This window comes from Micromonospora sp. CPCC 205561, assembly GCF_036906775.1.
Lineage (GTDB): Bacteria > Actinomycetota > Actinomycetes > Mycobacteriales > Micromonosporaceae > Micromonospora.
This window is the reverse complement of sequence record NZ_JBAKHV010000005.1, coordinates 56,749-114,419: the sequence shown is the minus strand read 5'-3', so window position 1 is coordinate 114,419 and position 57,671 is coordinate 56,749. Positions and strand designations below refer to the sequence as shown.

47 protein-coding genes (2 of these 47 only partly in view) are annotated in these 57,671 nt (G+C 74.8%); 25 read left to right on the top strand and 22 right to left on the bottom strand.

What is annotated here, in order from left to right; translation table 11 throughout:
• From V6V16_RS05640 to V6V16_RS05605, 8 genes are all read left to right on the top strand, one after another.
• Positions 1-32, top strand: partial view of a DUF350 domain-containing protein gene (locus V6V16_RS05640; RefSeq protein ID WP_334560059.1) — the end only. It extends 391 nt beyond the left edge of the window; the window shows 32 of its 423 coding nt (coding positions 392-423); its start codon lies off the left edge, out of view; it ends in the stop codon at positions 30-32.
• Positions 32-820, top strand: a complete 789-nt coding sequence (locus tag V6V16_RS05635; RefSeq protein WP_334560056.1) for a hypothetical protein — start codon at positions 32-34, stop codon at positions 818-820. Before V6V16_RS05640 ends, V6V16_RS05635 begins: the two co-directional genes overlap by 1 nt.
• A complete protein-coding gene (locus tag V6V16_RS05630) occupies positions 817-2,385 on the top strand; it encodes a polyamine aminopropyltransferase (protein WP_334560053.1) in 1,569 nt (522 codons plus the stop codon). The genes V6V16_RS05635 and V6V16_RS05630 overlap by 4 nt, the downstream gene beginning before the upstream one ends.
• Positions 2,386-2,496: 111 nt before the next feature.
• Positions 2,497-3,324 carry a hypothetical protein gene (locus tag V6V16_RS05625; RefSeq protein ID WP_334560050.1) on the top strand — a complete coding sequence of 276 codons (828 nt, stop codon included), beginning with the start codon at positions 2,497-2,499 and terminating at the stop codon, positions 3,322-3,324.
• A gap of 73 nt (positions 3,325-3,397) precedes the next feature.
• A complete protein-coding gene (locus V6V16_RS05620) occupies positions 3,398-4,063 on the top strand; it encodes a hypothetical protein (RefSeq protein ID WP_334560048.1) in 666 nt (221 codons plus the stop codon).
• Between the two features lie 8 nt (positions 4,064-4,071).
• Positions 4,072-4,881: an SDR family NAD(P)-dependent oxidoreductase gene (locus V6V16_RS05615; protein WP_334560043.1), complete on the top strand. Its 810-nt coding sequence runs from the start codon at positions 4,072-4,074 to the stop codon at positions 4,879-4,881.
• Positions 4,882-5,048: 167 nt separating this feature from the next.
• Positions 5,049-5,588: an orotate phosphoribosyltransferase gene (locus V6V16_RS05610; protein WP_334560040.1), complete on the top strand. Its 540-nt coding sequence runs from the start codon at positions 5,049-5,051 to the stop codon at positions 5,586-5,588.
• A gap of 57 nt (positions 5,589-5,645) precedes the next feature.
• Complete coding sequence (locus tag V6V16_RS05605) at positions 5,646-6,023, top strand: ArsR/SmtB family transcription factor (RefSeq protein WP_089002658.1); 378 nt, start codon at positions 5,646-5,648, stop codon at positions 6,021-6,023.
• A 58-nt stretch (positions 6,024-6,081) separates the two neighbouring features.
• On the opposite strand, the gene V6V16_RS05600 is transcribed toward V6V16_RS05605, so the two are convergent.
• The 5 genes from V6V16_RS05600 to V6V16_RS05580 form a co-directional block, all read right to left on the bottom strand.
• Positions 6,082-6,795 carry a DedA family protein gene (locus V6V16_RS05600; protein WP_334560036.1) on the bottom strand — a complete coding sequence of 238 codons (714 nt, stop codon included), beginning with the start codon at positions 6,793-6,795 and terminating at the stop codon, positions 6,082-6,084.
• Between the two features lie 294 nt (positions 6,796-7,089).
• Positions 7,090-9,615, bottom strand: coding sequence for a polynucleotide kinase-phosphatase (locus V6V16_RS05595; protein ID WP_334560033.1), 2,526 nt, complete (start codon positions 9,613-9,615; stop codon positions 7,090-7,092).
• Positions 9,612-11,084, bottom strand: coding sequence for a 3' terminal RNA ribose 2'-O-methyltransferase Hen1 (locus tag V6V16_RS05590; protein WP_334560030.1), 1,473 nt, complete (start codon positions 11,082-11,084; stop codon positions 9,612-9,614). Before V6V16_RS05590 ends, V6V16_RS05595 begins: the two co-directional genes overlap by 4 nt.
• A gap of 220 nt (positions 11,085-11,304) precedes the next feature.
• Positions 11,305-12,819: an LPXTG cell wall anchor domain-containing protein gene (locus V6V16_RS05585; protein ID WP_334560027.1), complete on the bottom strand. Its 1,515-nt coding sequence runs from the start codon at positions 12,817-12,819 to the stop codon at positions 11,305-11,307.
• A gap of 275 nt (positions 12,820-13,094) precedes the next feature.
• Complete coding sequence (locus V6V16_RS05580) at positions 13,095-13,307, bottom strand: hypothetical protein (RefSeq protein ID WP_334560025.1); 213 nt, start codon at positions 13,305-13,307, stop codon at positions 13,095-13,097.
• Between the two features lie 421 nt (positions 13,308-13,728).
• Here V6V16_RS05580 and fbaA point away from each other — a divergent pair, with 421 nt between their 5' ends.
• Complete coding sequence (gene fbaA / locus V6V16_RS05575; protein WP_334560023.1) at positions 13,729-14,754, top strand: class II fructose-bisphosphate aldolase; 1,026 nt, start codon at positions 13,729-13,731, stop codon at positions 14,752-14,754.
• Between the two features lie 69 nt (positions 14,755-14,823).
• Here fbaA and V6V16_RS05570 read toward each other — a convergent pair whose 3' ends face one another.
• On the bottom strand, positions 14,824-16,080 hold the full coding sequence (locus V6V16_RS05570; protein ID WP_442934036.1) for an LOG family protein: 1,257 nt from the start codon (positions 16,078-16,080) through the stop codon (positions 14,824-14,826).
• A gap of 148 nt (positions 16,081-16,228) precedes the next feature.
• On the opposite strand from V6V16_RS05570, the gene V6V16_RS05565 reads away from it, so the two are divergent.
• A complete protein-coding gene (locus V6V16_RS05565) occupies positions 16,229-16,657 on the top strand; it encodes a DUF3151 domain-containing protein (protein WP_334560018.1) in 429 nt (142 codons plus the stop codon).
• Between the two features lie 54 nt (positions 16,658-16,711).
• On the opposite strand, the gene V6V16_RS05560 is transcribed toward V6V16_RS05565, so the two are convergent.
• The gene (locus V6V16_RS05560) at positions 16,712-18,523 is read right to left on the bottom strand and encodes a chromosome partitioning protein (protein ID WP_334560016.1); all 1,812 of its coding nucleotides are present in this window, start codon (positions 18,521-18,523) and stop codon (positions 16,712-16,714) included.
• 525 nt (positions 18,524-19,048) lie between these two features.
• Complete coding sequence (locus tag V6V16_RS05555) at positions 19,049-20,065, bottom strand: hypothetical protein (RefSeq protein ID WP_334560013.1); 1,017 nt, start codon at positions 20,063-20,065, stop codon at positions 19,049-19,051.
• 123 nt (positions 20,066-20,188) lie between these two features.
• Between V6V16_RS05555 and V6V16_RS05550 the strand changes: the two genes are divergently transcribed.
• The 8 genes from V6V16_RS05550 to purD all read left to right on the top strand — a co-directional run bounded on the left by V6V16_RS05550 (position 20,189) and on the right by purD (position 34,609).
• Positions 20,189-21,475, top strand: coding sequence for an adenylosuccinate synthase (locus tag V6V16_RS05550; protein ID WP_334560011.1), 1,287 nt, complete (start codon positions 20,189-20,191; stop codon positions 21,473-21,475).
• Positions 21,476-21,759: 284 nt separating this feature from the next.
• Entirely contained in the window at positions 21,760-22,422 is a 663-nt protein-coding gene (locus V6V16_RS05545) for a vWA domain-containing protein (protein ID WP_334560009.1), read from the top strand.
• Positions 22,423-22,488: 66 nt separating this feature from the next.
• Positions 22,489-23,916 (top strand): protein kinase domain-containing protein, encoded by a 1,428-nt coding sequence (locus V6V16_RS05540; protein ID WP_334560006.1) that lies wholly within the window; start codon positions 22,489-22,491, stop codon positions 23,914-23,916.
• Positions 23,916-27,248 carry a DEAD/DEAH box helicase gene (locus tag V6V16_RS05535; RefSeq protein WP_334560004.1) on the top strand — a complete coding sequence of 1,111 codons (3,333 nt, stop codon included), beginning with the start codon at positions 23,916-23,918 and terminating at the stop codon, positions 27,246-27,248. Before V6V16_RS05540 ends, V6V16_RS05535 begins: the two co-directional genes overlap by 1 nt.
• Positions 27,217-28,716, top strand: coding sequence for a hypothetical protein (locus V6V16_RS05530; protein WP_334560003.1), 1,500 nt, complete (start codon positions 27,217-27,219; stop codon positions 28,714-28,716). Before V6V16_RS05535 ends, V6V16_RS05530 begins: the two co-directional genes overlap by 32 nt.
• On the top strand, positions 28,716-31,121 hold the full coding sequence (locus tag V6V16_RS05525; protein ID WP_334560002.1) for a hypothetical protein: 2,406 nt from the start codon (positions 28,716-28,718) through the stop codon (positions 31,119-31,121). Before V6V16_RS05530 ends, V6V16_RS05525 begins: the two co-directional genes overlap by 1 nt.
• Positions 31,122-33,350, top strand: coding sequence for a DUF2357 domain-containing protein (locus V6V16_RS05520; protein ID WP_334560000.1), 2,229 nt, complete (start codon positions 31,122-31,124; stop codon positions 33,348-33,350).
• An 11-nt stretch (positions 33,351-33,361) separates the two neighbouring features.
• Positions 33,362-34,609 (top strand): phosphoribosylamine--glycine ligase, encoded by a 1,248-nt coding sequence (gene purD, locus V6V16_RS05515; RefSeq protein ID WP_334559997.1) that lies wholly within the window; start codon positions 33,362-33,364, stop codon positions 34,607-34,609.
• A gap of 123 nt (positions 34,610-34,732) precedes the next feature.
• On the opposite strand, the gene V6V16_RS05510 is transcribed toward purD, so the two are convergent.
• From V6V16_RS05510 to V6V16_RS05495, 4 genes are all read right to left on the bottom strand, one after another.
• The gene (locus V6V16_RS05510; RefSeq protein WP_334559994.1) at positions 34,733-36,070 is read right to left on the bottom strand and encodes an MFS transporter; all 1,338 of its coding nucleotides are present in this window, start codon (positions 36,068-36,070) and stop codon (positions 34,733-34,735) included.
• Between the two features lie 127 nt (positions 36,071-36,197).
• A complete protein-coding gene (locus V6V16_RS05505) occupies positions 36,198-37,760 on the bottom strand; it encodes an AMP-binding protein (protein WP_334559991.1) in 1,563 nt (520 codons plus the stop codon).
• A gap of 67 nt (positions 37,761-37,827) precedes the next feature.
• A complete protein-coding gene (locus tag V6V16_RS05500; RefSeq protein WP_334559989.1) occupies positions 37,828-39,042 on the bottom strand; it encodes an acyl-CoA dehydrogenase family protein in 1,215 nt (404 codons plus the stop codon).
• A 1-nt stretch (position 39,043) separates the two neighbouring features.
• The gene (locus V6V16_RS05495; RefSeq protein ID WP_334559987.1) at positions 39,044-39,496 is read right to left on the bottom strand and encodes an SCP2 sterol-binding domain-containing protein; all 453 of its coding nucleotides are present in this window, start codon (positions 39,494-39,496) and stop codon (positions 39,044-39,046) included.
• A gap of 121 nt (positions 39,497-39,617) precedes the next feature.
• Between V6V16_RS05495 and V6V16_RS05490 the strand changes: the two genes are divergently transcribed.
• Positions 39,618-40,208: a TetR/AcrR family transcriptional regulator gene (locus V6V16_RS05490; RefSeq protein ID WP_442934041.1), complete on the top strand. Its 591-nt coding sequence runs from the start codon at positions 39,618-39,620 to the stop codon at positions 40,206-40,208.
• A 173-nt stretch (positions 40,209-40,381) separates the two neighbouring features.
• On the opposite strand, the gene V6V16_RS05485 is transcribed toward V6V16_RS05490, so the two are convergent.
• From V6V16_RS05485 to V6V16_RS05455, 7 genes are all read right to left on the bottom strand, one after another.
• A complete protein-coding gene (locus V6V16_RS05485) occupies positions 40,382-40,996 on the bottom strand; it encodes a DedA family protein (RefSeq protein WP_334559983.1) in 615 nt (204 codons plus the stop codon).
• Between the two features lie 83 nt (positions 40,997-41,079).
• Positions 41,080-42,357, bottom strand: coding sequence for an adenylosuccinate synthetase (locus tag V6V16_RS05480; protein ID WP_334559980.1), 1,278 nt, complete (start codon positions 42,355-42,357; stop codon positions 41,080-41,082).
• A complete protein-coding gene (locus V6V16_RS05475; RefSeq protein WP_334559978.1) occupies positions 42,354-43,313 on the bottom strand; it encodes a hypothetical protein in 960 nt (319 codons plus the stop codon). The genes V6V16_RS05480 and V6V16_RS05475 overlap by 4 nt, the downstream gene beginning before the upstream one ends.
• Before the next feature lie 9 nt (positions 43,314-43,322).
• Positions 43,323-44,297, bottom strand: a complete 975-nt coding sequence (locus V6V16_RS05470) for a serine/threonine protein kinase (RefSeq protein ID WP_334559975.1) — start codon at positions 44,295-44,297, stop codon at positions 43,323-43,325.
• The gene (locus V6V16_RS05465; protein ID WP_334559972.1) at positions 44,294-45,046 is read right to left on the bottom strand and encodes an NUDIX hydrolase; all 753 of its coding nucleotides are present in this window, start codon (positions 45,044-45,046) and stop codon (positions 44,294-44,296) included. Before V6V16_RS05465 ends, V6V16_RS05470 begins: the two co-directional genes overlap by 4 nt.
• Positions 45,047-45,142: 96 nt before the next feature.
• Positions 45,143-46,252 carry a MaoC/PaaZ C-terminal domain-containing protein gene (locus V6V16_RS05460; protein WP_334559970.1) on the bottom strand — a complete coding sequence of 370 codons (1,110 nt, stop codon included), beginning with the start codon at positions 46,250-46,252 and terminating at the stop codon, positions 45,143-45,145.
• Entirely contained in the window at positions 46,252-47,616 is a 1,365-nt protein-coding gene (locus V6V16_RS05455; protein ID WP_334559968.1) for a 3-oxoacyl-ACP reductase, read from the bottom strand. The genes V6V16_RS05460 and V6V16_RS05455 overlap by 1 nt, the downstream gene beginning before the upstream one ends.
• Before the next feature lie 55 nt (positions 47,617-47,671).
• Here V6V16_RS05455 and V6V16_RS05450 point away from each other — a divergent pair, with 55 nt between their 5' ends.
• A complete protein-coding gene (locus V6V16_RS05450) occupies positions 47,672-48,964 on the top strand; it encodes an acetyl-CoA C-acetyltransferase (protein ID WP_334559965.1) in 1,293 nt (430 codons plus the stop codon).
• A 115-nt stretch (positions 48,965-49,079) separates the two neighbouring features.
• Positions 49,080-50,501 (top strand): adenylosuccinate lyase, encoded by a 1,422-nt coding sequence (gene purB, locus V6V16_RS05445; RefSeq protein ID WP_334559962.1) that lies wholly within the window; start codon positions 49,080-49,082, stop codon positions 50,499-50,501.
• 37 nt (positions 50,502-50,538) lie between these two features.
• Here purB and V6V16_RS05440 read toward each other — a convergent pair whose 3' ends face one another.
• Positions 50,539-51,060, bottom strand: a complete 522-nt coding sequence (locus V6V16_RS05440; RefSeq protein WP_442934040.1) for a YbjQ family protein — start codon at positions 51,058-51,060, stop codon at positions 50,539-50,541.
• A gap of 69 nt (positions 51,061-51,129) precedes the next feature.
• A complete protein-coding gene (locus tag V6V16_RS05435; RefSeq protein WP_334559958.1) occupies positions 51,130-51,813 on the bottom strand; it encodes a S1 family peptidase in 684 nt (227 codons plus the stop codon).
• 413 nt (positions 51,814-52,226) lie between these two features.
• Between V6V16_RS05435 and purS the strand changes: the two genes are divergently transcribed.
• The 4 genes from purS to V6V16_RS05415 all read left to right on the top strand — a co-directional run bounded on the left by purS (position 52,227) and on the right by V6V16_RS05415 (position 56,673).
• Entirely contained in the window at positions 52,227-52,490 is a 264-nt protein-coding gene (purS, locus tag V6V16_RS05430; protein WP_089002625.1) for a phosphoribosylformylglycinamidine synthase subunit PurS, read from the top strand.
• A complete protein-coding gene (purQ, locus tag V6V16_RS05425) occupies positions 52,487-53,170 on the top strand; it encodes a phosphoribosylformylglycinamidine synthase subunit PurQ (protein ID WP_334559953.1) in 684 nt (227 codons plus the stop codon). The genes purS and purQ overlap by 4 nt, the downstream gene beginning before the upstream one ends.
• A gap of 67 nt (positions 53,171-53,237) precedes the next feature.
• Complete coding sequence (purL, locus tag V6V16_RS05420) at positions 53,238-55,913, top strand: phosphoribosylformylglycinamidine synthase subunit PurL (RefSeq protein WP_334559951.1); 2,676 nt, start codon at positions 53,238-53,240, stop codon at positions 55,911-55,913.
• Positions 55,914-55,917: 4 nt separating this feature from the next.
• Positions 55,918-56,673, top strand: a complete 756-nt coding sequence (locus tag V6V16_RS05415) for a 2-phosphosulfolactate phosphatase (protein ID WP_334559949.1) — start codon at positions 55,918-55,920, stop codon at positions 56,671-56,673.
• 144 nt (positions 56,674-56,817) lie between these two features.
• Here V6V16_RS05415 and V6V16_RS05410 read toward each other — a convergent pair whose 3' ends face one another.
• A protein-coding gene (locus tag V6V16_RS05410) for a hypothetical protein (protein WP_334559947.1) crosses the window boundary here: on the bottom strand, positions 56,818-57,671 show its 3' portion. It continues 1,081 nt past the right edge of the window; only the last 854 of its 1,935 coding nucleotides appear in the window; its start codon lies off the right edge, out of view; its stop codon occupies positions 56,818-56,820.

The following is a 57,671-nucleotide window of genomic DNA, read 5'->3' as shown; positions in this document are numbered from 1 at the left end:
CCGGCGCGATCATCGCCGCCGCGATCAGCTGATGGCGACGGCGAAGAAGCCCGGCGGGCAGCCCGCCAGCCCGTGGTTGGGCGTGGCGGTCCTCGGCGCCCTCGTGGTGACCTGCGGGATCTGCGCCGTGGGCTCGAACCTCGGCGACGACGACGGCGGCACCGCAGTCCCCCCGCCCACCACCACCCAGCGGGCCGACACCGTGCCGCTGCTCGCCCGGGCCGCGGAGAGCCAGGGAATCTGCTACGGCTGGCAGCTGGAGGGCCGCTACTCCAAGGTCGTCAACGTCGGCTCCAACCTCGGCGACGGCATCTCCGTCGAGGACAACCCGGCGTGCCCCCGCTGGATACGCATCACCGGGGAGGTCATCTACACCTCGCAGAGCAGCGAGTCCGACGACTACGCCTACGTCACCGTCGACGGCTCGGACGACTTCCGGCGCACGGACCTGCGCGGCGTCGAGCAGAACCTGGAACGGTTCGGCCTGACCGACAAGGTGTTCATCGACGACCCGGGCTGGGCGGTCACCCGCGCCGCCGTCAGCCTGCCGCTGCTCGTCGCCGAGCGGGGCCTCGCCGATCCCGCGCCGGTGTCGACCGCCGACCCGGCGACCCCGCCGGCCGCGCTGCCCGAGGCCGGCAGCGACTTCTGGCGGGACCGCTGGGGCTACGTCCTCGCCGTGGCCGGCCTGCTCCTGGTCACCGCGCTGCTCTTCGCCGCCGGCTTCTGGCAGCGCGGCCGCCAGCGCCGCAAGGAGGCCGAGGGGCAGGGGCGGACGGGGCAGGTCCGGGCCGCCGGGCGTACGCCGGAGGGCCGGTGACCGTCGACGCGCCGGCAACCGCGCGGTGGCGGCTGTCCCGCGCGGCGGTGCTCGTCGCGGTCTTCGTCTGCGCCGCCTGCGGCCTGGTCTACGAGCTCGCCCTGGTCGCCCTGGGCAGCTACCTGATCGGGGACACGGTCGGGCAGGCGTCGATCGTGCTCGGCGTGATGGTGTTCGCGATGGGGGTCGGGGCGCTCGCCGCCAAGCCGTTGCAGCCTCGCGCCGCCGCCGCGTTCGCCGCGATCGAGCTGGCCCTGGCCCTGCTCGGTGGCCTCTCCGTGCTCGGCCTCTACGCGGCCTTCGCGTGGCTGGACCTCTACGGCCCGGCGCTGATCGGCACCGCCTTCGTGCTCGGGCTGCTGATCGGCGCGGAGATCCCGCTGCTGATGGTGCTGCTGCAACGCATCCGCGAGCAGGCGGCCGGCAGCGCGGTGGCGGACCTGTTCGCCGCCGACTACGTCGGCGCGCTGCTCGGCGGGCTGGCCTTCCCCTTCCTGCTGCTGCCGGTCTTCGGCCAGCTCAAGGGGGCACTGGTGGTCGGCGCGGTGAACGCCGTCGCCGGGCTCGCGCTGGTCTGCACGGTCTTCCGGCGGGAGCTGAGCCGCCGGGCCCGGGTCGCGCTCGGCGCCGGCAGCGTCGTGGTCTTCCTCGGCCTCGGGTACGCGTGGGTGACCGCGCGCGACTTCGAGCTGACCGCCCGCCAGCAGCTCTACCGGGACCCGGTGGTGCACGCCGAGCGCAGCCGCTACCAGGAGATCGTGCTGACCCGCTCGGTCGCCGAGACCGGCCGTGCCGGCACCGACCTGCGGCTCTTCCTCAACGGCGACCTCCAGTTCAGCTCGGTCGACGAGTACCGGTACCACGAGGCGCTGGTGCATCCGGTGCTGAACGGCCCGCGCGGCGAGGTGCTGGTGCTCGGCGCGGGAGACGGCCTCGCCGTACGCGAGCTGCTGCGCTACCCGGACGTCCGGCGGATCACCGTGGTGGACCTGGACCCGGCGGTGGTGGCGCTGGCCCGCAGCGAACCGCAACTGCGCCGGCTCAACGCGGGGGCGCTCGACGACCCCCGGGTCCGGGTGGTGCACGCCGACGCGTTCTCGTGGCTGCGTACGGCCGCCGACCGGTTCGACGCGGTGGTCGCCGACCTGCCCGACCCGGACGAGACGGCCACCGCCAAGCTCTACACGGTCGAGTTCTACGCGCTGGTGCGGGCGGTGCTCGCCGAGGGCGGCCGGCTGGTGGTGCAGTCCGGATCGCCGTACTTCGCGCCCCGGTCCTACTGGTCGATCGACGCGTCGCTGCGCGAGGCGGGCTTCGCCACCACGCCGTACCACGTGGACGTGCCGTCCTTCGGCGACTGGGGCTTCCTGCTGGCCGCCCCCGGCCCGGCCGCGCCCGCCCTGGCACTGCCGCCGGAGGCGCCCGCGCTGCGCTTCCTCGACCCGGCGACGCTCTCCGCGGCCGGGTCCTTCCCCGCCGACCGCCGCCGGGTGGACGTGCCGGCCTCCACCCTGCTCCAGCCCCGGGTGCTCGAGTACGCCCGGGCGGAGTGGCGCGGTTACTGAGCGTCGACCGGGGTGCCGCCCCGCCCGTTCTCCGGCGGGTCGGCGTCCGTCTGACGTGCCCGACTGGCCCGACCTGGATACGGTGTGACCGCGATCTAGGGAAGGAGAATCATGGTCGATTCCCACAACACGCCGGCCCGCACCCGGCCGGGTCTGGTGACCATTTCCACGTATCTGCTGTGGCTGTTCGCGCTCATCCAACTCGTCAGCCTCATCATGACGCTCGCCACCCTCGGCACCGTATCGAGGGTGCTCGACGAGGCGTACCGGGGCACCGACGCGAACGGCACGCAGAACCTGGCCGACATCACCAAGATGATCACCATCGGCGGTGTCATCCTCACGCTCCTCATCGCGGTCGTACTGGCCGTGCTCGGGGTGTTCAACAACCGGGGCAAGAACGGTTCGCGGATCGCCACCTGGGTGGTCGGCGGCATCATGGTCTGCTGCACGGGCGGCGGCCTGGCCGGCAGCCTGGGCAGCGGCCTCGGCACCGGCCAGACCACCGGCGACGGGCCGAGCCCGGAGGAGATCCAGCGCCGCCTCGACGAGGCGCTGCCCGGCTGGTTCGGCCCGGTGAGCACGCTGCTCGGCGTGCTCGGGCTGCTCGCGCTGCTGGCCGCGCTGATCCTGCTGGCGTTGCCGAAGGCGAACGAGTTCTTCCGCAAGCCGAAGCAGGGTTGGGAGCCGCCGGTCCCCGGCGCGTCCTACCCGGGCCACCCGCAGGCGGGCGGTCAGCCCGGCTACCCGGCCACCCCGGGATACCCGGCGACGCCGGACCAGCCGCAGGCGCCCGGCTACCCGCCGGCTCCCGGCGGCCAGTCGCCGTCCGCGCCGTCGGGCGGGGGCCAGGCGCAGCCGGGGCAGCACGGATCCGCCCCGGGAGGTGGGGAGCCCGGGTCGGACCGTCCCGGCCCGACCCCGCCGCCGGTGAGTTGACCGGTCGATAACAGCGACGCCGACGGTCCCTCCGAGTAGGTTGCAACCCGAACGCCTACCGGAGGGACCCGTCGTGTCGTACCCCGAGCGGGCGCCGGCCCGTCGCCCGGCAGTGGTCGCGGCGGCCGTGGCGGTGCTGGCGCTGATGGCGGTCGCCGCCCTCGCGTTCGCCGCGACCGGGGTGGCGACCCGCGGCGCCACCGTGGACCGGTTCCGGGCCGCCGCCGCGGACACCTCGGCGCGCCCGGACCAGGTCGACCGGATGGTCACCCTGCTGGGCGCCTCCACCGCGCTGACGGCGGCGGTGAGCCTGCTGGCGGGGCTGCTCCTCGCCGGTCTCGCCCTCGGCCTGCGGGCCGGCCGGGACGGCGCGCGCACGGCCACCTGGGTGGTCAGCGGGTTGGGGCTGCCCTTCGGCTGCTGTGGGCTGGCACTGCTGGTCGGCCAGCGGGCCGCCCCGCTCACGGCGGGGGAGGACGACCGGGCGACCGACGAACTCTTCGGCCTCCTCGCCGACGCCTACCCCTCCTGGTGGATTCCGCTCGGCGCGGGGCTTTCCGTCGGCCAGGTGCTCGGTTACCTTGTGGTAGCCGTGCTGCTGGCCCTGCCGGCGGCGGGCGCCTGGTTCCGCCGTCGTCCCGCGTCGCCCGCCCCGCACGATCCCCCGCCGACGCCCGCCCCGTCCCCGTCGCACCAGCCGCCCGGGGCGCCGCCCGCGCCCCCGTACCCGCCGAGGTGAGGAACCCCGTGACGCTCGACAGGCCGGACAGCGAGCGGCGGGCCCTGATCACCGGAGCGACCGCCGGCATCGGTGCCGCCTTCGCCCGCCGGCTGGCCGCCGACGGCTGGCATCTCGTGCTGGTGGCCCGGGACGCGGCCCGGCTGGCCGGGACGGCGGCCGAGCTGACCGGGCGGCACGGTGGGCAGGTCGAGACGATCCCGGCCGACCTCTCCACCGACGACGGCTGCGCGGCGGTGGAGCGGCGGCTGGCCGAGGGGCCGGCGATCGACCTGCTCGTCAACAACGCCGGGATCAGCCTGAACACGCCGTTCCTGCGATCCTCCACCGAGGACGAGGCGCGGCTGCTGCGGCTCAACGTGCACGCCGTCATGCGGTTGACCCTCGCGGCCCTGCGTCCGATGACCGAACGGCGCCACGGGGCAGTGATAAATGTCTCTTCGGTGGCGGGGTTCGGGCCGGTCATGCCGGGTTCGACGTACTCCGCCAGCAAGGCGTGGGTGACCAATTTCAGCGAGTCGGTCGGCCTCTCCGCGCGGCCCTTCGGCGTACGCGTGCTGGCCCTCTGCCCCGGCTACACGCGTACGGAGTTCCACGACCGGGCCGGCATCAACATGTCCGGGACCCCGGGGTGGATGTGGCTGCGGGCCGAGGACGTGGTCGACGAGGCCCTGCGTGACCTGCGGAAAGGCAAGCTGGTGAGCGTGCCCGCGTGGAAGTACAAGCTCGCCGTCGCCGGGCTGCGGCACGCGCCCCGCCGGCTGCTGGAGGCGGTGTCCCGCGACAACCGGGGCCGCGCCGGCCGCGCCGACGGCTGATCTCCGGATCAGGGCCGCGTTCTCCGGCGGCTCGCGTCGATCGCCCGCCCGGCCGCCTGAACGGTCGCTCAGCGTAGCCAGCCATCGCCAGCCGTCGGTCGCTCCGAGGGCTGATCGGGGTGGACCCCACACCCGGCTCCCAGACTTGCGCAGTACCCTCTATCGCCATGGGGGACCACGACGACCTGCGTAAATTCATCACTGACCTGGCGGTGGTCCACGGCCGGGTGGTGCTCTCCTCCGGCCGCGAGGCCGACTGGTACGTCGATCTACGTCGCGTCACGCTCCATCACCAGGCTGCTCCATTGGTGGGGCGGGTGATGCGTGACCTGACGGCGGACTGGGAGTACGACGCGGTCGGCGGGTTGACCCTGGGGGCCGACCCGGTGGCGCTGTCGATGTTGCACGCCGCGTCCGGGGCCGGTCGCCCGCTGGACGCGTTCGTGGTTCGCAAGGCGGGTAAGGCACATGGGCTCCAGCGCCGGATCGAAGGGCCGGATGTGGCCGGCCGGCGGGTGTTGGCGGTGGAGGACACTTCCACGACCGGGGGAAGTGTGTTGACGGCGGTCGAGGCCCTTCGCGAGGTCGGGGCCGAGATCGTGGGTGTGGCGGTTATTGTTGATCGAGGCGCCGGCGACGCGGTGCGAGCCGCCGGACTGCCGTATCGGGCGGCCTATACGTTGGCTGACCTCGGCCTTGTGGCGTAAAAGTCTGCCGATTCGGATCCGCCGATATGCAGGCGGATCGATGCTGCTGGTGGAAGGATGGAATTCGTGGGAACTGCGTTGGCTGAAATGACTATGCCTCAGATCTCGCCGCTTGCCGGCGAGCCGATCGAACGTGCCGATGCCGAGCGTCTCGCGGGGGTCCTCAAGGCCCTCGCCGATCCCGCTCGGCTGCGGCTGCTCAGCCTGATCCAGTCGGCACCCGAGGGCGAGGCGTGCGTGTGCGACCTGACCGCGCCCCTCGGCCTCTCGCAGCCGACGGTCAGTCACCACCTGCGTATCCTCACCGAGGCCGGCTTGCTGGAGCGGGAGAAGCGCGGCGTCTGGGCGTACTACCGGCTGGTGCCGACCGCGATCGCCACGATCGCCGATCTGCTGACCCCGCCGCGCAAGCGCGCCACCAAGAAGGCTCGCTGAACCGTACCGATCGTCCGGTGCCATCCCCCACCGGGGACGGCGCCGGACGGCCGGGTGGTCAGTGCTTGCCGTAGTGCTCCCGGGTCTCCCGGATCGCCTCCTCGGCGGCGGCCCGCTCCTGCGCGGTGGTGCCACGCCTGGCGGCCATCCGCGCCCGCAGCAGCTCCACGGCGATCGGGACGACCGAGATCACCACGATCGCGATCAGGATCATCTCGATGTTCGCCTTGACGAACGGGATCTGGCCGAGGAAGTAGCCGAGCACGGTCACGCCCGTGCCCCAGAGCACGCCGCCGATCACGTTGTAGATGACGAACGTGCGGTAGTTCATCCGGCTGACCCCGGCGACGATCGGCGTGAACGTACGCACGATCGGCACGAACCGGGCCAGCACGATGGAGCGCGCCCCGTACTTCTCGAAGAACTCGTGCGCCTTGAGCACGTTCTCCTGCTTGAACAGCTTCGAGTTCGGCCGGCGGAACAGCGCCGGGCCGACCTTGCGGCCGAACGCGTACCCGACCTGGTCGCCGGCGATCGCCGCGATGGTGATGAGCAGGCAGACCAGCCACAGCGGGTAGGTGATGTACTTCCCGTCCGCGGTGAGCAGCCCCGCCGTGAAGAGCAGCGAGTCGCCCGGCAGGAAGAAACCGATCAGCAGGCCGGACTCGGCGAAGACGATGACCAGGATGCCGATCAGCCCGAACGTCGAGATCAACACCTCTGGATCGAGCCAGCTCGGCCCCAGGGCCAGGGTGGTGGTGGGCGTCGGCACGAGGCGACCTCCGAGGTATGCCGGTCGGGGACGGAACGTCCGTAGTCTAGGTGGCCGCCCCGCCGCCCCGGTGCTCGACGTCACACCGCCCGCTCGACGCGCCGGTGCCGACGGCCCCTCCGCGCGGGCGCCGCGCCGCCTCGGCGGAGCGCGACCACGAGTGTCCGGACCGCGCCGCCCACCACGCCGTCGACCGACCGACGGGCTCGCCGCGACGCCGCGACCGCGCGGCCCGGTCGGACGGGCCGGCCGGGCCCGTCCCGTGACACGGGCCCGGGTCGGGGCGTGCCCCGCCTACAGCCGGGGGTCGACCGGCTCGGACTCGCAGGCCAGGATCGCGAAGACCAGCTCGTGCCGGCGCCACAGCGGGGCGCCGGCGACCAGCGCGTCCAGCGCCGCCAGCCCCAGCCCGTGCTCGCGCAGCGCCAGGCCCCGCTTGCGCCCCAGCGACCGGCGGCGCAGCGCGCCGAGCTGCTCCGGCTCGTCGTAGCCCGGACCGTAGATGATCCGCAGGTACTCCCGGCCCCGGCACTTGATGCCCGGCTGGAGCAGCGAACCCCGCTCGGTGCGGGCCGCCGGTCCGGCGTACGGCTTCACCACCATGCCCTCGCCCCCAACGGCCGTCAGCGCCAGCCACCACTCGGTGGCGGCCGCCTCGGCGGCCGGATCGGCCAGGTCGACCACCTCACGCCGGGTCGGCGTGAAGAACTCCGGGTCGGCGGCGCAGAGCCGGTCGGCCAACCCGAGGTGCCAGCCGTGGTCCCGGTCGGCGTAGCTGGCCTTCGCCCCGGCCAGCACCGCGAACGGGGCCAGGGTCACCCCGCGCAACCCGTCGGTCGGCCCCACGTACGCCCGGTAGGCCGCCGAGTAGGCCAGGATCTCGTCGTGTCGGCGGGCCATCCGGTCGCGCAGCCCGTCGACCGGCAGCCCTCGCCCGACCGCCGCCTCCAGCGCGGCCAGTGCCGCCGGCAGTGCGGCCCGGCCGGCGGCGCCCACCCCGGCGTACTGCTCGCGGATCAGGCCGCCCGCCTTCGCCGACCAGGGCAGCAGCTCGCAGTCGAGCAGCAGCCACTCCGTGTCCAGCTCGTCCCAGAGCCCCGCCCCGCTTACCGCCGCGCGCACCCGGTCGAGCAGCTCGGCGTCGAGCGGCGCCCCGAAGAACGGCCGGCCGGTACGCGTGTGCGCCACGCCGCCGCCCGGACCGAACAGGCCGCCGTCCGGGTCCCGGCAGACCAGCACCACCGCCCGCGAGCCCATGTGCTTCTCCTCGCAGACCACCCGGTCCACGCCCGCCGCGCGGTAGTCGGCGAACGCCTGCGCGGGGTGCTCCAGGAAGCCGTCGACGGTGGACGTCGAGCAGGGCGCCATCGTCGGCGGAAGCCAGGCCAGCCAGCGCGGGTCGACCGCGAAGCGGCTCATCACCTCCAGCGCCGCGGCGGCGTTCTCCGCCGGCACGGTGAGCGACCCGTACGGGTGCTCGACGTGCCGCCGCCCCGCCACGTCGGTCAGCTCCAGCACCTCGTCCGGCCGGGCCGGGGCGGCGGCCAGCGGGCGGACCGGGGCGTACCACTCCCGCTCCGCCGGCACCGACACCAGCTCCTTCTCCGGGTAGCGCAGCGCGGTGAGCCGGCCGCCGAAGACGCAGCCGGTGTCGACGCAGATGGTGTTGTTCACCCACTCCGGCACGGCGGCGGGCGTGTGCCCGTACACCACCATCGCCGAGCCCCGGTACTCCCGAGCCCACGGGTGGCGCACCGGCAGCCCGTACTCGTCGGTCTCGCCGGTGGTCTCGCCGTAGAGCGCGAACGAGCGCACCCGGCCCGACGCTCGGCCCTGGTACGCCTCCTTCAGCCCGGCGTGCGCGACCACCAGCCGGCCGCCGTCCAGCACGAAGTGGCTGACCAGGGCGTCGATGAAGCCCGCCACCTCGGCCACGAAGCCGTCCGGCTCCGCCGCCAGCTGCGCCATCGTCTCGGCCAGCCCGTGGGTGAGCCGCACGTCGCGGCCGCGCAGCTTGCGCAGCAGCTTCTGCTCGTGGTTGCCGGGCACGCAGATCGCGTGCCCGGCGGCGACCATGCCCATCACCAGGCGGAGCACGCCGGGGGAGTCCGGGCCGCGGTCCACCAGGTCACCGACGAAGACGGCGGTACGCCCCGACGGGTGTGTCGCGTCGACCGGCCGTCCCCGCTCGTCGCGGCGCAGCTCCCAGCCGAGCCGGACGAGCAGCGCCTCCAGCTCGGCGCGGCAGCCGTGCACGTCCCCGACGATGTCGAACGGCCCGGTCAGCTCCCGCCGGTCGTTGAACAGCTTCTCGTAGCGGATCTCGGCCGCGTCGATCTCCTCGACGCCGCGCAGCACGTGCACCTTGCGGAAGCCCTCCCGGGCCAGCAGCCCGTACGACCGGCGCAGGTCGCGCTGCATCCGGGCGAGCACCTGCCGGCCGAAGGTGCGCTCGGCGCGCCCCTCGGTGCGTTCCCACGCCAGCGCCTCGGGCACGTCCAGCACGACCGCCACCGGCAGCACGTCGTGCTCGCGGGCCACCCGCACCAGGGCCGCCCGGGCGTGCGGCTGGAGATTGGTCGCGTCGACCACGGTGAGCAGTCCCCGACGCAGCCGCGTGGCGGCGACGTGGTGCAGCGCGTCGAACGCGTCGGCGGAGGCGGACTGGTCGTTCTCGTCGTCGGCCACCATCGCCCGGAACGTGTCGGAGGAGAGCACCTGGCTGGGCTGGAAGTGCCGGCGCGCGAAGGTGGACTTGCCGGAGCCGGAGACGCCGACGAGCGCGACCAGGGCCAGCTCGGGGATGTCGAGAGTGGTCACGGGTTCTCCTTCCGGGTCAGCACGACGAGCTGGGTGGGGGCGCCGACCTCGGGATCGTCGTCGCCCACCCCGCCGATCGCGGCGGAGTAGCCGTACGTGGCGGTCACCCGCCCGACCCAGTCGGCGAACTCCGCGCGGCTCCACTCGAAGCGGTGGTCGGCGTGTCGGAACCGCCCGGCGGGCAGCCCCTCGTAGCGGACGTTGTACTCGGCGTTCGGCGTGGTCACCACGACGGTGGCCGGCCGGGCGTGACCGAGCACGGCGTCCTCCAGGGCCGGCAGCCGGGGCGGGTCGACGTGCTCGATCACCTCCATCAGCACCGCCGCGTCGTACCCGCGCAACCGGTCGTCGCGGTAGGTCAGCGCGGACTGCCAGAGCCGGATCCGGTCGCGCTGCCGCTCTGGCAGGCGGTCCAGCCGCAGCCGCCGCGCGGCCATGGCCAGCGCGTGCGCGGAGACGTCGGTGCCGACGATCTCGGTGAACCGCCGGTCGCCGACCAGCGCGGCGAGCAGGGCCCCGCCGCCGCAGCCGAGATCCAGCACCCGGCTGGCACCCGCCTCCACCAGCGCGGCGAGCACCGCCTCCCGCCGGCGCGCGGCCAGTGACGCCCGGCGGGCCGTGGCCGGCCCGCCCTCCCCGGCCGCCCCGCCCGTGGGCGTCCCGTCGGCGGTGGCCTCGTCCGCGGCCGACCCGTCGGCGGCCGGCTCGTCGGTCGGGCGTCGCTCGGCCAGGCGGGCCAGGGCCAGCCCGGCGAGCGCCCGCCGGTGCGCCAGGTAGCGGCGGGTGATCATGTCGCGCTCCGGGTGGCCGGCCAGCCAGCCCTCGCCGGCCCGGAGCAGTTTGTCCACCTCGTCCGGCGCGACCCAGTAGTGCTTGGCGTCGTCCAGCACCGGCAGCAGGACGTAGAGGTGGTTGAGCGCGTCGGAGACCCGCAGCGTGCCGGTCAGCGCCAGGTCGACGTACCGGCTGTCGCCCCACTCCGGGTGCCGCTCGTCGAGGGCGATCGGGGTGGCGGTCACCGCCCAGCCCAGCGGGGCGAACAGCCGGACGGCCACGTCCGCGCCGCCCCGGCAACGCAGCACCGGCACCCGCACCTCCAGCGGGATCGGCGTACGGGCCAGTTCGGGGCGGTCGCGGGACTCGCCGCGCAGGGCGGAGCGGTACACCCTGGACAGCGCGGAGGAGAGCAGGCTGGACGCGGCGTACGGCCGGTCGTTGACGTACCGCCCGAGGGTGAAGCTCTCCGGGGCGGCGGCCTGCTGCCGACCCCGACCCCGCGCGCCGGCCAGCCGCAGCGGGTCGACGTCGAGCAGGAGGGCGGCGGTGCAGCGCTGCTCGCCCGCCTCGGGATAGAAGACGTGCGCGGTGCCGACCGGCACGTCGAAGGAGTGCGCGCGGTCGGGGTGCTTGACCAGCAGGTGACCGAGGTCGGTCGCCGGGCGGTGGGTGGTGGTCAATGTGAGCAGCACACGCTCATGGTGTCAGCCGCTTCGATCTTGCGTCGTCCCGTTTTCGGGGTGCTCGCGGTGGGGCTCCCCCGGAAGCCTCCGGTGGTGCGGGTTCGTCCGGTCGTGTCGGCCAGGGGTGGTGGGGCGCGCGTGCCGCTCGGGGTGGGGTCTTGGCGGCGGGCGCGGACGTGAGGTGCCCCGCCGGCCGGGTGGCCGGCGGGGCACCGGCGGTGCGGGTGGATCAAGCTACGAAGCGGGTCCGGCGGCGCCTGGTCACCACGTAGCCGCCGAGGCCGGCGACGAGCAGGAGCCCGCCGATGCCGGCGATCAGGCCGGTGGACGCACCGGTGATCGGCAGCGTGCCGCCACCGTCGCCGCCACCCTGGCCGCCGGTCGCGTCGACCAGGATCTTCGCGGTGTCGTTGGCCGGGTTCTCGTCTCCCGTGCGCAACTTCACGGCACCGGTGTGACTGCCGGCCCTGTCGATGCGCAGCGTGAATTCGAACCCAGCCCTCTCGCCCTTACCAAGCGGACCAACCAGGAAGCATCGGTAGGCCGGGGCTCCCGGTTCGCCCGGCTCGCCCTCGCCGCTTGCGTTGCTGACGCAGCTCACCGGGGCGCGCACCGCGGTGACACCCTTCGGCAACGTGACGGTGGTCGAGACCTGGATGCCCGGGCGGCCGCCGGTGCCGACCGCCGCCGGGCCGTTGTTGACGTAACCGACCGTGACCGGGACGGTCCTGCCGACCCGGGCGTCCACCGTCGCCCCGAGCGCCGCCACGTCGGCTCGCTGGTTGCCGGTCACCTGGAGCTCGATCCAGGTCTGGTTGTCGTACGGATTGACATCGGTCTGCGCCGAACGGCGGGTGGCGGCCGGCTTGAGTTCGAGGGTGCCCTCGGTGCCCCTCGGTCCGAGCTCGTCCTCCACATTCGTCTGGGACTTGTACTCCTCCCAGTCCGCCGGAGTGAACCAGAACGCGGAGCCGTGGTAGACGGTGGGAGCCCAGCTGTCGGCCGGCACGGTGAAACCGAAGCTGGGGTCGAGGACGGCTGCCCCGTGCGACTCGATGACGGTGTCGAACGTGCAGACGAACGCGTAGTCCTTGAACGCGCCGCTGGCGTACCGGCAGTTCTCGTAGCGCTGCGAGGGCCGGAGCCCGTAGGGGGCGGAGACCAACAGCACCGCACCGCGGGCGGTCGTCTCGCCCCGGTTCTCCAGGGTGAGCGGGGCCTTGAGCGTGCTGCCGGGAGCACCGGTCAACTCCAACGAATCGGCGGCGGCGAGATCCACGCCCTCACCGACGGCGACGGTCGAGCGGTAGCTGCCCGAACCGGAGCCGGGAGAGGTGACGGTGAAGGCCAGCTCACCCTCCTGATCCGGCTTCGCGCCGTCCTTCGCCCGCACGGACAGCTCGACCACGTTCACGGACGAGTCGCCCTCGTCGAAGTCCTGGACCCTGCAGGTCAGGATCGCGCCGGACTCGGTGCAGACATCCCCGGGGGCGGTGCTCCGCACGTCGGCGAAGCCGGCGACCTCGCCCCGGTCCACCTTCACGACGATGTCCTTGGACCACTCGGTGTCGAGGGCGAAGAGGGTGACCCACTTCGTCGTGCCGCCGGGGGCGACGATCACGTTGTTGGCATAGAGCTCGAGGTCCTCGGTCGGAGCGGCCGAGGCGGGAATGGCGGAGGCTGCGACCAGCGCGCCTGCGACGCCCAGCCCGGCCAGCCACGGCCGGGTGGAGTGCTTGAGCATGTGGGGTTCCTCCAGTGGGATGCCCGGAGTGGCCAGCGAATCGTATGAAGGCCTTGTGGGCAGCCGCTGTCCGCTTCGCCGGCGGCGGTCGAACCTCGACCGAACGGCTGACCGGAACCGCCCCAACGTTCCGGGTGCCGGCGTCCCCGATCAGGAGCGGGAGTCCGGGAGGTGCGGAGACGTACGAGGGGCGGGCCGAGCTGGGGCCCGCCGACGCGGTCCCGGCCGACGCCGGGGGCCGCGCGGGCCGGGGCGGCATCCGGCGCGCGTACGGCTCAGCGGTAGTCGTCCTCGTCGGCGGCGACCACCCGGGCCTGCTCCATCGCGTCCCAGTCGTCGACCTCCAGGCCGCGACGCGGCTCGCCGTCGACCCCGTCGGAGCCGACCACGGTGGCCTGCTCGACCGCGTCGGCCGGCTCCGCCTCCATGTCGCGCTCCTCGGGGCTGAGGTGGTCGCCGGGGGCGAAGTCCTCTTCGGGCTGACCCATCGGTCCCTCCGGGTCTCGGCGGACGTTTCCCCACACACCGTACGGGCTGCGTCCCCCCGCCGCTCGGAAGCCGAGTCGACCGAATCGGCCCTCCGGTCGCCGCCCCCGGTGCCAGGATGGGTGCGTGGGCTTCCTGATCCGGTTGGCGATCACCGCCGTCGCCGTTCCAGGTGGACGGTTTCTGGGCCGCGTTCTGGGGCGCGATCGTGATGGCGGTGGCGACGTGGCTGATCAGCGTCGTCGTGCCCGACCGGTGGGAGGGGCGGTGAGGGCGGTTACCGGCCGTCGGACGCGCACCGGGTCGGTTGTGCCGGGCCCGGTCTCCTACGGGATACTGCCGACGGTGGACAGCGCGGTCCGGCGCACCCAGGGACAACAGCGGCCGGCGACGGCCGAGAGCGGTAAGTAAGGAGCGTTCGACATGCCCATCGCTTCCCCCGAGACCTACGCGGAGATGCTGGACCGCGCCAAGGCCGGCCGGTACGCGTACCCCGCGATCAACGTGACGTCCTCGCAGACCCTGAACGCGGCGCTGAAGGGCTTCGCCGACGCGGAGAGCGACGGCATCATCCAGGTCTCGACCGGTGGTGCGGAGTACCTCTCCGGCCCCTCCGTGAAGGACATGGTCACCGGCGCGGTGGCGTTCGCCGCGTACGCGCACGAGGTCGCCAAGAAGTACCCGGTCAACATCGCCCTGCACACCGACCACTGCCCGCAGGAGAAGCTGGACAAGTTCGTCCGGCCGCTCATGCAGATCTCCAAGGAGCGGGTGGCGGCCGGCCAGGAGCCGCTGTTCCAGTCGCACATGTGGGACGGTTCGGCCGTGCCGGTGGCGGAGAACCTCCAGATCGCGGCCGAGCTGCTCGACCGGGCCGCCGAGGCCAAGATCGTCCTCGAGATCGAGGTCGGCGTGGTCGGCGGCGAGGAGGACGGCGTCGAGAACGCCATCAACGACAAGCTCTACACCACCGTCGAGGACGGCCTGGCGATGGTCGAGGCGCTCGGCCTGGGCGAGAAGGGCCGCTACATGGCGGCGCTGACCTTCGGCAACGTGCACGGCGTCTACAAGCCGGGCAACGTCAAGCTCCGCCCCGAGATCCTCAACCAGATCCAGGAGGCGGTGGGCGCCAAGTACGGCAAGGAGAAGCCGCTCAGCCTGGTCTTCCACGGCGGTTCCGGCTCGCTGCTGTCGGAGATCCGCGAGGCGCTCGACTACGGCGTGGTGAAGATGAACATCGACACCGACACCCAGTACACCTTCACCCGGCCGGTCGCGGACCACATGCTCCGCAACTACGACGGCGTGCTCAAGGTCGACGGCGAGGTCGGCAACAAGAAGCAGTACGACCCCCGCGTCTGGGGCAAGGCCGCCGAGGCGGGCATGGCCGCCCGCGTCGCGGAGGCGTGTGAGCACCTGCGCTCGACCGGTACCACGCTGGCGAAGTGACGCGCTGACGCGTGCCGCCGACGGCCGGCTTCCCGCCCGGGGGCCGGCCGTCGGCGTGTCGGCGTACCGTCAGGGTGCCGCGGTGAGCACCCGGACGGCCTCGTGCACGTCGTCGGTGAGGTGCACCGTGGTCGACAGGTCACCGAAGGGCGAGACGCCGAGCAGCGGCCGCAGCAGCGCCTCCACCGGCAGCTCGTCCGTCCAGTAGGCGCGGTCCAGGAAGACGTAGGCGCCGCTGGCCCCGTCGGTGCCGTAGTAGGTCTTGGTGGCCGCCTGGAACACCTCCTGCACCGTGCCGGCCCGGCCGGGGGCGAAGACGATCCCGCCCCGGGCCAGCCGCAGGATGGTGTCCTCCCGGATGGCGTTGGAGAAGTACTTCGCGATCCGGCCCGCGAAGAGGTTCGCCGGCTCGTGCCCGTACAGCCAGGTCGGGATGGCCAGCCCGCCGGCGCGGGCCCAGTCGACGTCGCCTCCGGCCAGCGCGGCCGAGTCGGCGCGGGACAGGCTCGCGGGGTCGGCGCCCCGGGCCCGGGGCGGCGGCACCGGCCGGCCGTAGAGCTCCCGGACCCGCAGCGCCGCCGCCGTGTAGCGGTCGTGGTCGGTGAAGTCGGGCGCGGAGGCGAGCAGGTCGATCGCGGCGTCCAGGTCCTCGGCCGGGCGTCGGGCGAGGTAGGCGCCGAGGTTGGCGGCCTCCATCACCCCGGGACCGCCGCCGGTCACCACCAGCCGGTCGGCCCGGGCCAGCTCCCAGCCGAGCACGGCGGCCATCCGGTACGGCGCGCCGCCGCGCGGCACCGCGTGCCCGCCCATGATGCCGATCACGGACTGCGGCCCGTGGGTGGAGAGCCAGGCGCGGGTGGCGTCGGCCAGCGCGTTGTCCACGCCGTGGTCGTGCAGCCGCTGCCCGAGCGCCTCCCGGACGTCCGGCAGCGCCCCGCCGTGCGCCCGGAAGTGCTCGTAGACCCTGGTGTCGTACATCCCGGCGAAACCGCCCTCGGCGAAGCCGGCGGCCAGCTCCTCCGGCGTGTAGAGGTGGGACGGCTGGGTCGGGTAGGGCAGCCCGGAGAACGGCGGCACCACGTTCGCGCCGCGCCGGACGAGGTCGGCGCCGACCTCCCGGGAGGCGAAGCGGCACCCCACGAAGAGGGTGCCCGTCACCTCGACGGCGGTGAGGTCGGGGACGGGGTCGAGATCGAGCCGCAGCCCCTGCACGGTCAGCCCGACCAGGCTGCCCGTGGCCAGCCGCCGGTCGAACTCGGCGCGCGTCTCGATCTCGTCGGTGCAGGTGTGCGGCTCGATGACGTCCGCGGGAGGTGGGGTCGGCACCCTGGTCATCCTGCCCCGCCGGGGCAACCGGTCAAACGTGGCAGGTCGCCGCGCCGGATCCCGGGCGTGACCAACTCCTCAACCGTTCAGCCGGCCGGCTCGCCCGACCCCCTCGCGCGCCATGGCGCGAAGCGGGTTGAATGGGGCGATGCAGAACCTGTTGCCGGAACCACCGGCCACCCTCCTCCCCGCACACGACGAGGCCGACGCCGCCCTGGCCGCCGCCGAGCAGGCGGGCAGCGACGAGGCGTACGCCGAGGTGGCGGCGCGCCACCCGACCTACAGCGCGGGCTGGGGCGTGCTGGCGGCACGTGCCCTCACCGCCGGCCAGGTCGTCCCGGCGTACGCCTTCGCGCGCACCGGCTACCACCGGGGCCTGGACCAGCTGCGCCGCAGCGGCTGGAAGGGGTTCGGCCCGGTGCCGTGGTCGCACGAGCCGAACCAGGGCTTCCTGCGCTGCCTCTACGTGCTGTCCCGCGCCGCCGACGAGATCGGCGAGGCGGACGAGGCGGCCCGCTGCGCCCAGTTCCTCCGAGACTGCGATCCCGCCGCCGCGGACGCGCTCGCGAGCAACTGACCCGGGAGCCGACGGCCGGCCCGGAGCCTTCCCGGCCGGCCCTCGGCCCCGTCCTTAGAGCCCCTCGGCGACGGAGGCGGCGATCTTCAGCCAGGCGTCCCGGGTCGCCGCGGAGAGCCCCCCGTACCGGATCGGCTCGCCGGTGTCGATGAGGCGCTCGTACGGTGCGAGCAGCACCGCCCGGGTGCGGGCGGCGAAGTGCTCCTGGATCGCCGGCAGGTCGATCTCCTTGCGTGACGGCGGCATGGAGACCACCGTCACCGCCTGCCGGACCAGCCGCTGGCGGCCGCTCTGCTCCAGGTGGTCCAGCATCCGGGCGGCCGTCTCGGCCGAGTCGTTCCGGGCCGACATGGTGACCACCAGCTGGTCGGTGGCGTCCATCGCGGCCTGCCAGTTCTGGGCCCGGACGTTGTTGCCGGTGTCCACGAAGATCAGCTTGTAGAACCGGCTGACCACCTCGCGGATCTCGGCGAACGCGGCGGCGGTGAGCATCTCGCCACCGGTGGCCGACTCGTCCGAGGCGAGCACGTCGAACATCCCCTCGCCCTGCGAGCGGACGTACTGCGACAGGTCGCCCACCCGCCCATGCGCGCCCTGGAACTGGCCCAGGTCGCGCAGCATGTCCCGCACCGTACGGGAGTGGAAGTCCTGCTGGGCGCGCATCCCGAGGGTGCCCTGGGTCTCGTTGTTGTCCCACGCCAGCACGTAGCCGCCGCGCTTCTGGCCGAAGGTCATCGCCAGCAGCAGGATGGCCACCGTCTTGCCGGCGCCGCCCTTGGGGTTCACCACGGTCACCTGGCGCAGCCCGCCGAAGTTGCGGCGCACCGTCTCGATGTCCCGCCGCAGCTCCTGCTCGTGCCGTCCCGGTGGCAGCCGCAGGCCGATCCGGTTGGCCACGGCCCGTACGCCCATCGTGGCCACCGGGTCGGCGGGGCGCCCCTGCCGGCGCCGGGCGAAGTCCTCGGCGGTCGGCGGTGCGGCGACCGCCGGGTTCCAGCCGGATTCCGGCTGCGCCGGCATCCCCTCCGCCGGCTGGTACGCCTGCTGCGGTGCCGGTGCGGCCACCCCCGCCGCGACCTGCTGCCACGGCGGCGGATACCAGCCGGGCGGGTACGGACCGGACGGCGCCGGGGCACCCGGCTGCGGCGGGTGGGGGCCGGCCAACTGCGGCGGGTACGGCCCGGGCGGAGCGGCCTGCCGCGCCGTCGCCGGGTCCGGCCCGGGGCCCGTCGCCGGCCCGGTCACCGCGCCCTGCTGAACCGCGCCGTACGGCTGCGGACCCTGCGGGTGCGGACCGTACGTCTCCGCGCCGTGCCGGCTGGCGGCCTGCGCCGCCGCGCCGTGCGGGGCCGCGTCCTGTCCGGGCGGGACCGGCCGGGTCGCCGCGTCCTGGGCGGCGGGCGTCGGGTCGGCGGCGCCGGCAGCCGGTGCGGTGGCGGCGGCGGTGGCGGGTCGCTGCGGGGGCTGCGCCCAGGGGGACTCCGCCGGCGCCCGCCCCCCGCCGTTCGCCGCTCCGCCGCTGGTCACCGGGCCGACCGGCGCCGCCGCGCCGGGCTGGCCGCCGTCGACCGGCCCCCCGGTCGCGCCGCTGATCGTGCCCTCGCCGGTCGCGCCGTCGCCGCCGGTCGTGCTCCCGCCGGTCGCGTCGCCGCCGGTCGTGCCCTCGCCGTCGGTCGGCTGTTCGCCCGGCGTCGCGTCGCCGGTCGTGCCGGCACCCGCCGTGCCGCCGCCCGGCGTCGACACCGGCTCGGCGGGTCCGCCGGGGCCGGGGGCCGACTCGCCCGTCCAGCCCGGGCCACCCGCCGTGGCCGGGCCGGGGGTGGCGGGGTGCGCGGGCGGGACCGGCTGGTCGAGGCTGAAGGGCATGTCGAGGTCGACCCGCCCGGGGGCGGCCGGCGGGGAGTGGGGGGCGGGCCCGCCCGGCGCGGTGGTCGCCGGCGGGCGCCCGTCCCACCCGACCGCCGCGCCGTTGCCACCCTGGCCGGCGGCCGGCGGGCCGTCCTGCGGCGCGGCCGGGTCCGGGCCCGGGGCGGGAGGACCCGGTTCCCAGCCGGTCGCCGGTGCCGGCCGGCGGGGGCCGGCACGCCGTCGGTCAGGGAGGGGTAGTCGGCCGGCGAGGGCGGCTGGCCCGGCCGGCCCTGGGGCGGGACCGGGGACGGTGGGGCGGCGGTCGACGCCCAGGCCGGTACGGCGGCGCCGTCGATCTGGTCCGGCGGCCAGAGCGGTTCGATGTCCCGCTCCGGCGCTGGCTGCTGGCCGGGCACGTGGACCCGGTCGACGTTCTCGTCCACCACGGTTCCTCCCCATTCCTCCTGCCGAGGATAGGCCCAGCGGCCGAGCCGGGCCGACCGTCGCGGGGTGGGCCGCGTCGATGGCCCGGGGACGCCCAGGTCAGCTCGTCCAGACCGCCCAGGCGCCCGGTTCGGTCCACCAGGACCGTTTCCGGCTCAGCTCATTCTCGATCCCGTCGTCGAGGAACGGGACCCTCCCCTCGCGGGGCAGCACGGCCACGGCCCGACCCCGGGCGCGGCGTACCTCCAACCGCACCCGTTTCCTGCCCAACGCCGAGCGGGTCACCACGGGAACGGCCACCGCCACCTCGACCAGCCCGTCCGTCGGGTCGGGGTTGCGGAGCAGGGTCACGTCGTCGAGCCGGGCGTACCCGCCGGCGTTGCCGATGGCGCAGGCCAGCAGCGGGTCCTCGCCGTCGGAGAGGACCGCGTCGTCCACCTCCACCCGGGCGCGCCAGTGCAGCGGCCGCCCGCCGTCGTCGGCGGCGCCGACCAGCGCGCCGTCCAGGGTCACCGAGCCGCCGTCGTTGCGCAGCAGGTCCAGCCGGCGGGGGGTGCCGTCCAGCACCGCGGCGGCCACCGCCGCCGGATCGCGGGGCAGGCCGAGCTGCGCCGCCAGGTCACGGTGCGTCGTGCTCCGCGCCGGATCGAGCGGCAGTACGCCGACCGGCGGCAGGTCCGGCACCGTGCGATTGCCGGGCAGGTCGTCCGGGCGGCGGCTGGGCGGCGGGGCGTACCGCCGGACCATGCGGCGCACGACGGCGCGCAACTGGGCGTCGCTGGCCGAGGCGACCACGAGCCGGACCTTGGAGTCCGGGTCGGGCCAGGTGAGGCCGTCCGGGCGGGGCGGGCCGTCGAACCGGGCCAGCAGGTCGTCGATCTCGGCGTCCGAGCGGGCGGTGACCGTCTCCACCCGCGCGCCCCGGGCGGTGAGCACGTCCGCGCAGGCCAGCACCGGCACCCGGGGGGTGTCGCAGCGCTCGGCGGCCCCCACGCCGTCGGGCGCGCCGGCCCCCTGCGCCGGCGCCGCGCCGCCGCAGCAGGCGCCGCCACCGCCGCAGGCCCCGCCGGGCGCGTCGCGCTCCGAGCCGAGGGAGAGCAGCACCACGTCGTACACGGAAAGGGCCTCCTGCCTCCCGACGCGACCCCTGCCGGCCGCGCCGCCACTACTTGTTAGCCTGACACCCCGGGCTCGCTGACCGGTCGCCACCTGGCACCCGAGCCTTCTGGAGGCGAGAAGATGCCAGCGATCGTGCTCCTCGGCGCCCAGTGGGGCGACGAGGGCAAGGGCAAGGTTACCGACCTGCTGGGTGAGCGGGTCGACTACGTCGTGCGCTACTCCGGCGGCAACAACGCCGGCCACACGGTGATCACCCCGGACGGCCAGAAGTACGCGCTGCACCTGATGCCGTCGGGTGCGCTCTCCCCGAGCGCGATGATCGTCATCGGCAACGGCGTGGTGGTCGACCCGAAGGTGCTGCTGGCCGAGATCGACGGGCTCGCCGAGCGCGGCGTGGACGTCAGCCGGCTGCGGATCTCCGGTGACGCGCACCTGATCATGCCGCACCACCGGGCCCTGGACCGGGTGGTCGAGCGCTACCTCGGCAGCTCCCGGATCGGCACCACCGGCCGGGGCATCGGCCCGGCGTACGGCGACAAGGTGGCCCGGATGGGCATCCGGCTTCAGGACCTGCTCGACCCGGGCATCCTGCGCAAGAAGCTGGAACTGGCGCTGCGTGAGAAGAACCAGCTCCTGTTCAAGATCTACAACCGCAAGGCGATCGACGTCGACGCGACGATCGAGGAGTACCTGGCCTACGCGGAGCGGCTGAAGCCGTACATCGCCGAGACCCGGGTGATGCTCTGGGACGCGCTGGACCGCGGGGAGACGGTCCTGCTGGAGGGCGCCCAGGCCACCATGCTCGACATGGACCACGGCACGTACCCCTTCGTGACCTCGTCGAACCCGACGGCCGGCGGGGCCTGCGTGGGCGCCGGCATCCCGCCGATGGCGATCAACAAGGTGATCGCGGTCAGCAAGGCGTACACCACCCGGGTCGGCTCCGGGCCGTTCCCGACCGAGCTCTTCGACGACAACGGGCAGCACCTGCGCAAGGTCGGCCACGAGTACGGCACCACCACCGGCCGCGAGCGCCGCTGCGGCTGGTTCGACGCGGTCGTGGCCCGCTACGCGTGCCGCCTCAACGGTGTCACCGACCTGGTGGTCACCAAGCTGGACGTGCTCACGGGCCTGCCGAAGGTGCCGATCTGCGTCGGGTACGAGATCAACGGCGAGCGCTTCGACGACATGCCGATGACGCAGACCGACTTCCACCACGCGACTCCGATCTACGAGGAGCTCGACGGCTGGTGGGAGGACATCACGAAGGCCCGCACCGAGGACGAGCTCCCGGAGAACGCCCGTCGCTACATCGCCCGGGTCGAGGAGATCTGCGGCACCCGCGTCAGCGTCGTCGGCGTCGGCCCGGGGCGCGAGGAGAACGTGGTCCGCCACCCCCTCCTCTGAACCCGGAGGGCGCATCCGTCACGAGCCCGAGGGGCGGCACGTCGGTCACCGACCGGCGCGCCGCCCCTCGCGCTTTCCGCCCGGCGCCATACCACCGTTCGGCCCGTTCCGTCCGCCCTCGTGCCCCGCCAGACGCAATGCCGACACTTGGCCGACTTGTCGTTGACAGCGTCGACCAGCCTCGCCGATCCTGTCGTGTTGCTTTCGCCCGAGTCATTCGGAGGGGACAGACCGTGATCGGCGAAGAATCCACGCCATCCGAGCCGCAGGCCGCGGAGCCCATCATGAGCGTGCGGCCCCGCTCGGCCACGCCCCGCCCGCTCCCGGTGCTGGTGCTCGCCGACGCCAGCGGCAGCATGGCGGAGGACGACAAGATCGGTGTGCTGAACCGCAGCATCGCCGCCATGTTCCGGGACTTCGCGGCCCAGGACTCCCCGCGCGGGCTGATCCACGTGGGGGCGATCGCGTTCGCCGGCGAGGAGGCGCGCCTGCACCTGCCGATGACCCCCGCGCCGTCCGTGGCCTGGCGGGACCTCCAGCCCTTCGGCCGTACGCCGATCGGCGCGGCCCTCTCGCTCGCCACCGAGCTGCTCGCGGACGACCGGGTGGTGCCCGGCCGCGCGTTCACCCCGACGGTGATCCTCGTGTCCGACGGCAGGCCCACCGACGAGTGGCAGCGGGAGATGGAGAGGTTCCTCGACTCGAAGCGGGGCAGGGGCGCGCTGCGGATCGCCGTCGGGATCGGGCAGGACATCGACGAGGAGGCGCAGCACGTGCTGGAGACCTTCGTCGCCAACCCCGCCATGCCGGTCTTCCGCGCCCAGGACGTCAACCGCATCCCGCAGTTCTTCCGCTGGGTCACCATGCGGGTGACCGAGCGGGTGCACAGCGTCAAGCCGGACACCATCCCGCCGCTCGACCCGCAGGAGTTGCAGGACCTGATCTGACCCCCGGCCCACCCCTCCCCGGCGGCACCGACCCGACGGCGTGCCGCCGGACCCGAAGGAGCAGCGATGGAAGCGACCGTACGCGACGTACGGGGTCGGACGCTGCCGTTGGCCGAGCGGCTCGGCCACGGCGCGGAAGGGCACGTCAACCGGGTCCGGGACAGCCCGTTGGCGGTGAAGCGGCTGTTCCTGCGCGGGTCCCGGGCCCACCACGCCGGCCTGCTCGAGGAGCGCCTGCGCGCGGTCGCCCGGATGCCGATCGAGGATCTTCCGGTCGCGCGGCCACTGGTCATGCTGGCCGAGCCGGACGTCGGCTTCGTGATGGAGCTGCTCGACGACATGGTGCCGCTGGAGCAGCAGATGCTGCCGCCGTACGAGGTGGAGCTGGTCGCCTGGTACCTGGCGACGGGCGGGCTGCGCCGGCGGCTGCGGGTGCTGGCCCGGCTCGCCGGCACGCTCGCCGCGCTGCACTCGCGCGGCGTGGTCTACGGCGACCCCTCCCCCGGCAACGTGCTGGTCTCCGAGCCGACCGACCAGGACCAGATCTGGCTGGTGGACCCGGACAACCTCGCGGTCGAGTCCGACGGCTCGCGGTCCGCCGTCTACACCCCCGGGTACGGGGCGCCGGAACTGGTCAGTCGGGGCAGCCGGATCAGCACGCTGTCGGACGCGTTCGCGTTCGCCGTGCTGGCCCACCACACGCTCTTCGCCGCCCACCCCTTCGTCGGCGACGAGGTCGACGACGGGCCGGTCGAGCTGGAGGAGGCCGCCCACGCGTACCGGATGCCCTGGATCGACCACAGCGAGGACCGCAGCAACGCCTCGACGCTGGGCCTGCCCGGTCGGCAGCGGCTGCTGACCAGGACGCTGACCGGCTACTTCCGGGCCACCTTCGAGGAGGGGCTGCGCGCCCCCGCGCGTCGGCCGTCCTGCGCCGACTGGGCCACCGCGCTGTGGCAGGCGGTCGACGCCCTGATCTCCTGCCGGTCCTGCTCCGGCCACCGGTTCGCGGCCCGGGCGTGCCCGTGGTGCGGCGCGACGCCGGGCAGCGACCTCGTCTGCCGGGTGTGGCTGCACGCCGGACCCGACGTCTTCAGCCTGGCCCGGGCGGAGGAGGCCCCTGACCCGGGCCGGGTGGTCGGCGCGCGGGGGTGGAACATCCCGGCCGGCGAGCTCGTCGCCATCGACAGCGGGCGCCCCTTCGAGCTGACCGCCCGGCACGGCGAGATCCGCTCGGACGACCCGCACCGGCCCCTCTCCACGGTGAGCTGGGACGGCGGGAGCCGGGTCCGGGTGGCGAACGTGGGCGTCCGGGCCGTGCTGCTGGTTTCCGGCGACGGGCAGGTGCACCGGCGGCTGCCACCCGGACGGGACGCCGAGATCGAACTCCGCCCGGACGTGCCGCCGTGGCGGCTCTGTTTCACCAGCGACCCGCTCAGCCCGCACCGGCAGGTGACGTTCGACGTCGTCGGGCCGGCGAGGACGGGCCGCTGATGGCGGGCCGGGTGAACCGGGCCGAGCTGCTGGCGAGCGGGCTCCGGCCGTGGCAGGGGCAGATCCTCGACCTGGAACTGCGCACGGTGGGCGCCGAGCGCCTGCCGGAGGGGCTGCGCGCCACCGAGGAGATGGTCCTCACCGGCGGGCAGGGCGAGGTGCTGCTCGGCCGGGCGGGCGAGGCGGGCGGCGGAGCGGCCCGGGTCGCCGGGGTGGCCGTACGGGGGCGCACGGCGCGGGACGAGGACGCGCTGCGACTGGTGCTCACCGCCCGGCGCCGGGCCGTGGCCTGGGCGGCCCGGGTCGACGGGGACCGGCGCGGGGCCGCCGTCCGGGTCCACCTGTTCGACCGCGACCTGCTCTGGAGCGACGCCGTACGGGTCGGGGTCGACGAGCGGACCATCGCGTACGCGCAGCGGCGCAACCGGTCGCTCTCCTCCGTCGAGGACGTGTGCCGGTGGCTCGGGCAGCAGTTGCTGCTGCCCCGGCTGCCCGGCGAGCCGCACCGGCGGGCCGTCGTCTCCGGGCGGGCCGACGAGACGGACCAGACCGGGCTGCGGCTGCACGGCCTGGACGTCGACGCCGACCTGGGCCAGTACGACGGGCGGCTCATCCTGACGCGGCTGCTCATCGCCCGCCGGCCGCCCGACGGCCGGCAGCTCACGCTGCTGCGCACCGAGCTCACCTTCACAGACGACACCGCCGGGGCGCGGCTCGACGCGCACCAGCTCGGCGGCTTCGGCGGCGTCGCCGAGGGGGAGCGGTCCTACCTGGAGCTGTGGGAGCAGTACAACAACCAGGAGTGGGCGCGGGCGGTGCGGTTCGCGGCCGACCTCGGCACCGGCCACTACACGTCCTGCGAGGCGATCGAGGACGGCGCGTGGCGCTTCCGGCTGGGCACCGACCCCAAGACGCGGCGGTTCGTCGAGCAGATCCGCGACGCGCGCGCCGACGAGCCCAACCTCGAACTCCAGGCCTCGGAGCGGGTGCCGGCGCTCCTGCTCGGCGCCGGGGAGAGCACCGATTCCGGCCGCGGCGGCCCGTCGTTCAGCGCGCCGTTGCGTTGGATCGACCGGGACAGCATGCAGCTCGTGCTCGTCACCCGGTCGGGTCACCGCGACGAGGTGGTCCCGCCGCCCACCGGCTACCTGCACTACGCCTACCGGGGCAGCGAGGTCAGCATGCGGCGCCGCGAGTACGCCCGCGACCGGATCGCGCGCGGCCAGACCGAGATGAAGGGGCTGGGGCTGCTCATCAACGGGGCGGTCCCGCCGGACACCCGCCCGCTGGGCCACGACGCCATGTCGGCGGCGACCCGGAACGTCTTCCGCCCGGGGCGGCCGACCGAGAAGCAGCAGGAAGCGATCCGCATCGCGCTGAACACGCCCGGCATCGTGCTGATCCAGGGGCCGCCGGGCACCGGCAAGACGCAGGTGATCACGGCCCTCCAGCAGCGGCTGGCCGAGGTCGACGAGCTGGTCTGCACGGTGGGGCGCAACACGCTGCTCACCACGTACCAGCACGACGCGCTGGACCACGTCCTCGCCAAGACGAGCGTCTACGACCTGCCGGGGGTCAAGGTCGACGCGCGCCGGCGCGGCACGGTCCGGACGGCCGAACGCTGGCGGCGGCAGCTGCTCGGTCGGCTCAACGACGATCTGGTCGGGCGGCCCGGGAGCGCCCGGCGGCGCCGGCTGGGGGCCGTGCAGACGCTGGTCGCCTCCTACCTGGTGTCGCCGCCGCCGCTGGAGGCCACCGTCGGCCTGCTGCGGCGGATCGAGACGCTCGCCGAGGGGGAACTCAGCCTTGCGGTGCGGGACCAGGTGGCGGCCGTGCGGGGGCAGCTGGAGCTGGCGCTGGAGACGCCGCTGGTCGACCCGGTCCGGGCCGTCCGGTTGCGTCGGCTCGTACGGGCCCTGCGGGACACCCCGACCGGGTTCGGCGACGACGGCCCGGTCGGCTGCCGGCGGGCCCTCGACCACCTGGGCGGCTCCGAGCTGCTCGAACCGGCCGAGGCCGACCTGCTCACCCGTGCCGCGGGGTGGGCCGGCGACGCGGAGCCCGGCTTCCTCGGCGAGCTGCGGACGCTGCGGCACCGCCTGTTGAACCTGCTGGCGGGCACCGGCGGTCCGGTCGCCGCCCCCGGCCTGAACCCGCTGGTCCGCGACGCCCTGCTGACCGTGTCGGCGGAGGCGGAGCGGCGGCTGCACGACTCCCGCGACGGTCGGGACGCGATCATCGCGGACTACGTCGACGTCTTCGAGCACGACCCCGAGCGGGTGTACGAGGCCGTGCACTCCTACGCGCCGGTCCTCGCGGCCACCTGCCAGCAGGTCGACTCGGCCCAGATGCGGGAGCTGGCGGCGGAGGGGAAGCTGTCGTTCGACACCGTCATCATCGACGAGGCGGCCCGGGCCAACCCGCTCGACCTGATGATCCCGATGGCCTGCGCGCGCAAGCGGATCGTGCTGGTCGGGGACCAGGCGCAGCTGCCCCACACGGTCGAGCGCGAACTCGTCGACGTGCTGCGGCGGGAGTCCCCCGACGACGCCCGGCTGGAGGCCGACCTCGGTCGCAGCCTCTTCGAGCGGCTGTTCGAGCTGTTGGAGCGGAAGCCGGACCGGACGGTCCGGCTGGACGTCCAGTACCGGATGCACCCCGAACTCGGCCGGCTGGTGAGCACCGCGTTCTACGGCGGCCCGGACCGGATCCAGGCCGGCAGGTCGGCGGAGGAGCTGAGCCACTCGCTGCACCCGTACCGGGGGCTGGTCGGGGTGTGGCGGCACGTGCCGTTCGAGGCGGGCGTCGAGGAGCGGGTGCGCACCTCGTGGCGGCGTCCGGTCGAGGCGAAGGCCGTCGCCGCGGAACTGGGCCGGCTCGCCGCGCAGGACCCGGCCCTGACCTTCGGGGTGATCGCCTTCCACCGGCCGCAGGTCGACGCGATCTGGGCGGAGCTGGTGCAGACCGGCCTCGCGCTGAAGGACGGCGACGAGTTCCGGCCGGTACCGGAGATGGAGCTCAACGCCGACGGCGACGAGCGGCTGCGGGTCGGCACGGTCGACGCCTTCCAGGGCAAGGAGTTCGACGTCGTGCTGCTCTCCACCACCAGGAGCAACGACATGCCGGCCACGCCCCGGACCCGGTGGCGCAGGTACGGCCACCTGATGCTCGTCAACCGGCTGTGCGTGGCGCTGAGCCGGCAACGCAGGCTGCTGATCGCGGTGGGCGACAGCGAGATGTTCCTCCGGGGCGCCGCCCCGGAACAGCTTGAGGGATTGACCGCCTTCCGGGAGTTGTGCCATGGACAGTTCGGCCGCCACCTTCCGGTCTGACCTGCCGGTCGTCGACATGGTCCGGCGGAGCCCGGACGTGCCGCACCGGTGGCTCCTCTGGCCGGCCTGGCAGTACCGCGTCTGCGCGCCGCTCGCCGATCAGGACGAGCTGAACCTGTTCCAGCGCGGCGTGCTGGGGTTGTGCCGGGTCGGTGTCCGGGACACCGAGGAGATGGCCGCCGCGTTGCGTCTGCACCCCGCGCTGGTGCGGGTGGTGGTGGGCGAGCTGGCGCGCTTCGGCTACCTGGACGAGATCCGCCGCGTCACCGAGGCCGGGCGGGAGGCCCTCGTCACGGGCGAGGTGGACCCGCAGGACACCCAGGTCGCGTACGTCTTCCAGGACGTCTTCTCGCAGACGCTCTGGCCGGGGGCGGAGGTGGCGCCGAGGTACGCCGACGTCTCCTGGGACCAGAGCGGGCCGTTCCTGCGCAGCGGCAGCAAGGGCAAACCGGGGCCGCCCCGCCGGCTGGTGCCGGTGCGCCTGCCGGACGGCCTCACGCCGCAGCCGCCGGACGCGGTGACGATCCTCGACGCGGCCCGCCGTCGCCGGCTGCGTCGACCGGACGGCCAGGCCCCGGGCGCCGCCATCCGTCGCGTCTCCATCGTGGATTCCGCGCCCACCATGGTGTGGCTCTCCACCTGTCTCTACGTCAACCGGCAGGGCGGCGAGGAGGTGTGGCAGGCGCGGGATCCGTTCGCGCCCCGGGCGAGCCCGCTGCTGCGCAGCTTCGTGGTGTCGCGTACCGACCACGACCTGGGGTTGAAGCAGGTCCTCGCCGACCTCACCGGCGGCACGGCGGAGAAGCGCGCCGTCGACCTCTACGCGGCGGACCTCGACGTCCGCCGCGACGTCGAGGAGCAGCTGGCGCTCGGGCTCGGCCTGCGGGCCGCCGACGACCCGGAGCTGTGCCGGCTGATGGTGGCGGTGGAGGCGGCCTACCTGCGCAGCGGGGAGGGCCGGGGCAGGGCGGCCAACGAACACACCGTCACCTACGCCGCGCGCACCGTCGAGCTGCTGTTGCGCCGGATGGTCGCCGGCCACCGGCCGCCCGACCCCGTGCTGGGCGAGCTGCGGCGCAACGAGACCCTGCGCCGCAAGGCCCTGGCGGAGGTCTGCCGGAGCGTCGGCTTCGGCCCGCCCGGCCGCCTCGCCAGGGTGCCGTGGCAGAAGGTCGAGGAGGCGTTCGCGGGCGACGGTCACGTCAACCGTCACGTCCTGCTCGCCGCGGCGCTGCTCAGCGTGCTCGCCGGCCGGCCCGGGCATCCCCTGCTCCGCTTCGGCCAGCGGCAACCCGGCTTCATCGACGCCTGGAACCTCCTCGGCGACCTGCGCAACGACGGCTCGCACGCGGCCATCTCCGATCCCGCCCCGGACGAGGTCGAGTGGGCTCGCGGTCTCGCCCACGACATGGTCCGCGCCTGCCTCGGCGCTCCGCCCGTCTCCACCAGCGAAGGAACCCCCGTCTGATGTCGAAGCGCAAGTCCACGCCCCGCGCCAGCCAGCGCAAGCCCACGGCGACGCGAGCCGCCGGCGTACCGCCCCAGCGCGGCGACGGGCCCAGCACCCCCGCCAAAACGTCGGAACGCCTCCTGGAGCAGGCGTTCGAGCGCGCCGAGGAGGTCGACGCGGTGGCCGCCACGGAGGGCCTGGAGCAGGACGACGGCGGCGCGGCGGCGACCGACGACGCCGCCGACGCGCAGGCGCTCGCCCGGGCGCTGGCCGAGGTGCGACGGCAACAGAAGGTGTACGCCGACGCCGCCCGGGCCGCCACCCGGCGCACCGAGGAGGCCGAGGAGCGGCTCGCCGAGCTGCGCCGCGGTGAGACCGCCCTCGCCGAGGCGGAGGCGGAGGCCGGCCGCCTCTCCACCGCCCTCGACGGCCGGGAGCGGGAACTGCGGGAGCGCGAGGAGGCCGTCCGCGAACGGGAGCTGGACGCCGAGGCCGGATTCCGGGCCCACGGCGCGCGCGCCCGCGCCCGGCTCGACGCCGAGCTGGCCGAGCTGGTCGCCCGGCTGGAAGCCGAGGAGCGGGAGCACCGCGACCGCCGGGACCGGGAACGCAGGCAGCACCGGGAGGCGCTGGAGGCCGAGCGGGTGGCCTTCGAGCAGGAGCTCGCCGGCCGCGGCAAGCGGATCGAGGACGAGGCCGCCGAGCTGGAACGGCAGTGGATGCTGCTGCGCGCCGACCGGCGGGAGGTCGAGAGCGCCCGCCGCGGCGTCGAGGAACAGGAGGAGACCGTACGGCTGGCGGTCGAGTCGCAGTCGGCGCGCAGGATCGCCGAGCTTGAGTTCGCGCTGCGTGCCGGCGAGGAACGCCTCGCCGCCGCCCGTGCGGAGGTGGACCGCCAGCACCGCCTCATCGAGCGGCAACACCGCGACCTGGACCTGCTGGGGCAGCACAGTCCCGAGGCGTCCGCCCGGCGCCTGCGGGAGCTGGAGAGCGCCAACCAGGAGCTCCGGGACGAGCTGGCCCGCCGGCCCGACGAGGAGGACGTGCTGCACCTGCGGCGCACCGCGGACGAGCACCGCCGCTGCGGCCAGCGCACCACGGAGCTGCGGCTGGAGCAGCAGCGGCTGCTCGGCGAGGTGCAGTCCTCGCGGATCGCGGTCGCCGAGGTGGAGCTGCTGCGCGACACCCAGCTGGCCTACCAGGGGGTGGTCAGCGGCTACCAGGCGACCATCGAGGAGCTGCACCAGCGGTACGACTCGCTGAGCCGCAAGGCCGAGCGGGAGACCGCGTTCCGGGGTTGCGACGAGATGGACCGCAACCCGGAGCTGAACGTTCCCCGTGACCTGGAGGACGTGGGGGAGCCCGACCTCGCCGAGTTCGCGGTCCAGGTGCGCCGGACCATGTGGCACCAGGATCCGGCGGACCGGCTGGCGTACTCGGAGCGGGACGTCCGCTCGTTCCTGGGTGGGCTGGCGATGAGCCGGCTGCACCTGCTGGAGGGGCTCAGCGGGATCGGCAAGACCAGCCTGCCGCGGGCGTTCGCCCGGGCGGTCGGCGCGGGCCACCGCGTGGTCGAGGTGCAGGCGGGCTGGCGGGACCGGCAGGACCTGCTCGGGCACTACAACACCTTCGAGCGGCGGTTCCACGAGTCGGCCTTCCTGAAGGCCCTCTACGAGGCGCAGTGCCCGTACTACGCCGAGGTCCCGTACTTCATCGTGCTCGACGAGATGAACCTGTCCCACCCGGAGCAGTACTTCGCCGACGCGCTCTCGAAGCTGGAGAACCCGGCCGGTGCCGCGTTCGACCTGCTCCCGGGCGGCAGTGGGCGACCGCCGCGGCGGCTGTTGACGGACGAGCCGGACGGCGAGTGGCGGATCCCGCTGCCGGACAACGTCTGGTTCGTCGGCACCGCCAACAACGACGAGACGACCGTGCGCTTCGCCGACAAGACCTACGACCGCGCGTACGTGCTGGAGCTGCCCGCCCAGCGCCCCTGGATGGACGAGCCCGCGCCGAGCGCCCAGCCGGTCGTCACGCTCGCCGGGCTGCGCAAGGCCTTCGTCGCGGCGCGGCGCCCGTTCCGCCAGCAGTCGGCCACGGTGTGGCGGTTCCTGGAGGGCGACCTGAAGGAGCTGCTCGCGCAGGAGTGCCACCTGGGTTGGGGGTCCCGGCTCAAGCGCCAGGTCGACGCGTACGTGCCGGTGGTGTGCGCGGCCGGCGGCACCGTCGGCGAGGCGGCGGACCGGCTGCTCGCCACCAAGATCCTGAACAAGATCGAACACCACTACGAGATCGAGAGGGAGACGCTCGACCGGGTGCGCGACGCGGTGCTCGACAGCTGGCAGGCCGGTGGCCTGGACGACGAACCGGTCGCCGTCCAGGCCGTGCTGGACCGGGCGATCCGGCGCCGGGGGCGGGGCTGAGTGAGCGGCGTCGAGTGGTACGACCGGCTCACCGGACGCCGGCTGGCGGCGCTCCCCGCGGGGCCCGCGACGGTCGGGCGGTACCTGCTGCACCGGGTGCCCCCCGGCACCACGCTCGACGGGCGTCCGGTGGGGCCGGGCGACTACCTCGCGTCGGTCCCCGACGAGCGCTGGTCGCTGCACCTGCCCGCGGAGGCGCGTACCCCCGCCGGCGGGCGGGGGCGGACGGTCGGCGGGCAGTCGCGGCCGCACGGCGAGCCGGAGCCGGTCGTGGTGGACACCATCCTCACCATCGCCGCGCGCCTCGCGGCGACCGCCGAGGCCGGCGGGAGCGCGCAGGAGTGGGCCGAGCAGTCCCCGCTGATCGCCGAGCCGCGCGAGCGGCTGAACCCGACCAGACTCGACGAGGAGATCCGGTCCGGGCTGAACGCCCTGGTCGCCGTCGCCCGCAACCCGGCGGACCGGCTGCGGGTCGTCCGGGAGGTCACCCGGGTCGACCGGGCCACCCGCATCGCCACGACCGCCACCGCGCACCTCTCCCAGCACAGCGAGTACTGGCAGGTGCGGACGGTCCGCGGGGTGCGGCCGTCACACGTCCTGGCGCTGCGCTTCGACGACGACATCGACCTGTACGAGAACCGGCTCGCCGGCCGCCTGCTGGAGCGGCTGGCGGTCTACCTCGCGTCCCGCATCCGGGAGGTGGAGGACATCGCGCGCCTGGTCGCGCGGCTGGTGGACCACCGTCAGGTGGAGCGGCCGTCGTGGCGCAACGCGTTCCGCTTCGCGCTGCTGCTGGACGGGATGGCCACCCACTCCGACCGGGTCATCGCGGAGGCCACCGAGTTCGGCGCCGTGCTGCGGGGCTGGCTCGGGCAGGTCCACGCGCTGCGCGGATCGCGCCTGGTGAAGGGCGTCAACCGCAACGCGCACCTGCCGATCACCGTGCAGCGGACGAATCTGATCAACAACGACGACCGGTACCGCCGGGTCGGCGGGCTCTGGACCGCCTGGACGGACGAGGTGCACTCGCGGACCGTCGACCGGTCGCGGCAGCAGCGGTTCGCGGTGGGCTTCGAGCGGTACTGCGCCCTGCTGGTGCTGCGGGCCTGCGAGTACCTGCGGATGGAGGTGGGCGCGGCACCGGCCCCGAGCCGGTCGGGGCCGCCGCTGCCCCTGCACCGGGACGCCGTGACGTACCACCTGGGCTGGGGCCCCGACGGCGTGCTCACGCTCACCGGGCAGGAGCCGGGAGACGAGCACGCACGGGAACCGGGGCACGGGCGCGCGCTGGTCCGGTTCGTGCCGCTGCCGCACGCGGTCACCAACCGGGGCGGAGCGGTCGCCGCGGTGCTGGACGAGCTGGCCCAGGCGGACGCCTCGACGGTGGTCCTCTACCCCGGTACGGCGGAGGACCGGGCGGCGCTCCCGGTCGGCACCCGGTTGTGGGCGTTCTGGGCCGGGTTCCAGCGGCCCGCCGACGCGGCCGGCGGCGAACCGTACGGTCCGCTCTGCGTGCCGGTGAGTCCGCTGGAGTCCGACTCCCTGGAACGGGTGGCCCGCGCGCTGCGGTGGGTCGTCGACGTGCCCGACCTGCTGGCCTACCCGCCGGTGCTCGGGCTGCCGGACGCCGCCGTGGGACCCGTGACCGCGGCGTCGACCTGGCTGCGCGTGGAGGACGGGCAGCTGTTCGCCGTGCGCCCGCCCCGGTTCGACGAGTTCGAGGCCGCCCGTGGCGCGCTGCGGCTCTGGGCCGACCGGGAGTCGCGGCGGGGCGCCCGGGTGTCCCCGACGGACGCCGAGACCGGGCTGGCGGCGGCCCGTGACGCGCTGACCCGGATCGCCACCTGCCCCACCTGCGGAGTGGTTGCCGGCGGCCACGACTTCGACGCCTGGCAGGGGCGCACCTTCCACGCCACCTGCGGCGGGGGCGGCGGGTGCGGCACCGAGTGGGGGGTCAACGCCTGCGGCGACTGCCGGGGCCGGTACCCGGTGCTCTGGTACGGCTCCGCCCACCTCCCGGGCGGCGACGGCGACGCGCTCGACCTGTCCCACGGCAACGACATGCTGAGCGCGCCGTGCTGGCTGCCGAGCCAGCGGCGGCTCTTCGTGTGCCCCCACTGCGGCCACTGCGGCCGGCACTTCGCGGCGGGGGAGGCCGGCTGCGCCCGGGGGTGCGGTCCGGCGGGCCGGGCGGCACCGAGCCGAGGGGAGACGCGGGTGCGCGCGTAGGATCACGGATCGTGCGCGTACTTCTCTTGGGCGGCGGCGGGCGGGAGCACGCGCTCGCGCTCGGCCTGGCCGCCGACCCCGCCGTCGACCGGTTGATCGCCGCGCCGGGCAACCCCGGCATCGCCTCCGTCGCCGAGCTGCGGCCGGTGGACCCGGCCGACCCGGCCGCCGTCGCCGCGCTGGCGGTGGAGACCGGGGCCGACCTGGTGGTGATCGGGCCGGAGGCGCCGCTGGTGGCCGGGGTGGCCGACGCCGTACGCGCCAAGGGGATCGCCGCGTTCGGGCCGTCCGCCGAGGCCGCCCGGCTGGAGGGCTCGAAGGCGTTCGCCAAGGACGTGATGACCGCCGCCGGCGTACCGACCGCCCGCGCCCACGCCTGCGCGGACGCGGAGAGCACGGCCCGGGCGCTGGACGAGTTCGGTGCGCCGTACGTGGTCAAGAACGACGGGCTCGCCGCCGGCAAGGGCGTCGTGGTGACCGACGACCGGGCCGCCGCGCTGCGGCACGCCGAGGAGTGCGGCCGGGTCGTCGTCGAGGAGTACCTGGCCGGACCGGAGGTCTCCCTCTTCGTGGTGACCGACGGCGAGGCGGCGGTGCCGCTGCTGCCCGCGCAGGACTTCAAGCGGGTCGGCGACGGCGACACCGGGCCGAACACCGGCGGCATGGGGGCGTACGCGCCGCTGCCCTGGGCGCCGGCCGGCCTGGTCGACGAGGTCATGCGCGACGTCGTGCACCCGACCCTGGCCGAGATGGCCCGGCGGGGCACCCCCTTCGCGGGCCTGCTCTACGTCGGGCTGGCGATCACCGCCGACGGCCCCCGGGTGATCGAGTTCAACGCCCGCTTCGGTGATCCGGAGACGCAGGTGGTGCTCGCGCTGCTGGAGACCCCGCTGGCCGGGCTGCTGCACGCCGCCGCGACCGGCACGCTGGCCGGGCACCCGCCGCTGCGCTGGCGCGACGGCGCCGCCGTCACGGTCGTGGTGGCCGCCGAGGGCTACCCGGCCGCCCCGCGCACCGGAGACGTGATCACCGGGGCCGAGCGGCCGGGGATCATCCACGCCGGCACCCGACGGGGCGCCGACGGGACGCTGCTCTCGGCCGGTGGCCGGGTGCTCTGCGCCACCGCCGCCGGCGCCGACCTCCCCGCCGCCCGGGACGCCGCGTACGGGCTGGTGGGCGGGGTGGGCCTCGCCGGCTCGCACCACCGCGCCGACATCGCCTCCGCCGCCGTCGAGGGCCGGATCAGCCTCCCCGGCTGACCGGGCGATCCTCGACCCGGCGCCGCCGGCCCTTCCGCCGACCGCCCCACCCCGGCCGCCCGGTCGACGGCCGGGCCGCCCCTGCCGGCCGGCGCGGGCCGCCCGCCCGGCCGGGGTCGCGCGTTAGCTCTGGCCGGCGGCGATCCGGTGTCGGCCGCGCCGCGGGGCGGGACGCCACCGCTCGTCGGACGGGACGGGTTCCCCCAGCGCCGGGGTGGCGGAATCCTCCGGCCGGCCCGACGCGCCGCCGGGCGGCGCGGGTGGGTACCGGGGCGGCTCGTCCAGCGCTCGCAGCACCGGCAGCGGAGCGGCGATCAGCACCGCCACCAGCAGCGCCACGGCCGGGACCAGGAACGCGGTGCGCAGCCCGAGCCGTTCCACCAGCGGCCCGGCGAGCAGGTAGCCCGCCGGCCCGGCCGCGTACGCGAACGAGGTCATCACCCCGACCACCCGGCCGCGCAGCCGCTCGGGCGTGCGGGTCTGCATGGCGTAGTTGGCGAGCGGATTGACCGGCCCGTAGGCGAGCCCGATCGCGGCGGCGAAGCCGATCATGGCCGGGAACGGCGGCAGGGTGGCGAGCCCGACGAGGGCCACCCCGATGACGACGAGCGCGGTCGACATCAGGGTCCGCCGGCGGATCAGCCGTCCCGCCGCGCCGGAGGCGAGCGCCCCGACGACTCCCGCGGCGCTCATCGCCATCAGGAGGGCGCCGAGCCGGGCCGGCTCCCCCTGGGCGACGAACCAGGCCGGCAGCAGGACGCCCTCGACCGGCAGGTAGAGCGCGGCCAGCACCATCGTGAGCAGCGCGATGGTCCGCAGCAGTGGGTCCCGCCAGACGAACCGCAGCCCCTCCGCGGTGCCCCGCCACAGGCCCGCCGGTGGGCGTTCCGGGCGGCCGGCCCCGGGCAGCCGGACGGCGGCGATCATCGCGACGGCCAGCGCGAATCCGGTGGCGGTGACCCAGAGCGTCGAGCCGGGCCCGATGGCGGCGATGAGCACGCCACCGACGCCGGGCCCGATGAGGAAGGCGAGCCCCCAGACCGCCTCGTGCACCCCGTTGGCGCGTTCGATCCGCCAGCCGGCGGCCTGCGCGGCGGCCGGCAGCAGGGTCTCCCGGGCGGTCAGCCCGGCCGGGTCGAAGACCGCGCCGAGCACGGCCAGCGCCACGATCCAGCCGAGGTCCAGCCCGAGCAGGGCGTCGACCACCGGGATCGCGGCGACCGATACGGCGGAGAGCGTGTCGGAGACCAGCGCCGTCCGCCGCCGGCCGAGCAGGTCCACGACGGTGCCGGAGACGAGGCCGGAGAGCAGCAGCGGCAGCGCGGTCGCCGCCGCGACCACGCCGGCCGCGGTGGCGCTGCCGGTGCGTTCCAGCACCAGCCAGGGCAGGGCCACGTTGGCCACCCCGTTGCCCGTGTTGGAGAGCAGCGTCGCCGCCTCGACGAGCAGCAGCGGCGCCATCCGCGGTCCTGGCTGGCGGTGCCGGGCACGGTGGCGGTGGAGGGCACGGCGGCGGGATGCGGAGCCGATCATCGTGCCGCCAGCCTAGGGGCGGCGAGGCATCCCGCCAGTAACGGCCGGGGAACGGTCAGCCCTGCTGGCGGCGCAGCTCGCGGGCCAGCACCTTGCCGGTGGCGTTGCGGGGCAGCTTCTCGACGAGGACGACGTCCCGGGGCACGGAGAACCGGGCCAGGTGGTGCCGGACATGGGCGCGGACGTCCTCCGGGTCGAGCGTCCCGCCGGGGCGCAGGGAGAGGAACGCCGCGAGGCGTTGCCCGTACTCCGGGTCGGGCACGCCGATGACGGCCACCTCCCGGACCTGGGGGAGCCGGGAGATCACGTCCTCCACCTCGGCGGGGAAGACGTTCTCCCCGCCCGAGACGACCATGTCGTCGGCCCGGCCGTCGACGAAGAGTAGTCCGTCGGCGTCGAGCCGCCCCAGGTCGCCCGTGTCGAGCAGGCCGTCGCGGTGTTCCCGGCCGGCCCCCGAGGTGTAGCCCTCGAAGAGCAGCTCGTTGCCGACGAAGATCCGACCGACCCGGCCGGCCGGCACCGGCTCGCCGGCCGCGTCGAGGATTGCCAGCCGGGTGCCGTGCGGCGGGCGCCCGGCGGTGGTGGGTGCGGCGCGCAGGTCGGCGGGGCCGGCGATGGAGGCCCAGGAGACCTCGGTGGAGCCGTAGAGGTTGTACAGCACGTCGCCGTAGGCGTCCATGAAGCTGGTGGCGAGGCCGCCCGGCAGCGCGGATCCGCTGACCGCGACCACCCTCAGTGGGGGGCGGGGGTCCGGCGGCGGCACCTCCAGCAGCCGTTGCAGCATCACCGGTACGGCGAAGAGCGCGTCGCAGCGCTGCTCCACCAGGGCTGCCAGCGTGGCGGCCGGGTCGAAGCGCCGGTGCAGCACGACCGTGGCCCGCAGGGCGAAGCAGACCTGGAGGGCGGCGTAGCCCCAGGTGTGGAAGAGCGGCGCGGCGATCAGCACCCGGTCCCGGGTGCGCAGCGGGATACGGTCGATGATGGAGACCAGCGGGCCGAAGCCGTTCGGGGTGGGCCGCCGGGCCCCCCGGGGCGCGCCGGTGGTGCCGGAGGTGAGCACGACGATCCGGCCGTCGCGTCCGGGCGGGCGCAGCTCGCCGGGACGGGCGTCGGCGACGAGCTCCTCCCGGGCCCGCTCGTCGAGCCGCCGCACCCCGCCCGGGAGGTCGACGACCCGGTCGGCGAACCCGGCGTCGTGCACCAGCACCCGCAGCCGCTGCTCCTGCGCCACGGTGCCGAGCTGAGCGGCGGAGAGCCCGGTGTTGACCAGCACCGCGTCCGCGCCGAGCAGGGTGGCGGCCACGATCGCCTCGATCAGTCCGTGGTGGTTGCGGCAGAGCACGCCGACCCGGTCCCCGGGCCGCACCCCGAGCGCCGCCCGCATGCCCCGGGCCAGCCGCTCCGCGCGCTCCAGCAACTCGGCGTACGTCAACTCGGCGCCCCGCTCGTCGACGACGGCCGATCGGCCGGGGTCGCGGGCGGCGGCCTGGCGCAGCTCGCCGGCGAGGCCCCAGCCCCACCCGCGCAGCGCCCGGAGCTGGGCGGCGACGCGCAGGGGGCGGCCCGGGGCGAGCAGCCCGCGCCGCGCCAGCGTGATGACGGTGAAGGGCAGGTCCATGACGTGGCCTCCTCGTGCGGTGCACGGGCGGGCCGCCCGGCCGTGCACGGTCACCGGCAGGCGGCGGTCAGCGGATCTGGACGCCGGAGATCGCCCGGGAGATGACCAGCCGCTGGATCTCCGAGGTGCCCTCGAAGATGGTGTAGATCTTGGCGTCCCGGTACCAGCGCTCGACCGGGTGGTCCCGGAGGAACCCGGCCCCGCCGAGCAGCTGCACGGCCCGCCCGGTGACGGAGACGGCCACCTCGCCGGCCTTGAGCTTGGACATCGAGCCCTCCCCGGCCGTGAAGGGCCGGTTGTTACGGCCCATCCAGGAGGCCCGCCAGACCAGCAGCCGGGCGGCGTCGATCTCCGTCCTCATGTCGGCCAGCGCGAACGCGACCGCCTGGTTCTCGATGATCGGCCGGCCGAACTGCACCCGCTCCCGCGCGTAGTCCAGGGCGTACTCGTAGGCCGCGCGGGCCACGCCCAGTGCCTGCGCGCCGACCGTGGGTCGGGAGAGCTCGAAGGTGCGCATCGCGGCCTGGCCCGACGCGCGCCTGCCGGAGCGTGCCCGGTCGAGGCGTTCGAGCAGGGCGTCCCGGCCGCCGAGCAGGCAGCGCCCCGGCACGCGTACGTCGTCGAGGAAGACGTCGGCGGTGTGCGACGCGCGCAGGCCCAGCTTGCGCAGCTTGCGGGTCGCGTTGAGCCCGGCGGTGCCGGGCGGTACGACGAACGCCGCCTGCCCACGGGAGCCGAGCGACGGGTCGACCGAGGCGGTGACCACGTGCACCCCGGCGATCCCGCCGTTGGTGGCGTACGCCTTCTGCCCGCTGAGCACCCACTCGTCGGCGGCCTCGTCGTAGACCGCGCGGGTGCGCATCGCGCCGACGTCGGAGCCGGCCTCGGGCTCGGTCGTGCAGAAGGCGGCGACGGCCGGCTCGTCGACGGTGCCGAAGCACTGCGGCACCCACTCGACCATCTGGTCCGGGGTGCCGGCGCCGTAGATGGCGGCCACCGCGAGGGAGGTGCCGAAGATGCCCAGCCCGATGCCGGCGTCACCCCAGAAGAGTTCCTCGCTGGCGATCGGGAGGGAGAGGCCGGTGGGGTCGGCCCAGCAGGTGGCGAGGAACTCGAAGCCGTAGAGGCCGACCTTCGCCGCCTCCTGGATGATCGGCCAGGGGGTCTCCTCCCGGGCGTCCCACTCGGCGGCGGCCGGGCGCACGACCTCGGCGGCGAAGCCGTGCACCCAGTCGCGCAGATCCCGCTGTTCCTCGTTCAGGTCGAGCGAGAACTCGGCCACGTCAGGCCTTGGGGATGTCGAACAGGTTGGCGATGTTGGCGGCGAGGCCGAGGTCGCCCTTGGCCTTGAGCTTGCCGGTCATGAACATCATGACGGGGTTGGCCCCGCCGGAGACGATCTTAAGGAACTCGACCGGGCCCATGGTGAGGCTGAGCTTCGGGTCGTGCTGCGGGGTCTCGTTGACGGTGCAGGTGCTGTCGGCGATGACCACCTCGTAGGTGTCGGTGCCACCGTCGGGGCGGCCGGTGACGTTCCAGTGGATGACCGCGTTGGTCGAGCCCGCCCGGTCGGGCCGGAAGAGCTGCGGCATCCGGCCGAAGACCTCGCCGAGGATCTTGCCGCGCAGGTCGCCCGACATCACCTCGGCGATCTTGTTGTCCGGGGTGGACTTGACCAGCTGGGCGAACTCCTTGGGGCCGACGTTGGCGAAGCTGGCCGGGTCGAAGTCAGTCATGGGTCTGCACCTTCCGGGAATTGGCTACTCGTGCGTAACCTTACGGGCGAGTAGGTATGCTCGCAAGGTGTCCACCCCGCACGCCTTCAAGCGCCTCCCCCGGGCCGTACGCGAGCAACAGATGCTCGACGCGGCCGTGAAAGTCTTCTCGCGCAGGGGTTTCCACGCGGCGAGCATGGACGAGATCGCCGAGGACGCCGGCATCTCCAAGCCCATGGTCTACGCGTATCTCGGCACGAAGGAAGAACTCTTCGTGGCCTGTCTGCACCGGGAGGGCACCCGGATGATGCAGGCCATCGCGGGGGCGGCCGCCCCCGACCTGCCCGCCGACGAGCGGCTCTGGCGGGGCCTGCGCGCCTTCTTCGGCTTCGTCGGGGCGCACCGCGACGGCTGGGCGGTGCTCTACCGGCAGGCCCGGGGCGAGCAGCCGTTCGCCGGCGAGCTGGCCGGGATGCGCGCCCGGCTGGTCGAGGTGGTCGCCGGGATGCTCGACCACGCGTTGCGGGCCGAGGGGCGCGAGGTGGGCGAGAGCGACCTGGAGGTGGTCGCGTACGCCCTGGTGGGCGCGACCGAGTCGCTGGCCGACTGGCTCGCCGACCACCCGGAGGCCGATCCGGAGGCGACCGCCACCCGGATGATGAACGTGGCCTGGTTGGGCGCCGCCCAACTCCTGCACGGCGACACCTGGCACCCCCGACCAACTCCCCCCTGACCCCGCCCGCGCCGGCCCCCGCCCCCGCCCGGCGCCGGTTCGCCCTGCGTTTACCCGCTCCGCGATCGAGCAGTCGCCGCCCCGACGAACGGAGCAGAAGCGACCTCGGGAGGGCTGCAACTGCAAGATCGACAGGGCGGGGGAGGGCGCGAACGGCGGTGCGGCGGTGGGCGTCAGCGCTGGGGCGCGGCGCGCTGGTCGCGGTGGCGCAGCCAGCGGATCGACTCCAGCAGCAGCGTGACCGCCACCGACAGGCCGATTCCGGCCAGGATGCCCTTGACCGGGTCACGTTCGAAGGCCAGCCCGCCGAAGTAGCCGAGCAGGGTGCAGTAGAGCGCCCAGCTCACCGCGGCGATGGCGTCGAAGAGCAGGAACGACCGGAGCGGGTAGCGGACCGCGCCCATGGTCAGGGTGACCGCCGTCCGGCCGCCGGGGACGTACCGGGCGGTGGCCAGGATCAGCCCGCCGCGTCGGTGCACCGCCCGGCGGGCCCACTCGGAGCCGGCCCGGCGTCGGCTGCCGGCGGGAAACCGGGCGAGCCGGTTCGCGCCGCCGCCGCGCCCGAGGGCGTACGAGACGTGGTCGCCGGCGCAGGCGCCCAGCGCGGCGACCACGACCACCGCCACCAGATTGGGGCTGCCGCCGGTGGCGAGTACGGCGGCGGTGATCACGGCGGCCTCGCCGGGCACCGCCGGGAAGAACGCGTCGACCGCGGTCAGCCCGAACAGCAGCAGGTACACCCACGGCGAGGTGACGAGCTGCCGGAGCAGGTCGAGTACGGCCTCCATGCCTCCCATGCTCGCCGGGCGCGACCCGCCCGGTGGCCGAGTCGCCGGATCGCGCGCCCCCGCCCGGAACCGGCGCCCCGCCGTCAGTCCGTCGCCCGGGCCGCCGGGACGGTCGAGGTCGGCGGGGCGAGCAGCGGGCCGTGCGGGATCTTGTCGTCGGCGGTGGGGCCGTGCGAGGTGAGCACCACCGGGGCGGCCAGCTCCCCGGCCACCGCCGACGGCCAGTCGACGGGCGGGTCGTCGTACACCGGGCGGGTGCGCAGCAGGCGGCCGGTGAGCGCGGCCTGCCGGTCCAGGTCGCCGGGGGGACCAGGGAGGAGCCGGTCGGTGGTGTCGTAGCGGCGGCAGATCCGCAGCGCCGGGCCGGCGAGGTCGAGGTGGGTCAGCGCCAGGCCGTCGACCCCGCCGGCGGCGGCGAGGGCGTAGCGGTGGGCGACCGCGTCGAAGTGGCCGAACCGGAACCGCCCCTGCCACGGGTTGGTCGGGTTGTGCGGGTCGGCCAGCGGCAGGGCCGGGTCCTCGGTCACCAGCGGGCCGGGCCCGTGCCGGGTGGTGACGACCCGGAGCACCCCGAGCCGGGTCACGTCGCCGGGCAGGCCCGCCTCGGCGAGCAGGCCGTCGACGTTGGCGAACGTGGTGGTGCTCCACGTGGTGTACGGGTGGAAGCCGTGCCACTCGTCGAGCAGCACCCCCTGCGCCCCCTCGAAGACGCAGGTTCCGGCGCGCAGCGCCCCGGCCAGCCAGCTCCGGTCGACGATCGCGACCCGCTCGGCGAACGCGGTGAACGCGGGCAGGCAGTCCTCGACCGGCGGCGCGTCCAGCGGGCCCAGCTCGGCGGTCAGCCGGTCCCGCAGGGCGGCCAGCCGGCGGCGCAGCAGTGCCGGGGCGCGGCAGTCGGCCACCCGGGGCGCCTCCCCGGGGTGGGTGAGCCCGTACGCGACGGCCTCACCCACCCCGAGCCCGCAGGAGCCGTGCCGGTCGGCCCCCCGGGCGTTCTCCCTGGCCCGGTTCGCCGCCCGGTGGTACGGGGTGGCGAGCAGCGCCTCCCCGTCGACGGTCAACCGGTCGAGCGCGTCGGACACTCCGACCGAGGCGAGGTGGTCGGCCTCGGCGACCAGCGCCAGCGGGTCCACCACCACGTGCCGCGCCAGGTGCGTACGGACGCCGGGGTGGAAGGTGCCGGCGCCGAACTGCGCGAAGGTGTGGTGCCGCCCGTCGCGCAGCACGACGTTGTGTGCCGCCTGCGCGCCCCCGTTGAAGCGGACCACCGTGTGGACGGGCCGGGTGGCGCAGAGCCAGTCCACCACCGTGCCCTTGCCGGCGTCCCCGTAGCCGAGGTCGACCACCGCCACGTGTCTCACAGCCGGGTGACCCCGCCCCCGGCGTCGCGGAAGGCCGGCAGCGCCGACACCTCGGCGCGCCGTCCCCGGCCCAGCCGGGCCAGCGCCTTGGAGACGGTGCCGGTGGCGCCCGACCCGGCGCGCTCCAGGTCGCGCAGGCCCTCGTCCAGGTCGATCGCCTGCTCGCCGAGGCCGATGGTGAGCGCGATGGTCTCGCAGACCGCGTCGAGGTCGTCCAGCACGACGGCGTTCTGCCCGAGCAGGCCCCGCCAGAAGTCGAGCACCTTGGCGTTGCCGGAGTAGTGGCTGCCGGCGGGGAGCAGGTAGTAGGTGTCCCAGCGGCGGGTCACCTCGTCGACGATGTGCCGCAGCGGCACGTCCTCGCGCGGGCCACCGCCGATCAGGCGGGCAACCTCCCGGGCCTTCACCGCCGGGTACGCCAGCTCGTCGCCGATGATGAACAGGTAGCCGCGCCGGCCGCGCTTCTCCCAGGAGTCGGTGACGGTGTGCCGGGCCATGAAGTACATCGCCAGCTCGTACGACTCGGTCATCTGCCCGCCGCCGCCGCCCTCCAGCACGATCCGGCCGAGGTCGTCGTCCATCCGGTTGTCGGACTCGAACTGGCCGACCTGCAACGGCACCCGGTCACAGGTGGCGTCGCCGATCGCGCCGAACATGATCTGCGGGTCGCGGGCGTAGCCCTGGCGCTGGAGCAGCCCGAGCAGCTGCGGCAGCTTGGTCTGCAGGACGCGCGGCACGTGCCCCATCGACCCGGTGACGTCGAAGAGCACCGAGACGGGCGTCGACCGGGGGTGCTCGTCGGAGTCGCGGCTCTCGCGCACCGCGCCGCGGGGGTCGAGGGCGGGGTGCACGGTGCGTGCCCCGCTGTCGCTGTAGGAGAACGCGCTCCTGCCGGTCTTCCGGCGGTAGCGGTCGGCGGCGTCGTAAACGTCGGTGGACCAGCTTCCACTGCCCATGACAGCTCCCTAGGGGTTGAGGGTGAAGGGTCGGAAGGTGCGCGGCCCGTAGAGCCGCTCCAGCACCTCGTCTAGTTCGCGGAGGAGACGCCAGGCGTCGTCGGGCCGGTTCGCCAGGAACCGCTGCCGGCAGCCGTGGGCGAAGTCGAGCAGCTCGCGCGGGGCGCGGCCGCCCATCAGCCAGGTCATGCAGGCGGTGGCCGTCGCGATGTCGGTGCCCGGCCCGCAGGGCCCCTTCGCGAGGACCTCGGCCGGGTACCACTTCTCGTAGCCGGGCACCAGCGCCGGGACGGCGCCGCCGCCGGTGACGGAGCAGCACCAGTCCACCAGCACCACGCCGTGCTCGGCCGGCTCGATCAGCACGTGCGGCGGCAGGACCGCGCCGTGCACCACGCCCGCCCGGTGGGCCAGGCCGAGCGCGACCAGCAGCCGGCGCCACATCCAGGCCACGTCGCGGGCGTCCAGCCCGTCCGGGTACGCCCGTCGCACCTCGGTGAGGTCGTGCAGGCCGGGGGCGGTGGCGAGCACGTTGACCCGCCGTTCGGCGCCGGTCGCGGCGTCGGAGTGCCGGAACTCCTCGACGAGCCGGGGCACGTACGGCAGGTAGCGCGGGTCGCCGTGCTCGGCGAGGGTGCGCAGGGCGTGTGCCTCGCGGGCCATCAGGTCGTTGTCGGTGGGCCGCCGGGGCAGCTTGAGCAGCCGGTCGTCGCCGACGTCGTAGAGGTCGGCCAGGTCACCGGAGTGCGCCAGCCGCCCGAGGCGGTAGTCGCCCAGCACCGGGGCCTGCCGGGCCCGCCAGCGGGTGGTGACCCGGACGTACGCGTCGGTGGCGTCGGCGCGTACCGCCGCGTCCGCGGCCTGGGTGCGGTCGGGGTGCAGGGCCGCGACCAGCTCGCGGTAGCGGCGGGCCGACCGGTCCGTGCCGAACAGGTCGTCGTCGGTGCGGGCCGCCGCGACCAGGCGGATGGCCTCCGCGGTCCTCATCGCACCGTCTCCTCGCGGGCCGGACGCAGCAGCGCCGGGTGCAGCAGCCGGGCGTCGCCGGCCCGGTAGAGCCGGGCGCGGGGGCCGCCCCGGGCACCGCCGCGCTCGGTGCTGGCGCCGGTGCTCTCCACGAGGCCCGGCACGGAGAGCACCTTGCGGTGGAAGTTGCCGGCGTGCAGCGGGTGGCCCCAGACCGTCTCGTAGACGGCGCGCAGCTCGCCGATGGTGAACTCGGGGGCGAGGAAGCGCGTGGCGAGCGGGGTGTATTCCAGCTTGGAGCGGGCGCGCTCCAAGCCGTCGTCGATGATCCGGCCGTGGTCGAAGGCGAGCTGCCGGCTGGTCAGCGCCGTCACCGGCAGCCAGGCCGCCTCGTCGGCGTCGGTGTCGGCGACGGGATCGGGCAGGTCGGGCGCGAAGGCGAGGTGGGCGACCGAGACGATCCGCATCCGGGGGTCCCGGTCGGGGGCTCCGTAGCTGGCCAACTGCTCCAGGTGTACGCGGCGCAGTCCCTCGCCGCCGAGCCCGGTCTCCTCCGCCAGCTCCCGCCGGGCGGCGGCGGTGAGGTCCTCGTCGAGGCGGACGAAGCCGCCGGGCAGCGCCCAGTGCCCCGTGAAGGGGGGCTGGCCGCGCCGGATCAGCAGCAGGTGCAGCGCGCCCTCCCGGATGGTCAGCGCCACCACGTCGACGGTCACGGCGACCGCCGGATAGGCCCGGGGGTCGTACGCGGCCAGGAACTCCTGATCGTCCATCACGTCTCTCTCAACCTGAGAACATCTCCAACTGAGAACAACTTAGCGCACGGGTGTGCCCCTGCCAACCCCGACGCGCGGGTTCGGCAGGGGCGCTCAGCGCACGAGACCCGCCAGGTGCGGCCGGCCGCGCGGGTCGTGCAGGGCGAACCCGCCGGCCGGCAGGAGGCTGAACGTCACCGTGCCCGGCAGCGGCACCGGCAGCTTGAAGGCCACCTCGACCGTGTACGCGTCCGGCAGCCGGTTCTCCAGCGCGGCCAGGCAGCGGGCCTTGCTCCACATCCCGTGCGCGATCGGCCGGGGGAAGCCGAACAGCCGGGCGCCGAGGCGGGAGGTGTGGATGGGATTGCGGTCGCCGGAGACGCGCGCGTAGTCCGTGCCGACGCGGGGTTCGACCCGCCAGCGGGCGGAGCCGGCCGGCGCCGGGGGCCGCTCGCCGCCGTCCCGCCGGCCGCCGCCCGGCCCGCCCGACCTGCCGAGGTACGTCGAGACGCCGCGCCAGACCTCCTCCCCGCCGACCGAGCCGACCAGCACCACGTCGATCTGCCGCCCCCGGTCGTGCGGGCGCAGACGCTCCGCGTACGTGGTGAAGTCCAGGACCTCGTCGGCGCCGATCGGGCGGTGCACGGTGATCCGGTTGCCGACGTGCACCACGCCGGTCAGCGGGATGGGGAACTCCGGCGCGGTCATCAGCCGCAGGGCCAACGGGAAGCCCATGACGTGCGGGAACGTGGCGGGCAGCCGGTCGGTGAGCCGGAAACCGCAGACCCGGTCGTAGTCGGCCAGGTGCGTCCGGTCGACGGCGGTCCCGCCGACCGCCAGCTCGACCGCCGGGGCCTCCGCCGCCCGCCGCCCCGCCCCGGCGCCGGGCAGCGCGCCGAGCAGCGCGCGCCGGTAGAGCGCCCCGACCACCGGCATCCGGGGCAGCTCGACGCGCCGTCGGGCGGCGGTGCCGGCATGCCCGGACAGGTCGCGGGTCGCCTCGTCGGGCCCGGCGTGGCCGGAGAGGTCGTGCGTCGCCTCGTCGGACGCCGCGTACGCGGAGAGATCGTGCGTCTGCTCCGTGCTCAGGTCGTGGCCCGGGGGCTCCGGCCGGCGGATCGCGGCCAGGGCGTCCGCCGACAGCACCTCCGTGGGGCCCTCGATCAGCTCGTGCACCGACAGTTCGTCGCCCGGGCCCTCCGGCGGCCCGTTCCTCCTCGCCATCACGCCCCCAGCAGGCTCTGGCCGCAGACCCGGACGACGTTGCCGCTGACCGCGCCGGAGGCCGGCCACGCCAGCCAGCCGATGGTCTCGGCGACGTCCACCGGCAGCCCGCCCTGCGACATGCTGTTCATCCGCCGGCCCGCCTCGCGCAGCGCCACCGGGATGCGCGCGGTCAACCGGGTCTCGATGAAGCCCGGGGCGACCGCGTTCACGCTGATCCGCCGCGCGCGCAGCGCCGGGGCGAGCGACTCGACCAGCCCGATCACGCCCGCCTTGCTGGTGGCGTAGTTCGTCTGGCCCCGGTTGCCGGCGATGCCGGCGATCGAGGAGACCGAGACGATCCGCCCGCCGGCGGGGATCAGCTCCCGCTCCAGCAGCACGTCGTTGATCCGTTCCTGGCTGGAGAGGTTGACGTCGATCACCGAGTCCCAGCGGTCGGCGTCCATCCGGCCGAGGGTCTTGTCCCGGGTGATGCCGGCGTTGTGCACCACCGCGTCGACCCGCCCGTGCCGGCCCGCCAGGTGCTCGGCGAGCCGGGCCGGGGCGTCCGGGGCGGTCAGGTCGAGCTGGACGGCCGTGCCGCCGATGCCGTTGGCGACCGCCGCCAGCTCGTCCCCGGCGGCCGGTACGTCCAGCGCGACGACCCGGGCGCCGTCGCGGGCCAGTACCCCGGCCAGCGCCGCGCCGATGCCCCGGGCCGCCCCGGTGACCAGGACGACCTGCCCGTCCAGCGGGCGGTTCCAGTCGGCCGGCGGCTCGGCCGTGCCGGCGCCGACCCGGACCACCTGCCCCGAGACGTACGCGGACCGGCCGGAGAGCAGGAACCGCAGGGTGGCCTCCAGGCTGGTCCAGGTGCCGGCGTCGGGCTCCTTCGTGACGTGGACGAGCTGGGCGGTGACGCCCCGGCCGAACTCCTTGCCGATGCTGCGGGTCAACCCCTCCAGGGCCCGCTGGGCGGTCGCCTCCCGGGGCGAGCCGCCCTCGGCGGGCGGCGTGCCGAGCACTACCACCCGCCCGCTGGGCAGAACCGACCGGGCGAACGGGTGGAAGAAGTCGTACAGCTGGCGCAGGCCGGTGGAGTCGGTGACGCCGGTGGCGTCGTAGACCAGGGCGGCGTACCGGACGGTCTCGGCGGCCGGACCGGCGGCGAGCGGATCGCGCAGCTCGACCCCGGAGGCGGCCAGCATCCCGCCGACCGGCTCGGCGAGCCGGCCGCCGGCGGCGGCGCCGAGCAGGACGGGTCCCGGGGCCAGGGGGTCGCCGGGGGTGTGCCGGCGCAGTCGCGGCGGGTCGGGCAGCCCGAGGCGCTTGACCAGCGCGCGCCCGGCACCCGATTGGACGAAGCTCGCGTACCTGTCGGTCATGGGCGTAGCCTACTGGCGAGTAGGTTGAGGGCAAACCTTTCGAGGAGGCGGGATCTTGCAGAGCATCCGGCGGGTCGCGGTGATCGGTGGCAACCGCATCCCCTTCGCCCGGTCCAACTCGCGGTACGCGAACGCGTCGAACTCCGACATGCTGGGCGCGGCGCTGGACGGGCTCGTCGCCCGGTTCGGCCTGGCCGGCCAGCGGGTCGGCGAGGTGGTGGCCGGCGCGGTGCTCAAGCACGCGAAGGACTTCAACCTGACCCGTGAGGTGGTGCTCGGCTCGAAGCTCGATCCGCACACCCCCGCGTACGACGTCCAGCAGGCCTGCGGCACCGGGCTGGAGGCGGCCATCCTGGTCGCCAACAAGATCGCCCTCGGGCAGATCGACGTCGGCATCGCCGGCGGGGTGGACACCACCTCCGACGCGCCGCTCGCGGTCAACGAGGAGATGCGCCGCACGCTGCTCAGGCTCAACAGCGCCCGCACCTTCGGCGAGCGGCTGAGGATCGCCGCGAAGCTGCGCCCCGGCCAGCCGTTCCGGCCCGAGGTCCCGCGCAACGCCGAGCCGCGTACCGGGCTCTCGATGGGGGAGCACGCGGCCCGCACGGCGCTGCGCTGGCAGGTCGACCGGCAGGCCCAGGACGAGCTGGCGCTCCGCTCGCACCAGCGGCTCGCCGCCGCGTACGACCGGGGGTTCTTCGACGACCTGCTGACCCCCTACCTCGGGCTGACCCGGGATGCGAACCTGCGGCCCGACAGCAGCCTGGAGAAGCTCGGCTCGCTCAAGCCGGTCTTCGGCGCGAAGGGGCCCGACGCCGAGCGGGCGACGATGACCGCCGGCAACTCCTCGCCGCTGACCGACGGCGCCTCCACCGTGCTGCTCGCCAGCGAGGAGTGGGCCCGCGGGCAGAACCTGCCGGTGCTGGCCTGGTTCTCCTGGTCGCAGACGGCCGCCGTCGACTTCGTGTACGGCGACGAGGGGCTGCTGATGGCGCCCGCGTACGCGGTGCCCCGGATGCTGGCCCGGGCGGGGCTGACCCTCCAGGACTTCGACTTCTACGAGATCCACGAGGCGTTCGCCTCGCAGGTGCTGGCCACCCTGGCCGCCTGGGAGTCGCCGGAGTTCTGCAAGGACCGGCTCGGGCTGGACGCCCCGCTCGGCGCCGTCGACCGGGAGAAGCTGAACGTCAACGGTTCGTCGCTGGCCGCCGGGCACCCGTTCGCGGCCACCGGCGGCCGGATCGTGGCGACCCTGGCGAAGCTGCTGGCGGAGAAGGGCGGCGGGCGCGGGCTGATCTCGATCTGCGCCGCCGGCGGCCAGGGCGTCACGGCGATCCTGGAGCGCTGACCCGCCCGTACGCCCGTGGGGCCGCCGCCGGCCCGCGACCGCCCGGCGGCCCCGCTGGTGAGCGGCCGGACGGCCTCGGCGGGGCCGCGTCCACGGCCGTGAAAGACTGAGGTACGTGACGATCCCGAACGTTCTCGCCAACCGGTACGCCTCGCCCGAGCTGGTCGCCCTCTGGTCGCCGGAGGAGAAGATCCGGATGGAACGGCGGCTCTGGCTCGCCGTGCTCCGGGCACAGCGGGACCTCGGCGTGTCGGTGCCGGACGGCGTGGTCGAGGCGTACGAGCGGGTGCTCGACCAGGTCGACCTGGCCTCGATCGCCGAGCGGGAGCGGGTCACCCGGCACGACGTGAAGGCCCGGATCGAGGAGTTCAGCGCGCTCGCCGGGCACGAGCACGTGCACAAGGGGATGACCTCCCGGGACCTCACCGAGAACGTCGAGCAGCTCCAGGTGCGCCGCTCGCTGGAGCTGGTCCGGGACCGGGTGGTCGCCACGCTGGCCCGGCTGGCCCGGCTCGCCGTCGAGCACTCCGAGGTCGTCCTGACCGGCCGTTCGCACAACGTCGCGGCGCAGGCCACCACGCTGGGCAAGCGCTTCGCGTCGGCCGCCGAGGAGCTGCTCATCGCGTACGAGCGGCTGGAGGACCTGATCGGCTGGTACCCGCTGCGCGGGATCAAGGGCCCGGTGGGCACCGCCGCCGACCAGCTCGACCTCTTCGACGGCGACGCCGACCGGGTGGCCGAGCTGGAGCGCCGGGTGGCGGGGCACCTGGGCTTCAGCCGGGTGCTCGACAGCGTCGGCCAGGTCTACCCGCGCTCGATCGACCTGGCGGTGCTCTCCGCGCTGGCACAGGTCGCCGCCGCGCCGTCGTCGCTGGCGACCACGATCCGGCTGATGGTCGGCCAGGAGCTGGCCACCGAGGGATTCAAGCCGGGCCAGGTGGGCTCCAGCGCGATGCCGCACAAGATGAACACCCGCTCCAGCGAGCGGGTCAACGGCTTCGCGGTGATCATCCGGGGCTACCTGTCGATGGTCGGCGAGCTGGCCGGCGACCAGTGGAACGAGGGGGACGTCTCCTGCTCGGTGGTACGCCGGGTCGCCCTGCCGGACGCGTTCTTCGCCGCCGACGGGCTGTTCCAGACCTTCCTCACCGTGCTCGACGAGTTCGGCGCGTACCCGGCGGTGATCAACCGCGAGCTGGAGCGCTTCCTGCCGTTCCTGGCCAGCACCAAGATCCTGGTGGCGGCCGTCCGGCGCGGCGTCGGGCGCGAGGTCGCGCACGAGGTGATCAAGGAGCACGCGGTCGGGGTGGCGCTGGCGATGCGGGAGAAGGGCGCCGCCGACAACGATCTCTTCGACCGGCTGGCGGCGGACGGCCGCCTCGGCCTGACCCGCGCCGAGATCGACGCCCTGGTCGGCGACCGCACCGCCTTCGTCGGCGCCGCCCCGGCCCAGGTCGAGGCGGTCGCCCGCCGCGTCGCCGCGGTGGTCGACGCCCACCCCCGGGCGGCCGGCTACACCCCGCCGCCCATCCTCTGACCCGGGCGCGCCGCCCGCCGGGGCGGGCGGCGCGGGGTCAGCTGCCGGGGGTGGGAGTCTCCGCCGCCGAGCGCAGGTTGGGGGCGCTCGCCGGTTCGGCGATGCCACCGGGGGACTCGGCGATCCCGGGCTCGTGCGCGGTCTCCGCCGCGACCAGCGGCTGGTCGGGGGGCATGACGTCGGGCATCTTCGGCGCCACGATCACCGCCGTGCCGTACGCGCAGATCTCCATCCACATCTCGCCGCAGTCGCGGCTGTCGAAACGCATCCCCACCACGGCGTTCGCGCCGAGGCGGCGGGCCTCCTCGCCGAGCCGGGCCACCGAGTCCGTACGCCACCTGGTCAGGTTGTCCGGGGCCATCGGGTCGTACGCGCCACCGCGCAGGTTCTTGACCCCCTCGCGGTATGGGTTGCGCGTCCTGGCCATCGAGGAGACCACTTCGCCGAGGATCTGGCGGATCTCGTACCCGGGTAGTTGCTCCGTCGTCACGACCAGCACGTTTCCGATGCTGTCAGGTGGACCCCGACCCGATCGGCGGGCGCGTTCACCTGATCGGATGCTGCAAAACCGCGCGGCGCGGACGGTCGGCACGTGGCCGGCCGTCCGCGCCCCAGGTGGCGCTAACCGTCAGACACCGGCCGTCTGGGAGATCCAGGCCCGGTTGTACGCGACGCTGCCGTAGTTCTGGATGCTCTGGCCGTCGGCGGTGGAGGCGACGCCGACCTGCGCGCCGTTGTAGAACTGCGGGCCGCCCGAGTCGCCCCGCCACGCGTTGCCGTTGATCCGGGTGCTCCGGATCGCCTGCCCGCCGTACGCGTCCGTGGCGCTGTTGCTGGTCACCCGGACCGACGCGGTCTTCAGCTGGGTGGCGGCCGAGCAGCCGCTGTAGCAGGTCATGCCCCAGCCGTAGATCGAGTTGGTCGAGTTGATCGGCGGGTTGCTGTTGGCCAGCGTGACGTACGAGGTGCTCACCGGGCTGGAGAGCCGCAGCAGGGCCAGGTCGTACCGGCCGTAGGAGGCGCTGACGGTGCGGGTGACGCCGCCGGAGGAGCGGTAGACGCTGCCGACGCGGACGGACATGGTGCCGTTCACGCAGTGCCGGGCGGTGAGCACCCAGTCCGGCGAGATGATGCTGCCGGAGCAGGTGAACGAGCCGTTGCTGAGCACGGCGGCGATCCACGGGGCGGACGAGACGGTGCTGCCGCCGATGATCGGCTGCGGGCCGGCCGGGGCGGCGACGGCGCCGGAGCTGGCGCCGAGCAGGCCGGCCGCTGCGGTGGCCAGCACTGCGATCATGGATCGGATGCGCATGGAGGGCTCCTTCGGGGGTGGGGCCCGGGTTCACCGGGTCGAGCTGCCGGCCGAGGGCCGGGGATGTGGCCCCTCGGCTTCTTTCAATCGACGTACGACGATGTACGGTAGGGCCCCTGAGATGTCGTTCACAAGGGATCAATCCAAAGTGATGGATGACACGGTATGGCGCCCCGGCCGGTGCGGGCGCTCCGGCGGTCCGGCGGAGCGGGGCGAAACGGGCCGGCCGGCAACGGATGCGCATCGACATCGCAACGAACCCGTATCGGTCGCCGGCCCCCTGCGCCGGTGGGGTCGACCACTGCCCGAACCGCGTCCGGCCGGTGCGTCCGGAGCCGTATCTGCCAGGTAGGCTGGCTGCGCTCGCCCGTTGTGGGTCGGCACCCAACTGCGTACACAGTCAGGAGTGCCCAGTGCCTCGCGTCGTCGTCGACGTCATGCTCAAGCCCGAGATCCTCGATCCCCAGGGCCAGGCCGTCGCAAACGCGCTGCCCCGGCTCGGCGTCAGCGACGTCGCCTCGGTTCGGATCGGCAGGCGGATCGAGATCGAATTCACCGGTGAACCCGACCTCGACCGGGCCCGGGAGATCGCCGACAAGCTGCTCGCCAACCCGGTCATCGAGGACTTCACGGTCCGTGTGGTCGAGGCCGACGAGACCGTGGACGCCCGCTCGTGACCGCCCGGGTCGGTGTGGTCACGTTCCCCGGCTCGCTCGACGACGGGGACGCGGCCCGTGCCGTCCGGATCGCGGGTGCCGAGCCGGTCCGCCTCTGGCACGGCGACCCGCAGCTGCACGGGGTGGACGCCGTCGTCCTGCCCGGCGGCTTCTCCTACGGCGACTACCTGCGCTGCGGCGCCATCGCCCGGTTCGCGCCGGTGATGGCGACGGTCGTGGACGCGGCCCGGGGCGGCCTGCCCGTGCTCGGCATCTGCAACGGCTTCCAGATCCTCTGCGAGGCCCACCTGCTGCCCGGGGCGCTCACCCGCAACCAGCACCTGCACTTCCGCAACCGCGACCAGGTGCTGCGCATCGAGTCGGCCGGCACCGCGTGGACCAACGCGTTCCAGCCCGGCCAGGAGGTGCTGATCCCGGTCAAGAACGGCGAGGGCTGCTACGTCGCCGACACCGCGACGCTGGACCAGCTCGAAGCCGAGGGCCGGGTGGTCGCCCGCTACGTCGGCGGCAACCCCAACGGGTCGCAGCGCGACATCGCCGCGATCACGAACCCCGCCGGCAACGTGGTCGGCATCATGCCGCACCCCGAGCACGCGGTGGAGGCGCTCACGGGCCCCTCCCTGGACGGTCTCGGCTTCTTCACCTCGGTGCTCAAGCACCTGGTGGGGGCCCCGGCGTGACCGTGCCCGGCATCATCGGTCGGCTCACCCGCCCGTCGGGCGGACGCGAGCGCAGCGAGGAGAGGTCATGACCACCCATCCGGACGAGGTACGGGATAACCCGGAGGCCTACCCGGCCGCCCCGGCGCAGCCGGTCGAGCCGCGTCCGGCCGCCGACTGGGCCGACGGCCTGGACACCGTGCCGCGTGCCGGGGCCACCCCCGGTGAGCTCCAGCCGTACGCCGAGCTGGGGCTCCGCGACGACGAGTACGAGCGGATCCGGCAGGTCCTCGACCGACGACCCACCCAGGCCGAGCTGGCGATGTACTCGATCATGTGGAGCGAGCACTGCTCCTACAAGTCCAGCAAGGTGCACCTGCGCCAGTTCGGCGAGAAGGCCCCGCCGAGCGACCGGCTGCTCGCCGGCATCGGCGAGAACGCCGGCGTGGTGCAGATCTCCGACGAGCTGGCCGTGACCTTCAAGGTCGAGTCGCACAACCACCCGAGCTTCGTCGAGCCCTACCAGGGCGCGGCCACCGGCGTCGGCGGCATCGTCCGGGACATCCTCGCCATGGGCGCCCGCCCGGTCGCGGTGATGGACCCGCTGCGCTTCGGCGCCGCCGACCATCCCGACACCGCCCGGGTGCTGCCCGGCGTGGTCGCCGGCGTGGGCGGCTACGGCAACTGCCTGGGCCTGCCGAACATCGGCGGCGAGGTCGTCTTCGACCCCTGCTACCAGGGCAACCCGCTGGTCAACGCGCTCTGCCTCGGCGTGTTGCCCGTCGACCGGCTGCAGAACAAGGCCGCCGCCGGCCCGGGCAACGTCGTCGTGCTGATGGGCGCCAGGACGGGCCGGGACGGCATCGGCGGCGTGTCGGTGCTGGCCAGCGCGAGCTTCGACGAGGGCAGCGAGCAGCGCCGCCCCTCCGTTCAGGTCGGCGACCCGTTCATGGAGAAGCTGCTCATCGAGGCCTGCCTGGAGCTCTACGACGCCCGCCTCGTCGTCGGCATCCAGGATCTCGGCGGCGCCGGCCTGACCTGCGCGCTCACCGAGACTGCCGCGGCGGCCGGCACCGGCATGCGGGTCTGGCTGGAGCGGGTGCCGCTGCGCGAGCCCTCGATGGAGCCGCACGAGATCCTGGCCAGCGAGTCCCAGGAGCGGATGCTGCTGGTGGTCGAGCCGGAGAAGCTCGACGCGGTGCTCAAGACCGCCGAGAAGTGGGGCGTCTGGGCCACCGCGATCGGCGAGGTCACGCCGCCGGCGCCGGACGGCCGGCCGGGCCGGCTGCTCATCACCTGGCGCGACCAGCTGGTGGTCGACGTGCCGCCGGGATCGCTGGTCGACGACGGCCCGGTCTACGCCCGCCCGATGCGCGAGCCCGCCGACCTGATCCTGCTCCAGGCCGACCGTGCCGAGACCCTGCCCCGGCCGGCCGACCCGGAGGCGCTGCGCGCGACCGTGCTGCGCATGATCGCGTCGCCCAACCTGGCCGACAAGACCTGGGTCACCGAGCAGTACGACCGCTACGTGCTGGGCAACACCGTGCTCGCCCAGCCGGAGGACTCCGGCGTGATCCGGATCGACGAGCGGACCGGGCTCGGCGTGGCGCTGTCGGTGGACGGCAACGGCCGGTACGCCCGGCTCGACCCCTACCACGGCACCAAGCTCGCCCTGGCGGAGGCGTACCGGAACGTCGCCGTCACCGGCGCGAAGCCGATCGCCGTCACCAACTGCCTGAACTTCGGCTCGCCGGAGGACCCGGGCGTGATGTGGCAGTTCGCCGAGGCGGTCCGGGGCCTGGCCGACGGCTGCGCCGAGCTGGGCATCCCCGTCACCGGCGGCAACGTCAGCTTCTACAACCAGACCGGCGCGGCGGCGATCCACCCGACCCCGGTGGTCGGTGTGCTCGGCGTGCTCGACGACGTGGCCGACCGGGTGTCGATGGGCTTCACGTCCCGCCCGGGCGGCGAGCACGACCAGATCTTCCTGCTCGGGGAGACGCACGTGGAGCTCTCCGGCTCCGAGTGGGCCTGGGTCACCCACGAGCACCTCGGCGGCGTACCCCCGCAGGTCGACCTGGCCCGGGAGCGGCTGCTGGCCGACCTGATGGCGGAGGCCGCGCGGGTCGGGCACCTCAGCTCCGCGCACGACCTCTCCGACGGCGGCCTGGCGCAGAGCCTGGTGGAGTCCTGCCTGCGGCGCGGGGTCGGCGCCCGGATCGCCGTCCCGGAGCGGTTCGAGGGCGGGTCGATGCCGTTCGTCTACCTGTTCAGCGAGTCCGCCGGGCGGGTCCTGGTCTCGGTGACGCGCGGCCACGAGAAGGCGTTCAGCGCCCTCTGCGCCGAGCGCGGGGTGCCGTTCGAGCTGATCGGCGTCACCGATCCCACCGGCGGCGCGCTGGAGGTGCACGGCCAGTTCCGGATCGGCCTGGACGAGCTGCGTGCCGCGCACGGCGAGACGCTGCCGCGCCTCTTCGGGGGCGCCGGGGTCGTCGAGGTGCCCGCGCCGGCCGCCGGGGTGGCGGGTGCGGCCGAGGCCGTGCCGCTGCCCGTGGCCGAGTCGGCCGGGATGACGCCGGTGGAGCCGGCGGACGTCGCCGCCGAGCCGGTCGCCACGGCCGCTCCGGTCCCCCCGCCCGGCGCCGTCGAGCCGGTGACCCCCGACGGGCCCGGCGAGCCGGCCCCGCAACGGCCGGTCGCCGACGCGCCCGCGCAGTCCGGCGGAGCGCCCGAGTCCGGTGACACCGAGTCCGGTCAGCGCTGAGGCTTTGGCGGCGGCCGTCTGGGCCCAACCCGGCTCCGGCGCCCGGTTCGACTGGGGGCTGACGGGAGCGGCCGAGCTCGGCCGGGTCTGCGCTGTCCTGGCGGTGGTGGACGTGCTCTCGTTCACCACCGCCGTCGACGTGGCGGTCGGGCGCGGCATGCGGGTGCACCCGTTCCCCTGGGGCGAGCAGGCGGCCGAGTACGCGCGGCGGGTCGGCGCGGTCGCCGCGCTGGGCCGCCGTCAGACGACCCCGGAGCACCCCTGGTCGCTGTCGCCGGCGGCGCTCAGCACCGCGCCGGCCGTCGCCGACCTGGTGCTCCCCTCGCCGAACGGCTCGGCGATCAGCGCCGCGGCCAGCGCCACGGGCCTGCCGGTGGTCGCGGCCTGCCTGCGCAACGCGGGCGCCGTCGGCCGGTGGCTGCGCCAGCAGGGGTACGGCTCGGCCGACGCCCCGATCGGCGTGATCGCCGCGGGCGAGCGCTGGCCGGACGGCTCGCTGCGCCCGTCCGTCGAGGACCAGCTCGGAGCCGCCAGCGTGCTCGACGCCCTCTCCGGGGTGCCCGGCGGCCTCTCCGTGGAGGCGGCCATGGCGCTCGCCGCGCTCGCCAGCACGCCCGACGTCCCCGCGGCGGTACGCGGCAGCGTCTCCGGCCGCGAACTCGTGGAGGGCGGCTTCGCCGAGGACGTGGAGATCGCCGTCCGGATCGGCGCCTCGGACGTGGTGCCGGTGTTGCGCCAGGGCGTCTTCACCGCCGCCTGACGGGACCCACCGCCCGGGAGGCGAGCACCCCCACAAGACCGTCGACGGCGGCCCCCACCCCACACGAGCGGCGAGGGCCGCCCGGGAAACTCCGGGCGGCCCTCGCCGTGGTGCTTGTGTCGTCCGGGGCGCAGCCCCGGAGGGTCAGTCGTCCAGCCAGTCCAGCCGACGCCCGCCGCGGTCCTGCTGCGGGGGCCCGTCGGGGCGACCGCGACCGGCCGGCGGGTCGTCGTAGCCGCCCGGCTGGCCGTAGCCGCCACGGTCGTCGTAACCACCGCGCTGCTGCGGCGGCTCCTGCCCGTAGCCGCCCGGCTGGCCGCCGTAGCCACCCTGGTTGTCGTACGAGGTCGGCTGGTCGTAGCCGCCGGACTTGCCGTAGCCGCCGCCGCGCGGCGTGGGCTCCTGGCCGTAGCCGCCCCGCTCGTAGCCGCCGCCCTGCTGGTCGTAGCCGCCGCGCTGGCCGTAGCCGCCGGTCGGCTCCCCGCCCCGGCCGTACGCGCCGGGCTCGGACTGGCCGTAGCCCTGACCCTGCTCCGGCTGGTAGACGCCGGTGGCGTACGGATCGGCCGGGGCCGGGTACTGGGTGGCGTCGCCGGTGTAGCGGCCGGTCGGTTCGTCGTACCGCTCGCCGTAGCCCCGAGCACCGCCGGCCGGCGGGTAGCCGGCGGCACCCGCCGCACCGGCCGGGGCGGTGTAGTCGCCGCCGCCGTAGCCGCCGCCCGAGGCGGGCGCGTTGCCGTAACCGCTGCCGGAGGACGGCGCGTTGCCGTAACCGCCGCCGTAGCCGCTGCCGGAGGAGGGTGCGTTGCCGTAGCCGGCCGCTCCGTAGCCGCCCACGCCGGCCGCGCCTGCCGGCTCGTCGCCGTAGCCGCTGCCGCCCCAGCCCTGCTGGCCGCCCGCCGCGCCGTAGGGCTGCGGGGGAGCGCCGTACGGGTCCGGCGGCACGTCGTCGACCACGGGGCTGTGCATCATCGTGGGGGCGTCGCTGAGCGCGGTGC

Excerpts from the sequence above, each read along its gene's own strand:
- V6V16_RS05565 (WP_334560018.1), top strand. The coding sequence starts at position 16,229 with ATGCAGAACCTGTTGCCGGAACCACCGGCCACCCTCCTCCCCGCACAC.
- V6V16_RS05585 (WP_334560027.1), bottom strand. The coding sequence starts at position 12,819 with ATGCTCAAGCACTCCACCCGGCCGTGGCTGGCCGGGCTGGGCGTCGCA.
- V6V16_RS05495 (WP_334559987.1), bottom strand. The coding sequence starts at position 39,496 with ATGACTGACTTCGACCCGGCCAGCTTCGCCAACGTCGGCCCCAAGGAG.
- V6V16_RS05505 (WP_334559991.1), bottom strand. The coding sequence starts at position 37,760 with ATGGACCTGCCCTTCACCGTCATCACGCTGGCGCGGCGCGGGCTGCTC.
- V6V16_RS05625 (WP_334560050.1), top strand. The coding sequence starts at position 2,497 with ATGGTCGATTCCCACAACACGCCGGCCCGCACCCGGCCGGGTCTGGTG.
- V6V16_RS05580 (WP_334560025.1), bottom strand. The coding sequence starts at position 13,307 with ATGGGTCAGCCCGAAGAGGACTTCGCCCCCGGCGACCACCTCAGCCCC.
- fbaA (WP_334560023.1), top strand. The coding sequence starts at position 13,729 with ATGCCCATCGCTTCCCCCGAGACCTACGCGGAGATGCTGGACCGCGCC.
- V6V16_RS05610 (WP_334560040.1), top strand. The coding sequence starts at position 5,049 with ATGGGGGACCACGACGACCTGCGTAAATTCATCACTGACCTGGCGGTG.
- V6V16_RS05540 (WP_334560006.1), top strand. The coding sequence starts at position 22,489 with ATGGAAGCGACCGTACGCGACGTACGGGGTCGGACGCTGCCGTTGGCC.
- V6V16_RS05460 (WP_334559970.1), bottom strand. The coding sequence starts at position 46,252 with ATGGCGAGGAGGAACGGGCCGCCGGAGGGCCCGGGCGACGAACTGTCG.
- V6V16_RS05510 (WP_334559994.1), bottom strand. The coding sequence starts at position 36,070 with ATGGCGCCGCTGCTGCTCGTCGAGGCGGCGACGCTGCTCTCCAACACG.
- purL (WP_334559951.1), top strand. The coding sequence starts at position 53,238 with ATGACCACCCATCCGGACGAGGTACGGGATAACCCGGAGGCCTACCCG.
- V6V16_RS05545 (WP_334560009.1), top strand. The coding sequence starts at position 21,760 with ATGAGCGTGCGGCCCCGCTCGGCCACGCCCCGCCCGCTCCCGGTGCTG.
- V6V16_RS05435 (WP_334559958.1), bottom strand. The coding sequence starts at position 51,813 with ATGCGCATCCGATCCATGATCGCAGTGCTGGCCACCGCAGCGGCCGGC.
- V6V16_RS05485 (WP_334559983.1), bottom strand. The coding sequence starts at position 40,996 with ATGGAGGCCGTACTCGACCTGCTCCGGCAGCTCGTCACCTCGCCGTGG.
- V6V16_RS05560 (WP_334560016.1), bottom strand. The coding sequence starts at position 18,523 with ATGCCCTTCAGCCTCGACCAGCCGGTCCCGCCCGCGCACCCCGCCACC.
- V6V16_RS05605 (WP_089002658.1), top strand. The coding sequence starts at position 5,646 with ATGGAATTCGTGGGAACTGCGTTGGCTGAAATGACTATGCCTCAGATC.
- V6V16_RS05475 (WP_334559978.1), bottom strand. The coding sequence starts at position 43,313 with ATGGGCAGTGGAAGCTGGTCCACCGACGTTTACGACGCCGCCGACCGC.
- V6V16_RS05530 (WP_334560003.1), top strand. The coding sequence starts at position 27,217 with ATGGACAGTTCGGCCGCCACCTTCCGGTCTGACCTGCCGGTCGTCGAC.
- V6V16_RS05455 (WP_334559968.1), bottom strand. The coding sequence starts at position 47,616 with ATGACCGACAGGTACGCGAGCTTCGTCCAATCGGGTGCCGGGCGCGCG.
- V6V16_RS05525 (WP_334560002.1), top strand. The coding sequence starts at position 28,716 with ATGTCGAAGCGCAAGTCCACGCCCCGCGCCAGCCAGCGCAAGCCCACG.
- V6V16_RS05465 (WP_334559972.1), bottom strand. The coding sequence starts at position 45,046 with ATGGACGATCAGGAGTTCCTGGCCGCGTACGACCCCCGGGCCTATCCG.
- V6V16_RS05535 (WP_334560004.1), top strand. The coding sequence starts at position 23,916 with ATGGCGGGCCGGGTGAACCGGGCCGAGCTGCTGGCGAGCGGGCTCCGG.
- V6V16_RS05550 (WP_334560011.1), top strand. The coding sequence starts at position 20,189 with ATGCCAGCGATCGTGCTCCTCGGCGCCCAGTGGGGCGACGAGGGCAAG.
- V6V16_RS05490 (WP_442934041.1), top strand. The coding sequence starts at position 39,618 with ATGCTCGACGCGGCCGTGAAAGTCTTCTCGCGCAGGGGTTTCCACGCG.
- V6V16_RS05635 (WP_334560056.1), top strand. The coding sequence starts at position 32 with ATGGCGACGGCGAAGAAGCCCGGCGGGCAGCCCGCCAGCCCGTGGTTG.
- V6V16_RS05470 (WP_334559975.1), bottom strand. The coding sequence starts at position 44,297 with ATGAGGACCGCGGAGGCCATCCGCCTGGTCGCGGCGGCCCGCACCGAC.